Genomic DNA, 56,376 nt, shown 5'->3' with positions numbered 1-56,376 from the left:
AGCTCGGGTGGAAGAGTTCGGAGTATCGATGGACGCGTTGGATGTCTCGCGGTGGCAGTTCGGTATCACCACCGTTTATCACTTCATTCTCGTACCCCTCACCATCGGCCTCGCGCCGATGGTGGCGGCCATGCAGACCATGTGGGTGATCACCGGCAAGGATTCCTGGTATCGACTGACCAAGTTCTTCGGCAAGCTGTTCCTCATCAACTTCGCACTCGGCGTCGCAACGGGAATCGTGCAGGAGTTCCAGTTCGGAATGAACTGGAGCGAATACTCACGATTCGTCGGTGACGTGTTCGGTGCACCCCTCGCACTCGAAGGGCTGGTCGCGTTCTTCCTCGAGTCCACGTTCCTCGGTCTGTGGATCTTCGGATGGAGCAGACTACCCAAACTCGTTCACCTGGCTACCATTTGGCTCGTCGCCATCGGCGTCAACGCCTCGGCCTTCTTCATCATCGCAGCCAACTCCTGGATGCAGCATCCCGTCGGCGCGATCTACAACGAAGAAACCGGCCGCGCCGAGCTGACCGATATCTGGGCCCTGCTCACCAACAACACTGCGCTGGCGGCCTTCCCGCACGCGGTAGCAGGTGCATTCCTCACCGCCGCAACCTTCGTCGCTGGCATCTCCGGATGGTGGATGGTCCGCGAGGCGCGCAAGAAGAAGGCCGAGATCGAGATAGCTGCGGTCCCGGCCACCGACTCGCGCCAGATGTTCCGATCGGCAGCGCGCATGTCGTTCATCGTCATGATCGTTGCGGGTGGGGCGCTCGCCATCACCGGAGACATTCAGGGCAAGCTCATGTTCGAGCAGCAGCCGATGAAGATGGCCTCCGCAGAATCGTTGTGCGACACCGAAACCGGAGCCAGCTTCTCGCTCCTGACCGTGGGTACCCACAACAACTGCGAATCCGTGGTGCACCTCATCGCGATCCCCGGTCTCACGTCGTTCCTGGCGGAGAACGACTTCGGTGCCACCGTGCAGGGCGTCAACCAACTACAGGATCAGTACGAGCAGCAGTTCGGACCGGGCAACTACAAGCCCAACCTGTTCGTCACCTACTGGGCGTTCCGGATGATGATCGGTCTGGCCGCAGGCTCCGCCCTGCTCGCTGTCGCGGGACTGTGGGTCACCCGAGGTGGCCGGATTCCCGACCAGAAATGGTTCTCGTGGCTGTCGCTGCTGGCCATTCCGACGCCGTTCCTGGCCAACAGTGCCGGCTGGATCTTCACCGAAATGGGGCGTCAGCCATGGGTTGTCGCGCCCAACCTCTCGGGAGTCGATCAGATCCGGCTCACCGTCGACCAGGGCGTCTCCGACCATCCCGTCGGCCTCGTCGTCGCCTCGCTGGTGACGTTCACACTGCTGTACGCCGCTCTCGGAGGTGTCTGGTTCTACCTGCTTCGGCGCTACGTCATCGAAGGACCTCTCGACCACGACGCGCATCCGCACGTCGACCCACCGGAATCGGAAGACGATGAGCCCAAGCAGCTCTCGTTCGCGTACTAGGGGATAGCAATGTCACTGCCCGAATTCTGGTTCTTCATCATCGCTTTCTTCTTCGTCGGCTACTTCGTGCTCGAAGGCTTCGACTTCGGCGTCGGCATGCTCATGCCCATTCTGGGTAGGCACCCCGACCCCGTGACGGGGGAGAAGCGTCGTCGCGCAGTTCTCAACACCATCGGCCCGGTCTGGGACGGCAACGAAGTCTGGCTCATCACTGCAGGCGGTGCCCTGTTCGCGGCGTTTCCCGAGTGGTACGCCACGTTGTTCTCGGGCTTCTACCTGCCGTTGCTGTTGATCCTGGTGGCGCTCATCCTGCGCATCTGCGCCATCGAATGGCGCGGCAAGATCGACGACCCGGTGTGGCGTCGTCGCTGCGACATCGGCATCGGCATCGGCTCGTGGGTTCCGGCGGTGCTGTGGGGCGTCGCGTTCGCCAACATCGTCCGCGGAGTCGCGATCGACGAGAACAAGAAGGTCACCGCAGGGTTCTTCGACCTCCTCAACCCGTACGCACTACTCGGCGGAGTAACGATGGCCGTGGTGTTCGCACTGCACGGTGCCGTGTTCATCGCGCTCAAGACCTCCGGCGACGTCCACGAGAACTCGGTGAAAATGGCAGCGTGGCTGTCGGTTCCGGCAGTGCTCGTCGGTGGAGCCTTCGCGCTGTGGACCCAACTCGCGTACGGGAAAACCTGGACGTGGGTACTCGTCGCGGTGGCAGCAGTGGCCCTGCTGCTCGTCGTCGCGCTGACGGCGAAGGTACGTGAAGGCTGGGCCTTCGTCTTCACCTGCATTGCCATCGTCGCCGTCGTCGTGCTGCTGTTCGCGTCCCTGTTCCCCAACGTGATGCCGTCCAGCACCGACGCCGCCTTCGATCTCACCATCGCCAACGCGTCGTCCAGCCCGTACACGTTGACGGTGATGACGTGGGCTGCAGCCTTCGCGGCACCCGTCGTCCTCGGCTACCAGGCGTGGACGTACTGGGTTTTCCGGCAACGTATTTCGAGCGCCCAGATCCCCGACTCGATCGGGCTGTCGGTGAAGTCGTGACCGCACCCACCACTTCGCGGACACGGCCGAAGGGCCCGGTCGATCCGCGACTGTGGAAGTACTCGCGCTCCGCCCGCGGCTACGTGCTCGTCACGGTCGCGCTGTCGACCGTGGTCACCCTGTGCATCATCGTGAGTGCACTGGCAATCGGACGCGTGCTGGCCGGCGTCATCACCGACCCGTCGGCCAGATCGTTGTCCGCATGGACGACGGAACTGGTCGTCCTGGCCGGTGCAACAGTGGTTCGGGTGCTCGCGACCGGAGCCCAGTCTCGTTACGCACACCGGTCGGCGTCGCGGGTCGTCGCCGAGCTGGAGATCGAAGTACTCACGACGGCAACGCGTTTCGAGCCTCGCGAGCTCGACGCCGAGCGCGAGGAACTGGCCGTCGTCGTGACCCGCGCCATCGGCGGACTACGGGCGTACCTCACCGGCTATCTGCCGGCGCTGGTGCTGGCCGTCATCGTCACCCCGTTGGTCCTGATCGTCATCCTCACACAGGATCTGACGTCGGCCGCCATCATCGCCGTGACCCTGCCGCTCATCCCCGTCTTCATGATCTTGATCGGCTTGCTGACCAAGGGCCGGGCGGCCGCCACGCTCACCACGATGACCAGGTTGTCTGCGCAACTGCTCGATCTGTTGGCAGGCTTGCCGACTCTGCGCGCGCTCGGGCGCGAGCACGGACCGGCCGCTCGCGTTCGTGCACTGGGCGACGCCCACCGTCGAACGACCATGCGCGCACTGAAGATTGCGTTCCTGTCGTCGATGGTGCTCGAGTTGCTCGCGACGCTGTGTGTAGCGCTGGTTGCCGTCGGCATCGGGCTGCGTCTGGTGTTCGGCGAGATGACACTCGAAGCCGGCATCATCGCGCTCGTCCTCGCGCCCGAGGTGTACTTTCCACTGCGCGCGGTCGGCACCCAGTTTCATGCGGCCGAGGACGGCGTCGAGGCAGCCGATCGTGCATTCCGGGTGTTGGACCGGCGAACAGCGCGGCCGACCGGTGGCCGCACCGTCGACGCGACAGCGGTCGACATCGAGCTGGACGGGCTCGGCGTTGCGAGTCGGGACGGAGCGGCACCAGCGGAGCTGAGTGCGCTGTGCCGGGCAGGCACCGTCACGGTCCTGACCGGACCGAACGGCGCAGGTAAAACGACTGCGCTGCACGCGATCCTGGGCCTGACTCCGCCGTCGACCGGCGCGGTGAGCGTCGGGGGAGTGCCGATCGCCGAACTCGATCTCGAACAGTGGTGGGCGCAGGTGGCCTGGCTCCCGCAGCGGCCGGTGTTGGTGCCGGGCACGCTCTACGACAACGTGACCCTGCACGGAATCCCCGACTCGGCTGCACTGGAACTCGCCTGCCGCTCAGCCGGATTCGACGAGGTGCTTCGAGAACACCCCGAGGGCTGGGACACCCGCGTCGGGCAGGGTGGGGTGGGGCTTTCGCTCGGCGAGCTACAGCGTCTCGCACTGACACGTACCTTCGTGTCCGATGCTCCGGTGATGCTGTTGGACGAGCCGACGGCACACCTGGATCCGGTGAGTGAAGCGACTGTGCTGCAGGCGGTTCGAGATTCCGCCGACCGCGGCGTCACTGTGGTGATGGTCGGTCATCGGCGTTCGGTGCTGCATGCCGCCGACCGCATCGTCGAGGTGCGCAGCGACTCGACCACGAAGCGGGAGTTCGAGCATGTCTGATCTGCGACGAGCGCTGGCGCTGTTCGAGCTTTCTCCGCGCAGAGTCGTACTGGCCGTGTTGGCGGGAGTAGCGACGCTGGGCAGTGCACTCGCCCTGGCGGCGCTGTCGGCGTGGTTGATCACCCGGGCGTGGCAGATGCCACCGGTGCTGGACCTCTCGGTTGCCGTCGTAGCCGTTCGGGCACTGGGTATCTCGCGCGGGGTGTTTCGGTATCTCGAACGCTTGACCACCCATGATGTGGCGCTGCGCGGAACGACGGCGGCCCGCACGAGAATCTACGAGAGATTGGCGAACGGGAACGGCGCGGTCGCACTGCGACGGGGTGACGTTCTGGCGCGCACCGGTGCGGACGTGGACGTTCTCGGTGACGTCGTCATCCGGGCCGTCGTTCCCATCTGTGTGAGCGTGCTGATGATGCTCGCGGCCGTGGGCCTGCTCGCGGGAATCGCACCTGCCGCCGCATCGATTCTGGCGGTGGCATTGCTGATCGCCGGCGTGGGTGCACCGATACTCGCGGCCCGGTCGGCGAGGATCGCCGAGGAAGCCGGTGCCGAAGCCGACGTGCGCTTCGCCGAGACAGCGGTCCGTGCACTCGACCATGCAGCGGAACTGCGAGTCGCCCGTCGTCTGGACGCGACACTCGCCGAAGCCGAGGGCGCAGCACACGACTCGGTGGTTGCGCGAGATCGCGCGGCGCGTCCGTCGGCACTCGCCGATGCCGCACAGCCACTGGCGATCGGAGCGTCGGTGATCGGGTCGTCGCTGATCGGCATCGGGCTGTACGGCCCGGACGGAGGCACGGCGGGCGGCATGACGCCGATGGCGCTCGCGATCATCGTGTTGGTTCCACTAGCCGCGTTCGAGGCGACCGCAGCTCTGCCCGCAGCGGCAATCGCACTGATGCGCGGCCGAATCGCGGCCACCCGAATCATGACCATGCTCGATGCGGCGCCGCCCCATGTGAGTGGCAGCCTGAACGGGTCGTTCCGCGGGCTCCACTCCTGCCCGACCCCTGCTACGAACTTCCGCGCACATGCGCGGAGCGCAATCATCGGGCCCAGTGGATCGGGAAAGACGACGATGCTTCGGGCGCTCGCCGTCGAATTCGGCTCGGATGCAGCGCTGTTCGCCGAAGACGCGCACCTGTTCGATACCTCGATTCTGGAGAACCTGCGAGTGGTGCGGGGCGACGTGGACGAAGACCAGGCAACGCAGGCATTGCGACGAGTGGGTCTCGGACCGTGGCTCGACGCGTTGCCCCAGGGCGTTCACACGACACTGATCGGTGGGGCGCAGGCGGTCTCGGGTGGCGAGCGTCGTCGACTCCTTCTCGCACGCGCACTGCTGAGCACCGCGCCCGTCGTGCTGTTGGACGAGCCGACCGAACATCTCGACAGAATCTCCGGCGAACGGATTCTGCGCGAGCTGCTCACCACCGACGACGGGCTGTTCGGTGCCGAGCGAACGGTGGTCGTCGTCACTCACCAATTGCCCGAGAACACCGACGCCGACCAGGTGATCGACCTCGGAGACAGGACTGCGAAAAAACCCTTTGCCGACTCCCGATCGCGGGCGTACGTTGGGAGTACACGAGAGAGGAGGTGGTCTGAAGTTGATGAACTCTAGGACGCGTGAGGTGGCTGTCAGCTAGCCGCAATCGCTGACGGATTCACTGCGAAGACCGCGCGAGCGGCAGGCGAATCCCAGGCAGCTACCCGGCCCCCGAGCCCCCGACCTGTCCGGTCGGGACCTGACAACAGGTATGGCTCGGGGGCCGTTCGCATGCGAACGGCCCCCGAGATCCGAAAAAGATTCTGCGTCAGCCGATGTAGCGGGTGAGGCGGGCCGACAGACGCGGTGCGAGCGGGCCGTCGGCGACGACACGTTCCTCGACGTACGCCAGATCCCCGCCCTCGACGATTCCGTACAGGCGGCGAGCTCCGCCCACCAGTGCGCCCGAGGTGCTGCGGATGACGACGTCGGTGGCAAGTTCCCAGGACGACTGAGTCAGGGCGTGACCGTAATACAGTTCGACGACGCCGGTGCTGTGTGTCAGCAGCAGCTCGACGACTTCTTCGTCCTTGGACCCCTTGACTCCGTCGCCGCCGCTGATGCGCCAGAACCCGGTCTCCCGAAGGTCGGGGTGCGCGTAATTACCGTCGGAATCGAGTCTCCAGGAGCGCGATTCCCAGCTGAGGTAGCTGCCGCCGTCGTGGGAGACGACGATCTGCTGACCGAAGGGATAGTCGGTGTCCGTTTCGGGATCGTGCCCCTCGCCCTGACCGCGCCACACGCCGACGAGTGGCAGCAGCGCCAGCATCGACGGGTGCAGATCGGGGCCGAGCCGCAGGTTTGCGGTGTCGTCCGGGTGAGGGATGTCGGGCAGCACCGGGATGTTGCGCGCCGACGCCTCGGCGAACTTCTGCTCGGCAGCCGAAATGGCTTGGTCACCGCTGGTGATAGGGGTGCCCACTCCGTCGTCGATGCTGTCGGGGTTGCCCGCGCCCGGTTCCGTCACGACTCGTCGTTGACCAGTCGGTAGACGACATAGAGCGAGAACGCGATGATGGCTACTGCCGCAAGCGCCAGCAATACCTCGAAGAAGATGACCACGGAACCGAGTTTAACCCGCGGCGAGACCGGTCGATGACAACGGTCCGTTTCCGCGCTGTGGCATTGGTGACACACCACCATTTTTGCGGCCCACAGTGCCCTGGATCACTTGCAGTGATGGCGAAACCGACGCGAACAGGTACCTTCTTCCCGGGGGCGTCGGGCTCTCGACTTCGAGAGCGCCGACGAATTCACTATCTGTGTCGAAAAGGCTGTTGTCTTGTAAGGCTGGGGAGGTCTCTGCAGAAATGCTGCGTCGTAAGCGTGTTCTGACATCGTCGTTCGGTTCCGTATTGGTTCGGTCGGCGGTTGTCACCTTGGCGTTGGCCCTTGCAGCTCCCGCTGCTGCGCTGGCCGCGCCCGACTCGGGATCGTCCGATTCGGGTTCGGCAGATTCGGGTTCGGCCGACTTCGGTTCGTCTCGGGGCCCGAACATCGATCCGAACAACTACGCGCAGGACTGCCCGGATGTACTGCTGTTGGCGGTGTCCGGAGCCACCGACTCGGACTCCGATCGCAATCCGCTCAACGAAGAAGCGCAGACGATCGCGTCGAACTGGGTCGGCAACGTCACCGTTCCGGTCGGTGAGGCGAACGCGGACAGCCCCGGCACCGTCGGCTGGCTCTACGTCCCGTATTCCTCCACCTACGGTTTCGACGTACTCGACAACGTGCCGACCTACCAGCAGTCGATCGCCGACGGCATCGCGTCGACCAATCGGTTGATGGACGAGTACAAGACCAAGTGCGGTGAGAAGACCAAGTTCGCGCTGCTCGGGTACAGCGTCGGCGGCGAAATTCTCGATCGCGTGACGATGGAACTCGGCCACCGTGACCCCAACGCTCTCGTCACGTCCGACGACGTCGTCGGTGTCGTCATGGTGGGGTCGCCCTACCGCCCGGCCGGCGTGCCGAACTTCGGTGACGAGGTGGGCCAGTCGCTCGGCGGCTTCATGGACCAGGCGCCGCGGGACTACGGGTCGATGACGGACAAGGTCACCTGGTCGTGTCGTCCCTACGATCTCGCCTGCGACTCGCCGGACAAGATCGAACTGCTGCAGCTGGCGCTCGGTGTACTCGGTCAGATGCGGTTGACGCTGCTCAACCCGGTGCAGACCGTCTCCGACTTCGGTCGGACGGTCGCCTCCATTGCCACCCGCGCGATCATCGATATCGCCACGAACAAGTCGTGGCTCGAGTCGGACGAGACGCTCCTGCAGGTTCTCGTCAAAGTCTCCGACCGGCAGTATCAGGTGGACGATGCGAAGGCTGCAGCAGCGCTGTCGCCCGATCAACTACTTGCCGATCTCAACTGGGCTCTCGGTCCGGGTGCCGAGACGGTGAAGGCGAAGTTGCGCGCCGAGGGCGAGGGCCTGGTGGAGAACAACAAGGGCATCGTCGACGTCGTGCTCGGCCCCTACTTGGCGATCGGCTTTCTGCAGCACCTGTCCTACTGGTACAACGACCCCAACGACGGGGTCGAGTGGGAAAGCGAAAAGATGGTCGCGTGGGTGACCGATCTCGCCCGAACCGAACGCGAGAAGAAGAACGCGCCTCCCGCGGTCGACCCGGCCACCCCCGAGACCCAGGCACCCCAGACCCAGGCACCCCAGACCCAGGCACCCCAGACCCAGGCACCCGAGACGCCCGCGCCCGCCCAGGAATCCCGGGTGCTGCCGGAGCCGGGGACGCAGACTCGCGTCAGCGACCTCGGAGCCTTCCTCGAATCCCAGGGCATCCCGGTACCTCCCGGCATGTTCCCGCCGCAGTACTCCACGGTCCCCGAGCCGGCGCGAGCGGTCGGCTAGAGCAACGAAAAGAACCCCGCACCTGGTTGCCAGGTGCGGGGTTCTTCTATGTGATCGGTTCGGTGACTCAGACCCCGACGGTGACGTCGGCCGAGTGCACGCCCGCGCCCTCGGGCGTGATGACGGTGTCGCCGTTGCCCGATGCGGACAACGCCCGCAGCGTCCATTGTCCGGGGGCAGCAAAGAAGCGGAAATCGCCGGTTCCCGACGCGACGACCTCGGCGGTGAATTCGCCGGTGCCGTCGAGGAGACGGACGAATGCGCCCGCTACCGGCTCACCGTCGCCGGCGAGGACACGGCCGGTGATGACCGTTTCCTTCTCGACGTCGACGCCTGCGGGGATGGTCTGACCCTGCACGGGTGCTCCACACATATCAGTGAACCTCCAATTCGATGGGTGCTCCGACGAGGGAGCCGTATTCGACCCAGCTGCCGTCGTAGTTCTTGACGTCTTCCTTGCCGAGGAGCTCCTTGAGCACGAACCAGGTGTGGCTCGAGCGCTCACCGATGCGGCAGTAGGCGATGGTGGCCTTGCTGTCGTCGTAGCCCTTGGTCTTGTACAGCTCTTCGAGTGCCTCGTCGGACTTGAACGTGCCGTCCTCGTTGGCGGTGGTGCTCCACGGGATGTTGATCGCGGACGGGACGTGGCCACGCTGCTGAGCCTGCTCCTGCGGGAGGTGTGCCGGCGCGAGGATCTTGCCGGAGAACTCGTCGGGGGAGCGCACGTCGATCAGGTTCTTGTTGCCGATGGCGTCGATGACCTCGTCGCGGAACGCGCGGATCGACAGATCCGGTGCCTCGGCGCGGTACTGGGTGTTCTCCCGGCTGACGACGTCCTTCGACAGCGGGCGGCCGTCGAGCTCCCACTTCTTGCGGCCGCCGTCGATCAGCTTGACGTCCTTGTGGCCGTACAGCTTGAAGTACCAGTAGGCGTAGGCGGCGAACCAGTTGTTGTTTCCGCCGTAGAGCACGACGGTGTCGTCGTTGCTGATGCCCTTGGCCGAGAGCAAGCCGGAGAACTGCTCCTGATCGAGGAAGTCGCGGCGAACCGGGTCCTGCAGGTCCTTGCGCCAGTCGAGCTTGACCGCACCTTCGATATGTCCGCCGTCGTAGGCGCTGGCGTCTTCGTCGACCTCGACGAAGACGATCTTCGGTGCGTTCAGGTTCTGCTCGGCCCAGTCGGCAGAGACCAGGACGTCGGAGCGAGCCATGGTGTTCCTTTCGGTCTTTCTTGTCGGATCAGGGGTAGTTGTCACGCTGCGGTGCGCGAGTTGCCGCGCAATCGAGCTGCGAGGGGGTAGATCATGCAGCCCAGGCACACTGCGAACGCTGCGTTGAGAAACGCCGCGAAGAGCGCGAAGCCTGTCGCTACGGTGCCGACGACGGGAGCGCCGAGAGCGAATCCGAGGACTCCGACGGCGGCGAACACGAAGCCCACCAGTTGGGCGAACTTCAACGGGGCCACCGGCTCACGTTCTGTGGTCGGTGAGCGCCGCGGCGCGACGAATGTCGCGTAGATCGTGCCGTACGGACTGTGCTTGGGTCCGCGGACGGCTCCGATTCCGAACACGATCGCCTGGAGCCCCAGCAGGATTGCCGCTGCGGGAACCGAGACCGTGCTCGCGAGGAGGACGACGACCAGAACTGCGGTGGTGATCCACGCGGCGAAGCGCGGACCACGGACGTCGACCTGGTCGATCGTGGTGGTGTGGGTGTCGGATGTCGACATCGAGAGGTACTCCTGTGCGAGGCCGGGGCACGGCTTGTCGCCGGTGCTCGGATGTGGATTTCGATCATCGGGCCGACATCACGCATGGGCGTGGCGGCAGACGGAAATCAGCAGCAGCGACAGCAACAACCGCCCAGTCGGCACAGATCAACCGTGCGTCGACTGGTGAGCATGAGCTCGCGGCGGGAGAACACGAAGTGCATCCTACCCGTTACCAGGGGCGCGTCGTACCGCCCACCTGAGTAGCTCTTGCCCTACAGCGCGTCGAGAGCCTCGCGCAGGGCTGCGGCCGACGGCACGCCGGCAATTCTCGAACGCCGACGCAGTTCTCCGTCGAGGACGAAGGTCGTCGGCAGCGAGAGCACTCCGAGTTCACGGGCGAGAACAGGCTGAGCATCGATGTCGAGTTCGACTTCGCGTGCGTCGGTGCGGTCGGCGAGAACCTGATGCACCACACGACGCACGGCAGCGCACGGACCACACCAGTCCGCCGAGAAGTGCAGAATCGTCGGAGTTCCCGAGGTGACGCCCGCATCGACGAGCAGCGGGAGAAGGTCGTCGGAATCGGTGGACGCGATGGTGCGTACGGCACCGGAACGACGACGCAGAATCAGTCCGACAGCAACGGCAAGGACCGTCACGACAACCAGAACTGTGATCCCTGTCACGGCTTTTCGATCTCGTTGAGGTCGATGTTCACGTTCTCTCCCGACCCTTCGACGACGATCTGTGAACCCTCCGCGTAGACGTCCGTGGGCAGCAGTCCGAACGGCAGGCTCTGGCGTTCGATGGTCTTGGTGAACAGGCCGAGAACTGTGGGTTTGGCGAAATCGGGAATCGTGAAGTCGGCCTGCCCCTCCGGTCCGAAGTAGAAGTCCGATGCCACGATGGCGACACTGTCACCTTCGAGCAGAAGGTCGGCCTGCACGCTGACGGTGGTCTGCAGCGGTCCCACCGGAACCGTTCCCGTCAGTACGACGCCACCGGCGGTGGTCTTGCCCGACCCGCCGGAGCCGCCCGTGCCGTCGGACCTGTCGGCCGGAGGTGCGGAAACCTGCAGGTCGACGATGCCGAGGAACCGTCCGAGATCGGTTGCCTCGATGCGGACGCGGCCGTCGAGCTCGTCCACCGGGATGTCCCGGACGTTGTTGTCGATCAGGTCGGACAGGGCGATGTGGACGCCGCGCAGATTGGCTTCGATGGTCGTCGAGCCGACGTATTCGGTCGGGACGTCCTGGGCCCGGATCTCGATGTTCTGATAGCGGCCGTCGGCGGCCTGGGTGAGGAACGGAAAACCGTGCACGATCACCTGGGGGTCCGAGGTGAGTTCGCCGCCGTCGCGGATGGCGCGCGAGACGCGATATTCGGAGTAGGCCGCGGCCCCGAAATCGACGACGAGCGCGAGGGCCAACAGGCTGACGAGTCCGATGAGAAGTGTGCGCACCGGTCCATTGTGACCGAAGCATCGCGTACTGCCCGCTTCGACCGGTTGTACGGACAAGCTAGTCTGTGTCCTTGACGATCACTCGATTCCAGCGTCGGCTGGACCGGCCAGCGGTAAGAACGGAGACGCAGTGGAGCTCCTGTTACTGACCTCCGATCCCAATCCGGAGGGCGTACTCCCGTCTCTCGCGTTGCTGGCTCACCACATCCGGCCGGTACCGACCGAGGTGTCTTCTCTTCTCGAAGCCGGTTCCGCCGACATCGCGCTGGTGGATGCACGTACCGATCTGGCTGCTGCTCGCGGTCTGTGTCGGCTGCTCGGTAGTACCGGCTCGGCCATCCCCGTGGTCGCGGTCCTGACCGAAGGCGGCCTGGTCGCAGTCAATTCCGACTGGGGGCTCGACGACATCCTGCTGCCCGGCACAGGTCCCGCGGAACTGGACGCTCGGCTACGTCTGTTGGTCGGCCGGAGCGGCGGGGTTGCGAGTCCCGAGACGTCGGGCAAGATCACGCTCGGTGAGTTGGTCATCGACGAGGGCACGTACACCGCGCGGTTGCGCGGTCGCCCACTCGATCTGACCTACAAGGAATTCGAGTTGCTGAAGTACCTGGCTCAACATGCGGGCCGCGTCTTCACCCGCGCCCAGTTGCTGCAGGAAGTATGGGGCTACGACTTCTTCGGTGGCACTCGCACCGTCGACGTCCATGTTCGACGCCTCCGCGCCAAGCTCGGCACCGAGTACGAGTCGCTGATCGGAACGGTGCGGAACGTGGGCTACAAGGCCGTGCGTCCGTCGCGTAACTCCAAGGGCGGTACGGCTCCGGACGCCATGGCCGGCGATTCCGACGATGCGGATTTCGAGTTCGAGCAAGAGAGTACGCTCTCGTAGATGAATTCGGATACTGCGTTCGACGTCCACCCCCTCGACGGCGACGCACCGTCCTCGCGCGTCAGCGACGAGATTCACCGGATCCTTTCGCGTGCAACCGAAGTCGACGGTACTGCGCCGCTCTCGGAGCAGGCCGTCAAGGCCGTCGACGCGGGTGAGGGCGTCGTTCGATTCGTTGCCACCGACGGAGATCGCGTCGTCGGGTACGTCGGCGCCGCCGACGGTATGGCCGAGGCAGTGGTCGATCCGGAGTATCGCGGTCGCGGCATAGGTCGGCGATTGGTCAGCAGCGCACTCGATCTCGGCTCCGACACGCGGATCTGGGCGCACGGAAATCTGCCCGCAGCACAGTCGGTCGCGCGGGCGCTCGGGCTGACGGTGGCCCGGGAACTGCTGCAGATGCGACGGGCCGCGGCGGAGCCCGAACTGCCCGATGTGGTTGTACCACAAGGTATTTCGCTGCGAACCTATCGCGGGCACCAGGACGATGCCGAATTGTTGAGGGTGAACAACGCGGCGTTCTCCTGGCATCCCGAGCAGGGCGGCTGGACCGACCGCGACATCGCGTCGCGGCGAGACGAGCCGTGGTTCGATCCCGCGGGTCTTTTCCTGGCCTTCGAGGAAGGCAGCGACCACCTGCTCGGATTCCATTGGACGAAAGTTCACGCGGCCGAGGATCGGGTCGTTCCGCAGGCTCCACTCCCTGGGGGCAACGACCCGGCCATCGGTGAGGTGTACGTGGTCGGTATCGATCCGCAGTCGCAGGGTCGCGGTCTCGGACGGGTACTGACCTTGGCCGGGCTGCATTATCTGCGCGGTCGCGAACTGGACCAGATCATGCTGTACGTCGAGGCCGACAACACCGCGGCGGTGCACACGTACACCAAGCTCGGGTTCGCGAATTACCACGTCGACGCCGCGTACGCGCGGACCGCGTAATCGGACATTTCCAGCACGGTGTTCATCTTCCGTTCACCCACGCGGGGGTAAACGTCTACCACCTGCCTTTACCTTTCTCTCTGGGCGGCAACCTACGCTGCCTGGTGCGAGGGTTCTTCTGAGCCGGCACCTTCACAGTCGCAGCGCGAACCTCGAGTTCGCGCCGCGATCACGGCCCAAGATTCCTCGGAGGAAACAGGTGAACCTCAAGCGCAACGGTGCTCTCATGAGTGCAGTGGCAGTCAGTGCCATGTTGCTGGCCGCATGCGGTAGCGACGCGAACGTCGCCACCACGGACGGTGCATCGCAGTCCTCGGCTTCGTGCGAAGGCAAGTCCCCGTTGACCGGTGAAGGCTCGTCCGCACAGCAGAACGCCATGTCCAACTTCACCTCGATCTACTCCGGCGTCTGCGCAGGCAAGGCCGTCGAGTACACCACCAGTGGTTCGGGTAACGGCCGCACGCAGTTCGTCGCGGGCCTCGTCGACTTCGCCGGTTCCGACTCGTCCATCAAGGACGACCAGGCCGCACAGGCCGCCGTGCGCTGCGCCAACAACCCGGCGTGGAACCTGCCGTTGGTCTTCGGCCCGGTCGCAGTGGCCTACAACGTCGACGGTGTCGACAACCTGGTGCTGAACCCCGACGTCATCGCGCAGATCTTCACCGGCAAGATCACCACCTGGAACGACCCGGCCATCGCTGCACTCAACGAGGGCGCAACGCTCCCGTCGACCGCGATCACCCCGGTCTACCGCTCCGACTCGTCGGGCACCAGCGACAACTTCCAGCGCTTCCTCGCGGCATCCGCTCCCGAGGCATGGACGCTGAACCACAGCTCCGATTGGGCCGGCGGCGTCGGCGAAGGTGCCAACGGATCCTCGGGCGTCGCCCAGGCCGTCGCCGCCACCCCCGGTGCCATCACCTACGTCGAGAAGGGCTTCGCCGACCAGGAGTCGCTGGGCAAGGCCGCCGTCGACTTCGGTAACGGACCGGTCGAGCTGAGCAGCGAGACCGCAGGCAAGGCAATCGACGCCGCGAAGTTCAAGGGCGAGGGCAACGACCTCGTCATCGACATCGACGGCCTCTACGCCAGCGACGCAGCGGACACCTACCCGCTGGTCCTCGCGACCTACGAGATCGTCTGCTCGAAGGGCTACGACGCCGACACCACGGCAGCAGTCAAGTCCTTCCTGCTCAGTGCAGCCAACGAGGGCCAGCAGGGCCTCGAAGAGGCCGGTTACGTGCCGCTGCCCGACGCATTCAAGGAACGCCTGGTCACCGCCATCGAAGCGATCGCCTGATCCTCGATAAACCCGGTTTCGCCTTCGGCTCGCGGTGACGCGGGCCGAAGGCGGACCACCCTGCATCGACACGAGACAGTGAGCGGTATGAGCGACACCCACTCGATCACCGGCATCCCCTCAGCGGCTACCGTGCCTACCACAGGTGCCGCCCACGAACCGGAAGAACCACAATTGTCAGACTCGAAAACATCGGGGACGGTCACCCGTCCCGGTGACAGGATCTTCTCCGGCCTGGCCAAGGGCTCGGGCATCTTCATCATCGCCCTGATCGCTGCGGTCGGCATCTTCCTGCTCTGGCGAGCGATTCCCTCACTGTCCAACAACACGGTCAACTTCCTGACCTACAACGGCGCGTGGGACACCTCGAACACCTCGGCAATGGTGTTCGGTGTACTCGACCTGTTTCTGGTCACCGTCACCGTGTCGTTGTTCGCTCTGATCCTGGCGATGCCCGTCGCGCTCGGTATCGCGATCTACCTGACGAACTACGCACCCAAGCGTGTTGCCGGACCGCTCGGCTACGTCATCGACCTCCTCGCCGCCGTCCCGTCGATCGTCTTCGGCCTCTGGGGCCTGTACGTCCTGGCCCCGGCGATCAGCCCGTTCGCCGAATGGCTGAACTCGTCGCTGAGCTGGTTCCCGCTGTTCAGCACTGGCTCGGTATCGATCGCAGGCGGCGGCACCATCTTCACCGGCGGCATCGTGCTCGCCGTGATGATCCTGCCGATCATTGCCGCCGTGACCCGAGAGGTGTTCGTTCAGACGCCCAAGGGCCAGGTCGAGGCGGCCCTTGCGCTCGGAGCCACTCGCTGGGAAGTTGTTCGCACCACGGTCATTCCGTTCGGCAAGTCCGGCTTCGTCAGCGGTTCGATGCTCGGTCTCGGACGCGCACTCGGTGAGACCATCGCGCTCTACATCATCATTCGCAGCACCCAGGCGACCTTCGGCGGAACGTTGTTCGACGGCGGTTCCACATTCGCGACCAAGATCGCGCTGGCAGCAGGCGAGTTCAACAACCCGCTGCAGGCCGGTGCCTACATCGCCGCCGGTCTGGTGCTGTTCGTCCTGACCTTCGTCGTCAACGCCGGTGCCCGCGCCGCCATCGCCGGAAAGAAGGACTGACCCATGACCGCAACCATGGACAAGCCCGTCAAGGAGCCCACGTTCCAGGGCGTCAGCGCCCGGCGCAAGGCGTCGAACCTCGCGGCGACGATTCTCGTCAGCCTGTCGGTGCTCGTCGCCCTCGTACCACTGATCTGGGTGCTCTACACGGTGATCTCACGTGGACTGTCCGCTGTGGTCGCACCGGCCTGGTGGCAGAACTCGCAGGCCGGAATCACCCAGTTCATCGCCGGCGGTGGTGCGTACCACGCGATCGTGGGAACCCTCCTGCAAGGACTGTTCTGCGCCGTCATCTCCATCCCGATCGGCATCTTCGTCGCCATCTACCTCGTCGAGTACGGCGCAGGGACCAAACTGGCCAAGGTCACGACGTTCATGGTCGACATCCTCACCGGTGTTCCGTCGATCGTCGCGGCCCTGTTCATCTACGCGCTGTGGATCGCCACCTTCGGGTTCCAGCGCTCCGGTGTCGCCGTTGCCTTCGCCCTCGTGCTGCTGATGATTCCGGTCATCGTGCGGTCGGCCGAGGAGATGCTGCGCATCGTTCCGCAGGATCTGCGCGAGGCGTCCTACGCACTGGGCGTGCCGAAGTGGAAGACCATCGCCAAGATCGTCATCCCCACCGCGCTTTCCGGCATCGTCACCGGCATCATGCTGGCGCTGGCCCGAGTCATGGGTGAGACGGCTCCGGTGCTGATCCTGGTCGGCTCGGCCACCGCTATCAACTTCAATATTTTCGAGGGGCCGCAGACGTCACTGCCGCTCATGATGGTCGACCTGCAGAAAGCAGGAACCGGCGTGCTCACCGCGGAGCGCATGTGGGGAGCAGCCCTGACGCTGATCCTGATCGTCGCAATACTCAACATCGGCGCGAAGTTGGTCTCGAAGTTCTTCTCGCCCAAGAACTTCTGACCCACCCGACTCCAGAGAATCCTAAGGAATCAGAACATGGCAAAGCGTCTCGATCTCAAGGACGTCAACATCTACTACGGCAAGTTCCATGCCGTCTCCGACGTCACTCTGGCAGTCCCGCCGCGCAGCGTCACCGCGTTCATCGGACCGTCCGGCTGCGGTAAGTCGACCGTCCTGCGTTCGCTCAACCGTATGCACGAGGTCACGCCCGGCGCTCGCGTCGAAGGTTCGGTGCTGCTCGACGGCGAGGACATCTACGGCAGTGGCGTCGACCCCGTCGGTGTGCGACGCACCATCGGCATGGTCTTCCAGCGACCCAACCCGTTCCCGACCATGTCCATCAAGGACAACGTCGTCGCCGGGCTGAAGCTGCAGGGTGGCCGCGGCAAGAAGGAACTCGACGAGATCGCCGAGCGCTCGCTCAAGGGTGCCAACCTGTGGACCGAGGTCAAGGATCGCCTCGACAAGCCAGGCGGCGGACTCTCCGGTGGTCAGCAGCAGCGTCTGTGCATCGCCCGCGCCATCGCCGTCTCTCCCGACGTGTTGCTGATGGACGAGCCGTGCTCGGCCCTGGACCCCATCTCGACACTGGCGATCGAGGACCTGATTCAGGAACTCAAGCAGGACTTCACGATCGTCATCGTCACGCACAACATGCAGCAGGCCGCGCGCGTGAGCGATCAGACCGGCTTCTTCAACCTCGAGGCAACGGGCAAGCCCGGCAAGCTGATCGAGATCGACGACACCGAGAAGATCTTCTCCAATCCGACGCAGAAGGCCACCGAGGACTACATCTCCGGTCGCTTCGGATAACCGCACACCGCACAGAGAACCCCCGCCGAGCGAAAGCTCGACGGGGGTTCTTCTTTGTGCGCCTGCCCTGGGTTCGAGATCGAGTAGCGTTGTCGCGCAGCGCTACTCGACCTCGAGCGAAGTGGGTGCTACGAGCTGGGAATGTTCTGCTGGTGGAGGTCGGCGGGAAGCTGGCCGGTGACGAGGAAGATGACTCGGCGGCCGACCTCGACGGCGTGATCGGCGAAGCGTTCGTAGAAGCGGCCCAGCAGGGTCACGTCCACTGCGGCGGCGACGCCGTGGCTCCACTCACGGTCCATCAGCACCGTGAAGAGGTGACGGTGCAGGTCGTCCATCGCCTCGTCCTCTTCCTGCAGCTTCGCAGCACGCTCGGGATCGCGGGTCTCGAGCACCTCGCGGGCCGAGGCACCGATCTGCACGGCGAGGCGTCCCATCTCGGCGAAGTATCCGTTGACGACCTCGGGGAGGGCGTGGTTCGGGTGCCTGCGACGGGTGATCTTGGCGACGTGGAGTGCGAGTGCGCCCATCCGGTCGATATCGGCGACGATCTGGATGCCGGCCACCACCGAACGGAGATCGCCCGCGACCGGAGCCTGCAGCGCAAGAAGTGTGAATGCCTTCTCCTCGCAGATCGCGCTGAGCTCGGTGATCTTGTCGTGCTCGGAAATGACCTGCTCGGCGAGAACCAGGTCTGCTTGGAGGAGAGACTGCGTGGCCTTTTCCATGGCCGCACCAGCCAGGCTCGCCATTTCTCCGAGGAGATCGGCGAGCTCGTTCATCTGTTCGTTGTAGGCGACGCGCATGAGCGCAGTTTAGTAGGTCACACCGACCAGTTCTCTGTCCCGAGGGTTAACGGGGAATGAATGGAGTCAGGCGCACGTGTCGTCGGCCGCGTTGGTGAACGACAGATCCTCGGGCAACTGTGCACTTTCGGTCGTTCCCTCCACCTGGGTGGGGTCGATCTGCGCACCGACGTCGGCCGGGTACTGGGTGTAGCCCGGGTAGTTGGAACCGAGGACCACCTCCACGACGTTGTTCAGGCTCGGAGCCAGTTCGATCGCAGCGCCGGGTATCGCCGACGCCACCGTCGCCGCAGCGGCTTCCTGATCCTGGGAGTACCGAACGACGGTCTGAGCGGCGGAGCCGTAGAAGTTGCCGACCGTGAGGATCTGGAACCCGTACGTCGCCAGCTGATCGGATGCGGTCTGCGCCATTCCCGCGATGTCCGATGCGTTGGACACCTGTAGCGACACGGTGCCAGGATCGACGGCCAGCAGCGGGGCGTCGGGGGCGGCGGGCGGCGGGGTCGGCTCCGGTGTCACCGGTTCCGCCCGTTCTTCGCCGGGCAGGGGCAGGTCGTCGATGATCGCCTGGAAGATGGCACCGATCGCGTCCTCGTTGGGGATCTCGTTGCCGTAGTCGTTGGTTCCGGTGGTGGGAATGGTCAGGAAGGTGACCGCGCCGGCGTCGACGTTCTGCAACGAACGGCCGAGCGTCACCAGGTCCTGGGTCTTGACGTTCTCGACGAAGGTGTCGGAGGTGAACGCGTTGACGAATCCGTTCAGCTTGCCCGGGTCGAGAAGAACCTTGTTCGACAACGCCGATCGCAACAGTGACGACAGGAAGCGCTGCTGGCGCTTGATGCGGCCGTAGTCGCCGTTGCCCTCCGATTCGATGTTGCGTGCCCGGACGTAGTTCAGTGCGGTGCGGCCGTCGATGCGTTGGGTACCGGCGTTGGGGAGTACGTCTCCGAGTTCGTAGTCGACGAGAGGCTGCGCGGTACACACCTCGACACCGCCGACCTCGTCGACCATGGACTCGAACCCGGCGAAGTCCATGCCGACGAAGTGTCCGATCCGCAGTCCTGAGATCTTCTGAATGGTCTTGACCAGGCATTTCGGGCCGCCGAGGGCGTAGGTGGCGTTCAGCTTGTCGCCGTACGCCTCCGGAAACATTTCACCGGTGTAGGTATTGGTGACGTTGTCGAACTGCTCGCACTCGGGTCGGGTCACGTCCAGGTCGCGTGGGAACGACACGGCGACGACGCGGCTGCGGTCGGCCGGAATGTTGACGAGCATGACGGTGTCCGAGCGCGACCCCTCGGCATCGGCGACGGTTCCTGCGCCCACCTGCCCGCTGGCACCGGCGCGCGTATCGGTGCCGACGATCAGATAGGTCTCGTCTCCGTACTGGCCTGCGGCGTCGACGACGTCGGTCGAATCGGGGTCGAGCGCGGCGACTTGGAGGAATCCTTGATCGGTGTTGCGAAGGTAGCCCCACACCACTCCCGTGAGAGCCACGGCGAGGATCGCGACGATCGAGACCAGGCTTCGGCCGATGATGCGTATTCGTCGTCGTCGCCGTACCCGGCTCATCGCCAGACGCGTCAGCGCCGGCCGGTCGGTGGCGGGTGCTCCGACGGGTTCGGGTGCAGCGTGCGGTGGTGGGGTGGGCATCGGACGGTTCGCCCGAGCCGGCGGGGGAGTGGAGTCGGTGATCGGTGAGATGACCTCGGTGGGCTCTTCGACGTCCGGCCGTTCGGGGGGATCACGTCGGGTGGCTCCCGAACGAGACATCTTGTCGACCAGTTCGGCGACCGACACCGTGTCCGCGTTGCGGGGGGAGCGTTTGCCGAGTCGGCCGCTGTCACCCGGCTTCGGTGGAGAATCGGAGTCTGTCGAGTCGGGTTCCGAACCAGCGGGGTCGGGTGTGGCGGGGTCGTCGGACCGAGGGGGACGTTGTCCGGAACGTCCGCCTGCGCCGGTTCGTCCGATTGAGGACAGCGGGCGCTCCCATGGGGCGCGACCCTCGGGCACAGACGGGCCCGACTCTCGATCGTCTCCCACGAATTCGAACCTGGCCTTCCATCACACGCATGTGCCGTCTACTCGGCAATCCAAGCCATAGTACTGACTCGAGCGGCGCGGTCCACTTCGTGCGAGACGGGCCCTGGTGAGGGGGTCGATCAGCCGCCGGAATGCATCAGATCTGCACCGGTGGGGACACACAGGTCCTCCGGATCGTCGAGCCATCCGTCGGGCAGCGACACTGCACCGGGCGAGCCCTGCCGGCCGCGGGGACCCTCGGCGTCCTTGGGAAACGGAACGGTCGGATCCAGTTGCGCCAGAAGGTCGTCCAGTTCGGCGAGGGTCGACACCAATGCCATCGACACCCGAAGATCCGAGCCGGCGGGAAAGCCGCGCAGGTACCAGGACACGTGCTTACGCAACTCTCGCAGGCCTTTGCCCTCACCGTGGTGCTGCGCGAGCAACTCGGCATGGCGCGCGATGATCGTGGCCACCTCACCCAGGGTCGGCGGCGTCGGCTCTGGCCGCCCGTTCAGGCGGGCACTGAGCTCGGCGAACAGCCACGGACGACCGAGGCAGCCACGTCCGACGACGACGCCGTCGCATCCGGTTTCCGCCATCATGCGGACGGCGTCGGACGCCGAGAAAATATCGCCGTTACCCAGGACGGGAATCCCGGTGACGTGCTCCTTGAGTCGAGCGATCTCGTTCCAGTCGGCGGTGCCGGAGTAACGCTGGGAGGCGGTGCGGGCGTGCAACGCCACGGCCGCTGCACCCTCGTCGGCGGCGATCCGGCCGGCATCGAGATGGGTGTGATGGTTCTCGTCGATTCCGACACGGAACTTGACCGTGACGGGGATGTCGGTGCCCTCGGTGGCCTTGACCGCCGCAGCGACGATGCGGCCGAACAGGTTTCGCTTGTACGGCAATGCGGCTCCGCCGCCCTTGCGGGTGACTTTCGGGACCGGGCAGCCGAAGTTCATGTCGATGTGATCGGCCAAATTGTCGTCGACGATCATTTTCGCCGCGGCGTACGTGGTGTCGGGATCGACCGTGTAGAGCTGCAAGGACCGGGGAGTTTCGGTGGGCCCGAACGTCGTCATGTGCATCGTGGCGGGTTGCCGTTCGACGAGAGCACGTGCGGTGACCATCTCGCAGACGTACAGACCGGACGTGCTGCCCGCGCGCTCGAGTTCCTGTTCGCGGCACAACGTGCGGAACGCCACATTGGTGACGCCTGCCATCGGTGCGAGGACGACGGGGCTGCGCAACTCCAGGGAGCCGATCTGCAATGTCATGGAAAACAAGCCTTTGGAACGAAGGGAGAACTTTCGGGAGAAAAGGCGGTGCCCGGCACCGAAGTCGGTACCGGGCACACCAGTCGATCGAAACTCAGGACGCGCGTGCTTCGGCCTTGGCGCGTTCGCGGGCCAGCGAGCGATCTCGCATCTCCTCGAACTTGGTGGCCTGACGTTCGAGGTCTTCGAGGAACGCGGCGAGTTCCTCGCGCTTGTTCTCACCGCGGGCGGTGAAGTCGTTGCGCTCGAACACGCTCCACTTGCGCAGCACGGGCCAGACGACGTCTTCGAGGTGCTGACGCAGGTCGTAGATGCCGTGCTTGGCCATCAACACACCGTTGCGGCGGAAGTTCGGCATGCCGGCACCGGGCATAACGAAGTTCGTCACGATGTCGGAGACCGCGTCGAGGGTCTGGTCGGGTGCGATGTCCATCGCTGCGCCGGTGATGTTGCGGTAGAAGATCATGTGCAGGTTCTCGTCGGCGGCGATGCGCTGGAGCATGCGGTCGGCGATCGGGTCGTCACAGACCTTGCCGGTGTTGCGGTGCGAGACGCGGGTCGCGAGTTCCTGGAATGTCACGTACGCCACCGAGTGGAGCAATCCGGTCTGCGAACCTGCGGGCGAGGCGAAGCCGTTGGTCATGTGGATCATGCGGGCTTCTTCGAGGGCGACGGGATCGACGCCTCGGGTGACGACGAGGTAGTCGCGCATGACGATGCCGTGGCGGTTCTCTTCGGCGGTCCAGCGGCCGACCCAGGTTCCCCAGGCACCGTCCTGGGAGAAGTTCTCGGCGATCTCACGGTGGTAGGACGGCAGATTGTCCTCGGTGAGCAGGTTGGTGATCATCGCGGCCTGCGCGACGTCGGAGAGCTTGGACTGCTCCGGGTCGTAGTCCTTGCCGCCGAGCGCGGCGAAGTTGCGGCCTTCGTCCCACGGCACGTAGTCGTGGGGATGCCATTCGCGCGCCATCGAAATGTGACGGTTCACATTGTCCTCGGCAGTGGGCACCAGCTCTTGCAGAAGCTCGAGCTGTGTCAGATCCCTCGCCATTAGATCGCCTCCATAGATTGCGTACGACCGGTCCAGCTTACGGCACCGTAGGTTCGGTGTGAACCGTGTCGCGGCTGTTCACTTGCTGTTCGAGCAGTCGTGACGACCGACATCGGCCGATGTGGGGATCTTCGCGACTGCTGCAGTTCTCCCTGCACGTCGCTGCGGACGGGCCGATCGTTACCCCGAGTGTACGGACCGGGTGCCGCCGAATGCAGTTCGGCGGAAGGGTGTGTGGTGCCCCCAGTAGGACTCGAACCTACGACCTGCGGATTAAAAGTCCGTAGCTCTACCAACTGAGCTATAGGGGCGCGGATCGAAAGTGTAATGGGCAGTGCAGCCGTGTCGGTCATGCACCCCCGGCACCGCGTTTCGGGGGTCAGCGCCCGAAACTGCTGCAGCCTTGCGGCGCGGGGATACCGGCCAGGCGGTCGTCGATCCAGGAGTACGCACCGGGAATGCCACTGATCGCGACGACGAGGTGTTCACCGAAGTACTCCTCGAGGCGTACGTCGGCACCGTGTGCGCACCACTCGTCGTACAGCGTTTCCGCACCTTCCCGGGGAATCCAGAATTCCTGACGGCCCTGGTAGATCATCGTGGGCACGGTGGGGGCGAGATCACCGCCCATGCGGGTCGCGGCGATGATGCGTTCGGCGATCTCGGTTCGGTCGACGTTCGGCACGTCCGAGAGGGCCTGGGCCGGTATCGGTGCCACCAGTCCGCCGGGAGCGAGCAGTGTGATGCAGAGATCTTTGGCCACGGTCGCCAGACGCAGTCCGTTGGCGTTCATCAGGGAGAACATCTCGGGATACTCGCGGGCAACCCCGAGCGCTGCGGACAGGAACAGCGTCGACGCGACGTTGCCGTTCATCGACGTCAGCAGAATCCGGTAGTCGGTCGGCGGACCGCCGAAGGCCGCGCCCACCAGATTGACCTCCGGCGCGTACGACGGGGCGAGTTGAGCGGCCCATCCGGTGGCGATCGCGCCGCCCGAATAGCCTGTGACGGCAATCGGGGAGGACGCGGGCAACCCGAGTTCGGGGAGGCGCACCATCGCGCGCAACGCGTCGAGCACCGCATGGCCGGCCATGCGCCCGGCCGCGTACGCCTGCCGCGGACCCTCGTGATCGGTGACGACCACTGCATAGTTCTTGGCGAGGAACGCCTGCACCGCTGGAATCTCCCGGGCGATACCTCGGGGCAGGGTCCACGACGGTGCACAGGTGTTGCCCAGTGAGTTGATGGCCATGTTGTACGCGACGACGGGACGCGTGCCGGGACCGGCCCAGGGTGCGGCGGGCACGATGACGGTCGTCGCCGCTGCGACGGGTCGGTCTTTGGAATCGCTTGTGCGGTAGAGGATCTGGGTCGAGGTGACCGGGGTGAACAGCGGCCCGACGCTCACGCGTCGGGTGCCGAGAACCGATCCGGGCGGGAGCTCCTCGAATCCTGCCGGCGGGTCGAAGAACGGCTCGCCGAGTGGGGTCGGCAGGTAGAGGGCGGGATCGGCGACGGGATCGAGGAAGTTCGTCAGTGGGTCGGCGGCGACGGTGTGCGCGGTCGACAACGTCAAGGCCGACGACACGAGTAGTACTGTCATCGAACGACATACGCGGATCGATAGATTCATGGCGTGCACCCGTCCCCGATCGGCCGAAGCATCATGTGTGATGCGCATCACGCTATGCCCGAGGTGGTCTACGTCTTCGGCTATTCCGAGAATGTGTCGAAACCGTTACCGTTTCGCCGCTGATATCGATTATGAGACAGTGCTTTTGGTGACCTCACGGAGCGGGTTTGCCGTATTCGATTGATCAGCAACAGTTTTCATGCGCTAAGGAGCGGTGCAAACGAAGGTGCCTCGAGAGATGCTCGTGCAGAATGTAATTCGATATTCAACTGCTTTCCGGCTCTGGGAGACCGGCGGCCATTCGGCGGAATTCGTACGCATGCTCGGTATCGGCGTTGTGGCTCGAACGGCGGTGCCGACCTGGCCCGAGCGGACGTACGTGAGCGGCTCGAGTGCGCACCCCCTGCAGCGCACTCGAGCCGGGTGAACAATACCATTCGGCTTGTTTCAGTTACCCAACCGAATTTTCTGTCGGCTGCACGCGTCGTAGCGGACCGCAGGTGAGTCGAGTCGCGTGTCGTTCGGGTGAAGTACTCTCTACTTGTACTACCTGTGGATATGCAGGGCGCTTGGGCTCGGAGGCACGGAGTAAATGGCACAACAGGAGCGCGCACGGCGGACCCGGGCGGCAATCGTCGAGGCAGCGGCGGCGGAATTCGCCAAGCGCGGATATGCGGCTGCGTCCGTCAACACCATCTTGGAAGGATCGAACGCCACCAAGGGGGCGATGTACTTCCATTTCCAGTCCAAGGAAGACCTGGCCCGAGCGGTGCTCGCGGCCGGACTCGACCGTTATGTCGCAATCTCCGAGAAATGGGCGGATTCGACCGCGCATCCCTTTTACGTCATCAAGGGAATCGTCGACGACATCGCGCAGAACTTTCAGAACGATGTGATCGTGCGTGCAGAATTCCGGCTGATCGTCGAGCCCGAGTTCTACGCGGAGGTGCACTCCGGTGGTGGCCGGGTGTGGGGCGCTCAGGGGTACGCGCAGGCCGAGAGAGCGCTGGCGATGGGAGACCTCAAGCCGCAGTTCGACGCGGCCAAGTTCGTGCGGGTACTCGCCGCGTCGATGGCGGGTCAGCGTTACATGTCGGATCTGGTGGCCGACAACGCAGATCTACGCGAGCGGTTCGAGGAGTCCGTCGAGATCGTGCTCCTTGCCATGGCGTCGGATAGTTGGTTGGCCGAGTTCGAACTCCACGGGTGGGAGCAGTTCGGCGAAAACGAGGCAAAAACTGCCTCTGACCTGCCGGTTTGAGATTTACAGCGAAAGTGTCCTAAGCTATCCCAGCTCCCAACGGAACGCCGTTGAGGGTAGCGTCGAAGCAATTCGGCGGGCCCCCTTCGTCTAGCGGCCTAGGACGCCGCCCTTTCAAGGCGGTAGCGCGGGTTCGAATCCCGTAGGGGGTACGCAGGAAAGCATCGGATTGACAATCCGATGTGCAGTACAGCATTCTTCATCTCGCTCCGGCGAGAAGCAGATTTGCAGTTCGGAGAGTTGGTGCGCTAGAAATAGCGCGGCAACAACAGCAAGGCCCTGTGGCGCAGTTGGTTAGCGCGCCGCCCTGTCACGGCGGAGGTCGCGGGTTCGAGTCCCGTCAGGGTCGCAGAATCGGTGTGAAAGCACCGGCATTGCGATGGCATTGTTTCACCGGTGCCGCCCGGCCAGGTAGCTCAGTTGGTACGAGCGTCCGCCTGAAAAGCGGAAGGTCGCCGGTTCGATCCCGGCCCTGGCCACCACGGTTGTGATCGACAAGCACTGACAAAGCCCCTCTCGACTTCGGTCGAGAGGGGCTTAGTCGTCTGCGGAGTATTCACTGTCCCGTGACGGCGCTCGATTGCAACGTTAGGCTCGACAGGTGGATGTGATCGCTCGCGCGCAAGCCGATCTCGCACGTGGAGACACCAACGCCGCACGAAACGGGCTCCTCGACGCCTTGCCGCGCAACCCGTCGTCGCCGGCGGTTCTGGAACTGCTCGCGTACACGTATCTCCTTCTCGGTGATCGTGCGGCGGCCGGTGCCGTGTGGTTTCTGACCGACAAGGCCGACGACGATCCGACGGCGTCCGCTGCGTTCGCGGCACTGCAGAAGCAGTACCGGTCGCCGCTGATGCTCGCCCGATCGCTCCCCATCCACGCGCCCTCGGATTGGTATCCGGTGCGGGCTCAGATGCGCCTGGAGCGACTGGGAGCCGCAATCGCAGCCAATGGGCAGAGCTGGATCCCACCGCGCGATGTCGTGTATTTCGACGAGGACGGAGTCGACTCCGACGACTTTTATGCCGCGCGTACCGCCGACGAGGACGATGCCGACGACGGGTTGGAGACGTCTGGTTACCGCACCGTGAGGCAACGTGCGATCGCAGCGACCATCGTCCTTGCCATCGTTGCCACCTCTGCGTCGGTGGTGTTGGCACTCGTCTTCGGGTGATGGCGATTCTCGGAGGGGCGGTTCTCGAACGGGTCGCTCGAATCCGAGCGTAGAGTTCGTCGGAGGATATCGAGGCCGACGACCGAGGGCGACTTCATTTCATGGGCACAGCGAACGGCGCACCGTCACCGCGCGACGACAATTACGACGTCAATCTTGCCCAGGCGAGAGTGTTCGCGCGAGGACTGGCCGAACACATTCGGACGTGTTCGGCGGCCATCGAAATTGCGCAATCCAAAGCATTTCGGGCTCGCGCCGACCGTGCCGAATCTCGCGCGAGGCAATTCGAGTCCGAGGCATCCACTCTCCGCACCGAGCTCTACGAGATGTATCGGCACATCGACGCGATGACGGCTCGATTCCCGGAACTGCGGACCGACCCGGCAGTCCGCGGATAGCGACCGCCCGAATCAGACTGCGGCGGAACCGGTGACCAAGCCGAACGTGGTCACGGCTCCACGCCGGCCCAGCGCCGAACCCCACATCGAGTACACCGCGTCCGTTGTCGTGGACTGCTCCACGTCGCGCCCCTCGGCGACAGTGATCAGCGTGCGGGAGAGCTCGAACAGACTTACCCGGTGATTCTTCGCCGTAGTGAACAACTCGTCGATGGCGTCGGCCACCGAGCCGCCGTGGATACCGATGAGCACTCCGGTCGCGATGTCGACGTCGGTACGAGAGGCGGGTGAATCGGGCAGTCTGTCGGTCATCTTTTTCCTCGAGATGGTGTTGTCGGTGCGGATGACCGAGTGGATTCTGGGTCGAGCGGGCTTCACTGTCTCACACCGACATGACTTTTCATACAGTCGGTTTCGCGCGGACGTGCATGCGCTCGCCCTGAGGTCCGAACAAGCTCAGCAGCTCGACCGGTCGGTTGCCGACAGCGCCGAACCAGTGCGGTACCCGGGTGTCGAATTCGGCGGCCTCACCGGCCTTCATCGTCAGATCGTGTTCGCCGAGAATAAGTCTCAGGGTGCCGTCGAGAACGTAGAACCACTCGTACCCCTCGTGCACCCGCGGGCGTGGCTCCTTGTCGTCCGGACGAATCAGCAGTTTGAAGGCCTGCAGTCCGCCGGGGCGGAGCGTCAGCGGAAGGATGGTGACGTTCTCGCGCACCGTGGCTGTGGTGCGTACCCGGGGATCGGCGACGGGGGGAGCCGTCACCAGATCGTCGAGCGCCATCTGATGCGCGCGGGCGATCGGCCACAGCAGTTCGAGACTGGGTTTGCGGTCACCGGATTCGAGCCGTGAGAGCGTGCTGATCGAGATGCCGGTGGTGTCGGACAGCGCGGCGAGGGTGGTGTTCTTTTCCATCCGGATGCGCTTGAGGCGGGGGCCGAGGCCGGCGATGAGCTCGTCGAGGGTGGTTTCTGCGTCCGTCATCGATCCATTGCAGTTTCGGCAAACGAATTTGTCAAGTCGCCCCCATGCGGCGCGCGGGAATGCAGAGGCGAAAATAGCCCGGAGGCGACGGCGGGAAGCTCATACTCGGTTCATGATCGCTCGTCCGGGGCACCCGCAACGTACCGGCGTGGTCCGCGATGCCTACGGCAGTTCCGCGTCCGAGGCCTTCATGGTGGTGGCCATTGCCACGATTCTGGTCACCAGGGCGTATTTGGAGCTCACGCACTACCCGCAGGTCGGTGGCAAGTCGCTGCACATCGCGCACGCTCTGTACGGCGGGGCGGCGATGATGCTGGCTCTGCTGATCGGGTGGATGTTCATCGGGTTCGGCGTTCGGGTCTTCACCGTGGTGCTCGGCGGAATCGGGTTCGGGTTGTTTCTCGACGAGGTCGGCAAGTTCGTCACCAAGGACAACGATTACTTCTACGGCCCGTCGTCGGAGATCATGTACGTCCTGGTGGTGCTGCTGTTGGTGTTCAGCAGGATCGTGCGGGAGTTCCGCAGGCCGTCGCGGGACGAGTCGCTGGCGAATGCGGCCGCTATCGCCGCGGATGGCGTCGCGCACGGTCTTCCCGAGCATCGGCGCGACTGGGCGCTGCGGATGGTTGCGCGAGCGGAGTCGGACGGAGCCGACCCGGACACCGTAGCCGGAATCAGATTGTTGCTCGGCACCTGCCGCCGGTCGACATCGCGTACCCACTCGATGCGCCAGTTCGTTCCACGGCTGATTCCCGCGTTCTTCACCAGTCCCCGTTGGGTTCCCGTCGTCGGCTGGGGACTGGTCCTGATCTCCGGGGCGGGAGTCGTGTTCGGGATCGTCGAGCTCGTCCTGGGTGACCTGCTCATCGATCGCCGAGACCTGACGATCGACGTCGACAGGATGGGCATCGCCAGCGGCATCCTGTTCGTCAGTGCCTGCATCACTTTCGCCACGGCGCTGCCGGCGATGCTGCGGTTGCGAACGGACGGTCCCGTGTGGCCGTTGCGCACTCTCCGCGTGTCCGCACTGGTGTTCACGTTGCTCAACGCGCTCGTGGATTTCGCCCAGGAGGGGTTCGCTGCGCTGGGAAATGTAGCGGTCGGTCTGTTCGCGCTCGCGGTCATCTCGCACCGCATCACCGTCCGAGCCGACGAAATAGCCGGTACTACGGAATCGGTTGCGCTGCAGGAGGATCGAGACTCCGATTGCTCTCGAACCGTCGAACCACGCCGCTGAGCGGATCGACGAACTCGATGGAGCGAGCCAGTAGGCGGAGCGGATCGGAGTAGTCGTCGTCGGCGACCTCGCGGAACGACGGATAGAAGCTGTCGCCCATGATCGGGATTCCCAACGAGCACAGATGAACCCGAAGTTGATGCGTCTTCCCCGTGCGCGGGTGCAGCCGATATCGACCGTACGACCCGAGAGTGTCGACCAGTTCGATGCGTGTCTCGGCATTGGGCTCGCCCGGTACCTCCCGTGCCTGAAGAACGCCGCGTTCCTTGACGATTCGACTGTGCACTGTCAGTGGGAAGTCGACATTCTGGGACAGTGGGGCAATTGCCTCGTACTGCTTGGTGACCGTGCGCTGAGCGAACATCTCCTGATACGGCCGGCGCGCCTGCCGCTGCACGGTGAACACCAGGACACCCGCGGTGAGTCGATCCAGTCGGTGAGCAGGGCTCAACTCGGGGAGATCGAATTGTCGTCGCAGCAGAACCAACGCCGAGCGTGCGATGTACGCGCCTCGCGGCGTCGTGGCGAGGAAGTGCGGCTTGTCCACCACGAGCAGGTTCTCGTCGCGGTGCAGCACATCGAGGGAGAACGGCACGGCCGATTCCACCGGTGGGTCACGGTAGAGGTAGATGTCCGCACGCGGGCCGGCGATCGTCGACGGGTCGATCGGTACGCCCGCTGCATCGACGACCTCCCCGCCGGACACCTTCTCGGTCAGCCTGGCCGCATCCTGCGGGAAGCGGGCACACAGATATTCGAGCACCGTTGCGCCGGTCGCGACGTCGGGCATCCGCACCCTGGTGGGGTCGAGGCCGTCGCGCAACGGAAGTGGGGCGGCAGGCATGCAACGACTGTAATCGGTGCACGCATGGAAACACCCCGGTCGGAATTCCCGACCGGGGTGTGGACTGCGGTGACGCGCCGTGCCGGCCCGACCTAGATGGTGACGACCATCTTGCCGGTGTTCTCGCCCTTCATCAGTCCGATGAAGGCGGCCGGGGCATTGTCGAGGCCTTCGACGATCGTTTCGTCGAATTCGATTGCGCCGCTGGCGAGCCAATCCGTCATCTTCGCGCGGAATTCCTCGGTGAGGTGCGCGTACGAGCCGACGATGAATCCCTTCAACGTCAGCTCCTTGCCGATGGCGAGGGCGAGGTTGCGCGGGGCCGGGGTCGGTTCGGTCGAGTTGTACTGAGCGATGGCTCCGCACATGGCAATTCGGCCGTGCTTGTTCATCGACCCGATAGCAGCTTCGAGATGGTCACCGCCGACGTTGTCGAAGTACACGTCGATGCCGTCGGGAGCTGCCTGTCGGAGCTGTTCGGCGACAGGGCCGTCGTGGTAGTCGAATGCCGCGTCGAACCCGAGCTCGAGCAAGCGAGCAACCTTGGCGGGGGATCCGGCGCTACCGATGACGCGAGATGCGCCGAGCGCCTTGGCGATCTGTCCGACGAGCGAGCCGACGGCCCCGGCGGCACCGGAGACGAACACGACGTCGCCCTTCTGGAAGGACGCCACGGCCGTCAGGCCCGCATACGCTGTGGTGCCGGTCATTCCGAGTGCGCTCAGGTATGCCGATGCCTTGGCTGCGCCGAGGTCGACCTTGCTGGCTCCCTGTGCCGGGACGATGGCGAGATCGCGCCATCCCTTGCCGTGCACAACAGCGTCGCCGACTGCGAAACCGTCGGCCTTGGATTCGACGACCTCGCCGACGGCACCGCCGTCGAGCGGCGCATCGAGCTGGAACGGCGGGACGTACGACTTCACGTCGTTCATCCGACCACGCATGTACGGATCGACCGACATCACGATGTTGCGAACGAGGATCTGCCCGTCCTGCAGTTCGGGGAGGTCGACGACCTCCGCGCGAAAGTTGTCTTCGGTCGGCCAGCCTTCTGGGCGGGACGCGAGGTGAATTTCGTGTGCCTTCATGGTGTTTCCTCTTACTCGTCTTCGGTGACGGTGACGGTGACGTCGATGTTGCCGCGGGTGGCGTTGGAGTACGGGCAGACCTGATGTGCCTTGTCGGCCAGGGCCTGGGCGTTCTCGCGGCTCAGGTTCGGCAGAGTCACCTCGAGGGTGACTGCGAGCTGGAAGCCGCCTTGGTCGTTCGGGCCGATGTCGACACGAGCGCCGACGGCCGAATCGGTGACGTCGGCCTTGTCCTGACGCGCCACCATCTGCAGTGCGGAGTGGAAGCACGCGGCGTAGCCGGCTGCGAACAGCTGCTCGGGATTGGTGCCGTTTCCGCTGCCGCCCATAGCCTCCGGGATGGCGAGATCGAGGTCGAGACGTCCGTCGGAGGTGCGGGCGTGGCCGTTACGTCCTTCGCCGGTGGCGAGAGCTTCAGCGGTGTAGATGGTCTTCATGATTCTCCTTCTGTCGTGCGCGAATCGGTGTGATGCAGAGCGCTCGTCAATGCGTCGAGCGATTCCTTGAGCCTGACTAGATCGTCGACTCCCATGCCGGTCTTCTCGGCCAGCTTGCGGGGGAGGTCGAGTGCCTTCGCGCGCATGGCGCTACCGGTCTCGGTGAGGTGGATCTCGACGCGGCGTTCGTCGGTGCTCAGTCGTCGACGCTCGATGAAACCGAGACCTTCGAGTCGCTTGAGCATCGGCGAGAGCGTGCCGGTGTCGAGGTCGAGTTCAGCGCAGATTTCCTTGACGCCGCGCCCGTCCTTCTCCCACAGCACCAGCAGGACCAGGTACTGCGGATACGTGACGCCGAGCTCGTCGAGCATCGGGCGGTACACCGCGGTGGTAGCCCGCGAAGCGGAGTACAGCGCGAAGCACACCTGACGATCGAGTGCGAGTTCGTTGGTCACGAGAAGAACGGTAGCGCACGGTTAAGTTGTGCGCAACCTATCCGCCCGATGTGAGTGGAACTTCGTAGCCTGCTACGAGTCGGGAGTGGAGCCTGCGGAACGACCAATCAGGCTCCGTCACTCACATAGGGGTCAGCTCTGCAGAGCGTTTTTCAGGCCGTCGAGCACGATGGTCGCCGCCGTGGGGCCGGCGTTGAGGTACCACGGGTCGTCGTCGACGCGCACGATGTGGTTCTGCGTTGCCGCGCTCATCCCGGTCCACAGCGGATTGGTGGTGTACGACGCGGCACTCGAATCGGCTCTTGCATCCTGGCTGGAGACGAACACCCAATCGGCGTTCGCCAACTGGATCTCTTCCTCGCTGAAGTCCTGCGACGTCTTGTCGAACTGCTGGCTCTGCGGTCGCGCCAGCCCGGCGTCCCAGGCGATGAATCCCGCGAACGACGCGACGCCGAACACGCGAGCCCGGTCTGCGGTGAAGCGGACGAACGACACCGTCGGAGCGCCCTCGGATCCGCCGCCGTTGGAGACCGAATCGCCCAGTGCGCGAGCGTCGGACGCGAACGTGTCCAGGAAACCCTGCGCCTGCTCGGTGCGGCCCAGTGCGTCCGCGAGAAGAAGGAAGTCCTGCTTCCAGTTCACGCCGGTGCCCTCGGTCAGCACGGTCGGCGCGATGGCCGACAGGGTCGGGTAGATGTCTTCCGAGCCGGTCTTGTTGGCCAGGATGAGGTCGGGTTCGGCGGCGGCGATGGCCTCGATGTCGACGCTCTGGCGGTTGCCCAGATCTGCCATCTGCGTCAGTTGGTCCGCGTACTGGGGGAACGAGAAGCTGATGTAGTCGGGCACCAGATCGGCACCGTCGCCGTAGGCCGCACCGGTGGGGATCACGCCCAGCGTCAACGCCGCGTCGAGCTGGCCGGTGGCGATCACCACGACCTTCTTCGGCTCAGCGGGGATGTCGGTTGATCCGCCGAAATGCCCGACGGTGCGCGGGAACTCGCCGTCGGCGGCACCCGAACCCATCCCGTCGGGTATGCCGGTGGGGCCCGGCGTGTCCGATGCGGCGTCGGTACTGCTGGAGGTGGCAGGGGTTACGGTGCTCGGCGTCTGCTCGCCGCTGTCGCCGCACGCGACGGTGGTCAGGGCTGCGACTGCGACGAGGGCGGTGGCGACGAGCAGACGTTTCACTTCGATCTCTTTCACCGAGCGGGCATGGATAGGTAACCCTATCCTGGCGACCACGTGAACGGAACTTCGTAGCAGGGGTCGAAGTTCCGCTCACATGGGGTCAGCGCAGCGCTGCCGCGGCCAGCACCATGTTTCTCAACGACTGCTGGACCTCAGCCGGGCCTCGTGTCTTCAGTCCGCAGTCCGGATTGACCCAGAGCCGTTCGAGGGGAACTGCCTCGGCCGCCGCGCGGAGCGACTCGGTGATCTCGGCGACCGTCGGAACTCGCGGCGAATGGATGTCGTAGACACCGGGTCCCACGTCGAGTGCGAAGCCGACCGCAGTGAGGTCGTCGAGCACCTCCATGCGCGAGCGTGCGGCCTCGATGGACGTCACGTCGGCGTCGAGGGCGACGATGGCGTCGATGACCTCACCGAACTCGGAATAGCACAGGTGCGTGTGGATCTGTGTCGCGTCGTCGACGCCGGACGTCGCGATACGAAACGATCGGACGGCCCAATCCAGATACGCTGCAGTGTCTTTCGAGCGCAGCGGTAACAGTTCGCGAAGCGCGGGCTCGTCCACCTGGACGATGCGGATCCCCGCCGACTCCAGGTCGATCGTCTCGTCTCGAATCGCCGAGGCGATCTGAGCTGCCGACTCGGCGGCCGGGATGTCGTCTCGAACGAACGACCACGCGAGAATGGTCACCGGACCGGTCAGCATGCCCTTGACCGGTTTGTCGGTCAGTGACTGCGCGTACGTCGCCCACTCCACCGTCATCGGTGCCGGGCGCGAGACGTCGCCGTACAGGATCGGTGGTCGCACGCACCGTGACCCGTACGACTGCACCCAGCCGTTGGCGGTCACGACGAATCCGTCGAGTTGCTCGGCGAAGTACTGCACCATGTCGTTTCGTTCGGGCTCGCCGTGGACGAGCACGTCCAACCCCAGACGCTTCTGCAGTGCAACGACATCGGCGATCTCCGCGCGCATCTGCCGCACGTACTCCGCCTCGTCGACGATTCCGCTGCGCAGCGCCGCCCGCGCGCGGCGGATCGTGCTCGTCTGTGGGAAGGAGCCGATGGTCGTCGTCGGCAGAGCAGGGAGCGAGAGATGCTCGGCCTGCACGACGCGGCGGACGTCTCCCGGGCTGCGTTCACGGCCGACAGCGTTGGTCACGCGCGCACGGATTGTCGGATCGTGCAGCCGTGCATCGTGTCTCCGCGACTCCAGAGCCGCGCGGGCCGACTCGAATCGGTCCGACACGAAGCGATCGGTCTCCCCGGCTGTTCCGTCCTGGAGTGCGCGCGCGAGCACCGAGACCTCGGTGATCTTCTCGTTCCCGAACGCCAGCCACGACCGCAGTGTCGGCTCGAGCTGAGGTTCGGCGTCCAACGAATAGGGAACGTGGAGCAGTGAGCACGACGACGACACCGCCACTGCGCGTGCATGTCTGCCGACCTCGTGCAGTGTTTCGAGCGCGGCGTCGAGATCGGTGCGCCAGACATTGCGTCCGTCGACGACGCCGGCCACGACGAGCATCGTCGAGGTAGCGCGAGTAGCTGCAAGTTGCTCGGCCACAACAGGAACGGTCAGATCGACGGCCAGGCCATCGATCCCGGTGGACGCCACTGCGGGCAGTGCGTCGCCCAGGTCGCCGAAGTAGGACGCCAGCAGAATGGCCGGGCGGGTCTGCGAGGCTGCGAGTTGCTGGAAGCATCGGGTCGCCGCTGCGACGGTCTCGTCGTCGAGATCGCGCACCAGCGCCGGTTCGTCGATCTGGACCCACTCGGCTCCGGCTGCGGCGAGGAGTTCGAGCAGACGGGCGTAGAGCGGTATCAGTTCGTCCACTCGTCCCAGCAGCGAATCGGAGGAGCCGACGGACTTGGACAGCAGCAGGAAGGTGATCGGTCCGATGATCACCGGACGTGCCGGGATACCCAGTGCGCGAGCCTCGTTCACCTCGCCGAGCACCTTGTTCGGGTGCAGGGAGAACGTGGTCTCCGGCGAGATCTCGGGCACGAGGTAGTGGTAATTGGTGTCGAACCATTTGGTCATTTCGAGCGGGACGATGGTCTCGGTGCCGCGGGCCGCGGCGAAGTACCGATCGAGTTCGCCTTCGACCGCCTCGACTCGCGGTGGCAACGCTCCGAGGAGGGCCGCAGTGTCGAGCATCTGGTCGTAGTACGAAAAGGTGTTCACGGGAACGGAATCGAGCCCGGCTGCGAGTGTGCGCCAGTCGTTCTCGCGAAGATTCTTCGCGACCGATTCGAGGGCCTCGGCATCGAGCTTTCCGGCCCAATAGGATTCGACGGCTTTCTTCAGTTCTCGGTTGGGTCCGATGCGAGCCGAACCGAGCACGGTGGCGGTGAAATCGTTGTTCACAGTTGATCTCCAGGGTGACTACACGTGGGTGGTGCACCGTCTTCACGGGCGCGCAGATCCCGGTGAGCCCTGACCACAGCCGTACCAGGCTTACGCGCCCATTCCACGAGGCGGTGAACCGCTGCACACGGCGTGCACAGCACAGAGGGCAGGTATTCGGACTTGCAGGCGCGCGGACGAAGAGCCCACTCCTACTGGCCGTCGCTTCCCGAAGAGGCTTCTTCAGTGCGTGATGACGGCGGTCGTTCCTGCATACCGCTGCGGGACAGTCCCGGATTCTCACCGGGTTCCCTCTCGCGATGCGCCGTGACTGCACGCACCGCTCGACGCCGAGGTGAACTTCGGGGCTCCTCATGACCACCTGGCGAACCGACTGCAGGGACGAGCATAGATGCATCACGGGAGAGTCTGTTACGGTGCTCTTCATGCAGCGCACGTATTTCTGGTTTAGCAGGCCGGCCCCGGGTGGGTCAGCCAGCGACGCCATGCGCTGACCCTCCACCCCACGAGCCGGATACAGACCGGCTCGAAGTGCGCGTGGAGCATGCGGAGCCGGCCTGGGAACAGGAAACCCTCTCATGACGCTCTCCCTCGACACCCCGTCACTCGACGATCAGCGCACGATCAGCATCAGTCCGCTGGTCGCGCCGTCGGTGGTACGCCGCGAGCACGCGGTGGACGACGCGATCTCGGCGAGTGTTCGTACCGGACGCTCCGGTGTCGTCGACATTCTCGACGGCCGTGACGACCGTCTGATCGTCGTGGTCGGCCCGTGTTCGGTGCACGACACCGACGCTGCCCTCGACTACGCCCGACGCCTCGCCGCCACGGCAGCCGAGCTGGGCGATCGACTGCACATCGTCATGCGGGTCTACTTCGAGAAGCCGCGGACGACGCTCGGCTGGAAGGGTCTGATCAACGATCCGCACCTCGACGGCAGCTTCGACATCAACGAAGGTCTTCGAGTGGGACGCCAGCTGCTGCTGGACATCTCGGCGCTCGGCCTGCCCGTCGGCTGTGAATTCCTCGACCCGATCACCCCGCAGTACATTGCGGACCTGGTCAGCTACGGTGCCATCGGAGCACGGACCGCAGCCAGCCAGGTGCACCGGCAGCTGTGCAGCGCCTTGTCGATGCCGGTCGGCATCAAGAACTCGACCGAAGGTGACATCCAGGTCGCCGTGGACGGAACCCGCGCCGCCGCGGCGAGCCACGTCTTCCCCGGAACCGATCTCGACGGCAAGGCGGCCTTGATCAGGACCGTCGGAAACCCCGATTGCCACGTCATCCTGCGCGGCGGCGTCGACGGACCGAACTACGACGCCGCGTCCGTGGCCGATACCGTTGCCCGCCTGCGTAAGTCGGGTCTGCCGGAGCGAGTCGTCATCGATGCCAGCCACGGCAACAGCCGTAAGGATCACAACAAGCAGGTGGACGTCGTCACCGACGTGGCCGCCAGGGTAGCGGCCGGCGAGCACGGAATTGTGGGACTGATGCTCGAGAGCTTCCTCGTCGCAGGGCGTCAGGACCTCGAACTCGGCCACCGGGACGAGCTCGTGTACGGCCAATCCATCACCGATGCGTGCCTCGACTGGGACACGACGGCAACGCAATTGGCCACTCTCGCGGCGGCCGTCGAGACGCGTCGGGCCTCGAACGCCGCGCGCTGACGCGTCGTGCGCTAGCGAACCCCGCGCGGTCGAAATTGCACGCTGATGCGTGGGCCGACCGCGCGGGTCGATTTGGGAATTGCATGCTCCCAGGTCCGTTGACAGGACCCGCCCATCACCACCAGGTCGCCGTGACCGAGGGTGAATTTCAGAGAGGTCCCGCCGCCGCGGGGACGGAGCATGAGTTGTCTTGTCGCACCGAGCGATACGATCGCCACCATCGTGTCCTCGGTGGCGCTGCGGCCGATGTTGTCGCCGTGCCAGGCGACGCTGTCGGACCCGTCGCGGTAGTAACACAGTCCCGCGGTGGCGAACGACTCCCCGAGCTCGCTTCGGTAGTGGTCGTCCAGTGCATCGCGGGCCTCGTACAGTGCCGCATGCGGCCAGTGCTCCCGCTCGGCGTAGTACCGAACCAGGCGCGGCACATCGACCACGCGGTCGTACATCTGCCTGCGTTCGGCGCGCCAGTCGACGTCGGTGACCAGCGAATCGAAGAGGTCGCTGTCGGACAACCAGCCCGGCCGCACATCGACCCAGGCACCGAGCGTCAGCTCGCGGCGGGTGACGGACTGCAGCGACCCGACGCCACCGTCGTCGTCACCGAACAGCGAACCTTGCATCGCGAGCGACATGACTCGACTGTATCGAACAGGTGTTCCCATTGCCAGCTCCCGGCGGTATCGTTCTCGCATGGGTTACCGATTTCAGGTCGTCGTGGACAGTGTCGACCCGCATGCGCTCGCGGCATGGTGGGCACAGACTCTCGGCTGGCAGGTCGAACCCAGCAACGAGGAGTTCATTCGCGAGATGGTTGCGGCAGGCCACGCCCGAGAGGAGGACACGACCGTGTTCGACGGCGTTCTGGTGTGGCGAGCAGGCCAGGGCATCACCGATCCGGAATCTCCGGGCACCCCGCGGGTGCTGTTTCAGGCGGTACCCGAATCGAAGTCCGTGAAGAACCGACTCCATCTCGACGTTCGCGTCGGTGACGGACGCGAGGCGGTGGTGACCGCACTCGAAGGTCGAGGCGCGTCGGTACTGCATCGCGGGCAGCAAGGGCCCAGCACCTGGATCACCATGACCGATCCCGAGGGCAACGAGTTCTGCGTCAGCTGATCGCGCCGAGCTCTATCGATACGCGCCGGGAGTTTGCCCGGTCCAGCGCTTGAAGGCCCGGCGGAATGCGCTCGGTTCGGAGAAGCCCAGGCGGGCCGAGATGTCGTCCACGCTGTCGCCGCGGCTCAACCCCGAGATGGCCGCGTCGCGCAGAACCTCCTCGCGGAGCTGATTGATGGAGGTGCCTTCCTGGCGAAGGACGCGGCGCAGATGCGGCGGGCTGATGTTGAGCATGGCCGCAATCTCTTCGGTAGCCGGCGTACCGCCTCTGAATCCGGTCTCCAGGGCCCTTCGGACCTGACTCGACGCAGTGCTGTCGTAGTCCCTCGACGAGAACAGCAGGTTGGGTGACTCCGCGAGGTACTCGGCCAGTGTGGCCTCGGTCTGCACTATCGGGGCGCGCATGAGCGCGGTGTCGAATTCCAGTGCGGCGCGGTCGGATCCGAACTGCACATGAGTTCCGAATATGGTGTCGTACATCTTCCCGGCCTCGGGCCCGGGCAGTGCATAGGGCAACTGAACCGACAGGAGTTTGACCCGGTTACCGATCAGCCACGCCGCGAACCGATGCAGCAGAATCAACAGGAAGTCGGTCAGCAATCGCTCGGCGAGCTCGTTCGCTTCGGGGCTGAGGTCGGTCGTGGCTTCGACGTGCACCGTCAGAACCGTCGACTGCTCGGTTCGATCCAGCGTCATCGGTTTCACCGGAATGAGCACGCGCATGGTCTCGGACATTCGAATCAGCGCTGCCCACAGATTCTCCGTGTGTATCAACGTCTGACACACCACCCGAAAACTGCCGCGCCGCACGGGAACTGCGGCGAGTCCGAAGAGTTCGTCGCCGGTCATCGCCCAGACGGCCTGGGTGAACGCGGTGACCTGTCGGGTGGTGAGCCGCTCCGCCGGGTCGTCGAGAATGGTGGTTCCGATCCCGGCCATCGACAACGGGTACGTCAGGTCCACTCCGCCGTTGGCCGCGAGGTCGACGGCTTGCCTGACGAAGTACGCCGGAATCGTCGGTTGCGCATTCACAATCGCCGTAACCTCTCGGCGGCATCGGCGAGCACGTGGTCCTGCTTGCAGAAAGCGAAGCGCACCAACGACTTCCACGGCGCAGGCTCGTCGACGAAGGCAGTCACCGGTACCGCGGCGACGCCCACGAGATCGGGCAGGGTGCGACAGAACTCGTACGCATCACCGCGGCCGATCGGTGCGATATCGGCGCACACGAAATACGTTCCGGCACTGTGCTTGACGTCCGCACCCGCCTCGGTCAATGCCGCGGACAGCGTGTCTCGCTTGCGCTGCAGACCGTCGCGCATGGCGGCGATCCACGCCTGCTCGTGACCGAGTGCGTGCGCGACGGCGGGCTGGAACGGGGTGCCGCCGACGAAACTCATGAACTGCTTGGCGGCGCGCACCGCATCGATCAGCTCCTTCGGTCCGAGCGCCCACCCGGTTTTCCAGCCGGTGGCGTTGAACGTCTTCGCGGCACTGGACACGGTGACGGTTCGCTCGAACATGCCCGGCAGCGTCGCGATCGGGGTGTGCACACCGTCGTCGAAGATCAGATGCTCGTACACCTCGTCGGTGAGCACGAGCAAGTCGTGGGCGATCGCGATCTCGGAGATACGGATCATCGTCTCGCGATCGAACACGGTGCCGGTGGGATTGTGCGGCGAGTTGACGATCAGCATGCGCGTTCGTGGGCTCACGGCCCGTTCGAGCGCGTCGGTGTCGACGGTCCATCCGTTGCCGTCGGTGACCAGGGGAACGGCCGTGCGAGTGGCTCCGGCCAACGCCACAGCGGCTGCATAGGAGTCGTAGAACGGCTCGATCAACAGCACGTCGTCGCCCGCCTCGATCAAGCCGAGCAGCGTCGCCGAGATGGCCTCGGTGGCACCCACGGTCACGAGAACCTGCGAATCGGGGTCGTACCGAAGTCCGAACCGGGCGTGCCGGTCTTCGGAGATGGCTGCGCGCAGGACCGGCATTCCCGGGCCGGGGGAGTACTGGTTGAGGCCGTTCGCGATGGCGTCCCGCGCGGCCTCGAGCATGGCCGACGGTCCGTCCGTGTCCGGGAATCCCTGCCCCAGATTGACGGCGTTCTTCGCCACCGCGAGTGCGGTCATCTCGGCGAAAATGGTCGATGCGAACGGGCGCAACCGGGTCACTGTGCGCGACGGCAACATCTCGGACATTCCTGCAGCGTAGTTCACACAGCCGGCGCGAGCGTCGGGCCTGCGTCTGTACTGTGCCTGTCATGCGATTCGGAATGTTCGTGCCTCAGGGTTGGCGGCTGGATCTGGTCGGGATCGATCCGGCCCAGCAGTGGAGTGTGCTGCGCGAGCATGCCGTTGCCGCCGAAGCCGGACCGTGGGAATCACTGTGGGTCTACGACCACTTCCACACCGTTCCCGTCGCGACGGACGAGGCGACGCACGAGGCCTGGTCGCTGATGTCCGCACTCGCCGCGTCCACCTCGCGTATCCGACTGGGTCAGATGTGCACGGCGATGTCCTATCGCAACCCCGCCTATATGGCGAAAGTTGCTGCGACAGTGGACATCATCTCCGGCGGTCGGGTCGAGATGGGTATCGGCGGCGGTTGGCACGAGCACGAGTTCCGCGCCTACGGCTACGGATTTCCCTCTGCCGGTGAACGATTGGGCCGCCTCGACGAGGGCGTGCAGATCTTCAAACAGGCGTGGACCACCGGCGAGGTGTATCTCGACGGCAAGCACTACGAGATCGACGGTGCCGTGGTGCGCCCACTGCCCCTGCAGGAGGGCGGCATCCCACTGTGGATCGCCGGTGGCGGCGAAAAAGTGACACTGAAGATCGCAGCGAAATACGCGAACTACACCAACTTCGATGGAACCCCTACCGGATTCGCCGCCAAATCGGCTCTGCTGCGCGATCATTGCGCAACCGTCGGCACGGACTTCGACGCCATCGTCCGCTCGGCCAACTACAACGTGGCCATCGGCTCCACGGAGGCCGAGGTGCAGGAGCGGCTACGCGCTCTCGAAGCTCGACTAACCGAACACGTCGGAGCCGAGAAGGCACACGAGGCATTGGGCGCATACCGCGGAATGCCCGGCGTCGGAACACCCGAGCAGATCGTCGAGAACCTCACCGAACTGCAGCAGCAGGGCATGACGTACGGAATCTTCTACTTCCCGGAAGCCGCCTACGACCGCTCCGGCATCGAACTCTTCGAGCGCGAGGTCATCCCGGCTCTTCGGTAGGTCGTTCCGCAGGCTCCACTCCCGGCTCTTCGGTAGGCCGCGTCAGATCCTCGGGCAGATCGGCGGGGTCCACGAGCAGCTGCTGGTTCTTGGCCTTGCGTACCTTCTCCGACAGTCCGATGTTGGCGTGCAGCAGTGCCCATTCGCCTTCGGTGATCTCGGCGGCGGCGCGTGCCAGGACGGCCGCGTCGGTGGTGCCCCAGGCGATCGGCATCGCCGACACCAGCTGCCAGGTGCGTCCACCGGTGTTACGGCCGCGATCGGCGAGCACCGACACCGCAGGCACCTCGGCACCGCGTTCGACGGCGTGGCCGGGCAGCGCACGGACGACGCGCGTGATCAGGACGTAGTGCGGCTCGTCGACTCCTGGTTTCGCGACATCGACCAGCGACAGCAACGTCGCGCCGCTCGGCATCGTCTCGGCCACCACCGCCGGAACCAGATCGCCCCGGGTGTAGAGCGATTCGATGGACCCCATCTTCTTCGGTGCCCACACCATGACCCACAGGGACGTCGCCGCCCCGATGCAGAACACGCCGCCGAGGATGTACGACCACGGCGTCGCGATCCAGAAGAACCAGATCCCCAGTGCCAGCAGGACCGCTGCCGTGAGCGCCGCGGACATCCGCAGCCGGCGAAGTTCGGTGAACGTCTCGTTGACCGACTTCGCGTGGGCTACGTCTACAGGGAACTCGAATCGGCGCACACTGCTATTCCTAGCATGCCGCCGATCACGACACGAAGCGTCAGATTGCCGGGCCGAGCAGGTCGTCGGCGTCGGTGATGCGGTACGCGTATCCCTGTTCGGCGAGGAACCGCTGCCGATGCGCGGCGTATTCGGCGTCGAGGGTGTCGCGCGAGACCACCGAGTAGAAGTGCGCCTGACCACCGTCGTGTTTCGGCCGAAGCAATCGGCCCAGTCGCTGGGCTTCTTCCTGCCGGGAGCCGAACGTTCCCGAAACCTGGACTGCCACCGACGCTTCGGGAAGGTCGATCGAGAAGTTCGCCACCTTGCTCACCACCAGAGTCTGGATCTCACCCTTGCGGAAGGCGTCGAACAGCACCTCGCGTTCCTTGTTCTTGGTCGAGCCCTGGATCACCGGCGCGTTCAGGGCTTCACCGAGTTCGTTCAGCTGATCGAGGTACGCGCCGATCACCAACGTCGGAGCGTCTTGGTGTTTCGCCAGAATGGACTTCACGACGGCGATCTTGGTGTGCGCCGTCGAGCAGAGCTTGTAGCGCTCCTCGGGTTCGGCGACCGCGTACGACATGCGCTCGGCGTCGGTGAGGGTGACGCGCACCTCGATGCACTCGGCCGGTGCAATCCACCCCTGCGCCTCGATGTCCTTCCAGGGCGCGTCGTAGCGCTTCGGGCCGATCAGCGAGAACACGTCGCCCTCGCGTCCGTCCTCGCGGACGAGCGTGGCCGTCAAGCCGAGTCGACGCCGTGACTGCAGGTCGGCTGTCATGCGGAACACCGGTGCGGGGAGCAGGTGTACCTCGTCGTAGATCACCAATCCCCAGTCGCGGGAGTCGAACAGCTCCAGGTGCTTGTACTCACCCTTGGTTCGACGGGTGATGACCTGGTACGTGGCGATTGTCACAGGGCGGATCTCTTTGCGCTCGCCCGAATACTCGCCGATTTCTTCCTCGGTGAGCGACGTGCGAGCGATGAGCTCGCGCTTCCACTGCCTGCCGGCGACGGTGTTGGTGACCAGGATCAGCGTGGTGGCCTTGGCGCGGGCCATCGCCGCCGCACCGACCATGGTCTTACCCGCACCACACGGCAGCACGACGACGCCGGAGCCGCCGGCCCAGAACGAATCCGCGGCCATCTCCTGGTAGTCGCGCAGCGTCCACTTGCCACCCTCGGTATCGAGCTCGATCGGGTGCGCTTCGCCGTCGACGTAGCCGGCGAGGTCCTCGGCGGGCCAGCCGATCTTGAGCAACATCTGCTTCACGTGGCCGCGTTCGCTCGGATGCACGATGACCGTGTCCTCGTCCACCATCGCGCCGAGCATGGGCGCAATCTTCTTGTGCCGCATCACTTCGGTGAGCACGGCGCGGTCCAGGCTGATCAGCACCAGACCGTGGACCGGGCTCTTGACCAACTGCAACCGGCCGTACCGGGCCATCGTGTCGACGATGTCGACCAGCAACGGCTGCGGTACCGCGTAGCGCGAGAAGTTGACCAATGCGTCGACCACCTGCTCGGCATCGTGACCGGCAGCGCGCGCGTTCCACAGCGCCAGCGGGGTGATGCGGTAGGTGTGCACGTGCTCGGGCGCACGTTCGAGCTCGGCGAACGGTGCGATCGCCGCCCGCGCTGCGCCCGCGAGTTCGTGATCGACCTCGAGCAACAGCGTTTTGTCGGACTGGACGATCAGCGGGCCGTCGGTCACGGTTCCTCCTAGAGACTTCTGCTGCGCCCGAAAGAGCGCAACTTCTCCATTGTCCACAGGTAGGGGCCCGCGTGCACGTGAGCAGTGACTCAGTCCACCAAGGCGACGGAGGTGATGCGGTGCAGAGTGAACCGCCGCACGCCCCCGGTGGCGGGGTCGAATGCGTCGAGTTGACCGCCGCCGATGCTGATCGGATCGACGATGCGGTGGGTCGCGACGCCCTGTGCGTCGACGTACCCGATGCTGACGCTGCGCTTGACCTTCGCTGCTGTCTGCAGCAGCGTCATCGTCGCGGTGCTGCTCGCGCGAGATCCGTCGGCGCGCACCACCGCACCGCCGTTGCCCGCAGCGCGGTCGGCGGCTCGCATTCCGCGTACCAACGACCCGAGCTGCTCGTCGGTGGGAACGGCCGGGGTACGGAAGGTCTGGCGCGGCCGCCGCGCCGACACCCGGGAGCCGCGGGCTCGAAGATCGACGATGGTGCCGGACGAGTCTTCACCCGCGGGCGCGAATCCGGCCCCGGCGAGTACCGACAGCACCTCGGCCAGCGGTGCCTGGGAGATCGCGACGGTCGGGGCGAGGGCGCGCAGGGCCAGCGACTCGGCGGCCGGAGAGGCCATCACCTCGGCGAGCAACGCCGGATCCTCGCACCGGACGAACGACGCGGCCACGCCGGCGCGTAGCCGGCCGTGACGCCTGGCCACGTCGTCGATCAGATACGTCAGGGCCTGCGGAACCGGAGTGCGGGAATGGGTCGCGAACAACGAATGCAACTCCGAGGCCGTCAGGCCCACGTCGAGGGCCCGGCGCAGGCTCGTGTCGCTGATGCGATACATCGTCGCGGCACCCGCCGACTCGACGTCGGCGACGAGCGCGATCCGATCCTGCAGATCCGGTTCGAGCGGTCCCGGTGCCACCAGCGTCAGGTCGGCCTGCACCAACACGTAGTCGATCGGCTCGGGGAGTGCCGCGCGCATGTCGGCCTCGGCATTACCGTCGTGCAGCAGCGAGCGTCCCGGCGTCGACATCGCGCCGCGCGCGACCACTCCCAGCGCGGTCGCCTCGGCGATCACGTGCCCGACGGGTGTCACGCCGAACCGTCCGGACCACCGGGGTCGACGCCACGTCAGTGTGCGGGTGAGGTCGGTGGGCGTCGCGGCGTGTCCACTGCCGAGCTCGGCGAGCAGCTCCAGGATCATGCGACGGTCGCGGGGCGCGGCAGGCGAGCGGACTTCGTCGGACAACGCGGCGATGGGCTTGTCGTTGGGGTCGCGCATGCCGATCACCCACGGGGCTCGCGGCGTCTCGAGCCAGGCGGAGGCGAGGGTGTGCCAGCGGGCGGCCGGGGCCGCGGCGAGCCACGCGTCGACGGCGGGCGTCGGTGCCCAGTAGTCGTCGCCGGTGTCGGCGGAGGGGACAGGGTCCGGGGTTCCGCTGGAGATCAGATGGGCGGCGGCGAGCAGTTCGACGAGGATGCTCACGCGGTCGTCGTCGAGTCCGGTGGCCTTGGTGATCTTGCGCAGCTCGCGCACTCCGAGCCCGCCGGCCTTGAGGGCGGGAGCCGGTGACGCGGACAGCGCCTCGATGATGGCCACACAGTGCCGCCCGAGCTCCAGTGCCTCGCCCGCCGCGGCAGCGTCGACGTCGGCGAGCGCATGTGCAGTGGTCGTCAGCTTCGGTTCGGCGAGTGAGCGGGGATCCGTCATGGGCTCGCCGCGCAATATCTGACCGACCTGGACGGGGAGTTCGACGGTTTGCTCGTCCAACCAGATCAGCAGGCCTGCGGCGAGCAGTTTCTGCACGGGCCGATCGGGTGGGGTGCCCGGTGCGGCGTCTCGGGTACGGCCGGTGGGCGACGATCTGGCCAGGGTGTCGAGAAGATTGCGTTCGCCGTCTTCGAGTGCGGCCAGCGCTGTGGTGATGTGGATTTCGGTGAGGGTGTCCACCGGGTCGAGTGCGCGGCCGATGCGCCACGGCACGGCGTCCGCAGCGGTTGCGCTGATCCGGAACCCGGCGGCGTCGCCCCAGACGAGAAAGCGTTCGCGCAGTTGGGACAGCGCTTTGTCCACGGCTTTGGCCGGGGCGCGCTTGGCGATGACGGACAGCAGCGTGGCCCTGGTGACCGGACGCTCGTAGGCCTCTTCGATGGCCAGGATCTCGAGCACGGTCAGGGCCAGGGTGTCGAGGGTGTCCGCAGTGTGCAGGATCGACCGGCGTTGCTCTGCCCGGCCGGCCAGCACTGCCAGCGAGGCGGGCGGCGGCGCAGTCAGATCCGGACGCAACGACATGGCCTTGATCAGCTCCGCGTCGGTGCGAGCTGCGATCCACTGAGGCAGATCGGGAGGCATGTCGGTGTGTCGGGGCGCAGTCGTGTCGGTCATCGTCTATCAGATTAGAGACCTGGGCTGGTGCTCGCCGCAGGGCAGGTGTCAAAATGGGCCCATGGTGAACAAGTCGAAGAAGCCCTATGTCGATCCAGGCTGGCCGGAAACCGCTCGCGGTGACCACGCGGTGACCGAACTCTCGTCCGCTCGATCGGGTGGCTTGTCGCCCTTCGGTGAGGACACCGAGTTCCCGCTGCCCGTCGAAGACCTGCCCTACGCCCATCCGGTGACCGTCGTCAATCGCTGACAACGGCGCCCGAACGCGAGAAAGCCCCCGACATCTTCGAGATGTCGGGGGCTTTTCTCGTATAGCGGCGGTTCTTGCTACTGGGGCAGGAACGCCTTGTTCGCCTGGTAGAAGCTGACGACCTGCGGATCGAGCTGGATGCCCTGAGCGGCGTTCTGGACGAACGACGCGATCTGGGGATCGTTGGTGATGTTCTGGACGGCGGTGACGATGCCGTTGACGACCTCGGCCGACGCATCGATCGACGGGATCGACGTCAGGTCGGGGAGGGCGGGAACTTCCGGTGCCTTGGGGGTGGCCGGAACGCTGCGCTCGGTGGGTGCGCTGCTCAGGCCGAGGCTCGAGGAGCAGGAGGGCCATGCGCCCCAGCCCTGCGAGTCGAGGACCTTCTCGGCGACTGCGATCTGCTCTTCACGGCTGGCCTGGTTGGCCGTTGCCGCGTACTGCTGTCCACCGTGTGCGTTCCAGGTGCTGGGGGAGAACTGCAATCCGCCCTGGAAGCCGTTGCCGGTGTTGATGCCCCAGTTGCCGCCTGCTTCACACTGTGCAAGGCGATCCCAGTCGGAATCCGGTGCCGCGTTGGCGGTACCGGTGAAGGCGATGCCCGCGGTGCCCATGATGGCACCGGTGACGGCGACCTTTGCGACGGTCTTGCCAGTGGTGCTCGGCTTGCGATGACGTCCGCTCATACGAGTTGAAATCCTCTCCACACGCGCCTGCGAGGTCAGCTGTCGGGTTCGGGCTGAGAGGTAGCCCGGCCTTCTTGCTCTTCCATATCGGATGAGCAATTGGGCTTCACCCCAAGGGAACTCGGTGCGGCTTCGTGAGTCGCTACAAGTTCCCGGTTGTCCGTGGAGGACGTGGGTCCCCCGTCCTCGTCCCCTGGGTGATCGTCGAGGGTTGTTCCGGTTCCCGCGGGACGAGGTTTGGCGCTGCGGGCCGGAATTCGGCCGAACTTTCCGGCCGCTGCTGACCGTACTGAAATTCCCGGGTTACGTCACTATTTGGTAACTGTCGATTTTTTCGTGTGTCCGCGACCGTCCCGACGGTCTGATTCCGGTCGCTCGAATAGGCCCAGCTAGTGGCTGTTCTCGGTGATCGACCCCGTGCTGTTGCCGGTCTGTTACCGAAGCGTGATGTGATGGAAGTCACATCACGCGAGGGGGCCTCAAAAGGTCACCGAACCGCAACGATGTCTTTTCCCAGCGGCATCAGCGAGACCGGAATCAACTTGAGGTTCGCGATCGCGAGCGGAATACCGATGATCGTGATGGCCATCGCGATCGCCGTGACGACGTGTGTCAGCGCCAGCCACCACCCGGCGAGGACGAGCCACAGCACGTTGCCCACGAGGGCACCCGAACCCGCGCCGGGCTTGTCGACGATCGTCGATCCGAACGGCCACAGGGCGTAGACGCCGATGCGGAACGACGCGATCCCGAACGGAATGGTCACGATCAGGATGCACAGCAGGAGTCCCGCGAAGAAGTAGCCGAGTGCGAGCCACAGTCCACCGAACACGAGCCAGATGACGTTCAGGAGCAGTCGCATGATCTATCGCGCCCGTCGGCCGGAGAGCAGCGCGTACACCAGAGCGAGCACGAATCCGGCGGGTGCCGAGAACATCGCCGTCAGGTACAGGCCCAGTGGCGGCTTGGCGTCGGAGAAGACCGGGAAGAACAAGATCGCGACGATGGCAACGAGGCCGATCGCGAACAGCACCAGCGCGATGCGCAGCAGTGCAGTACTTCGCTTGCGAGTTGATGAGTCCACACCACCACGGTAGTGCGCGGCGTTGCGTCGTGCGAAAAACCGGAATGCCCGATTCGGGGCCTGCGCGCTAGACTGGCGTATTCGCGTCCTGCGTTTTCGTGGGGCGCGAAACTTGTGCACACCGCAGGGTCCCGACATCGGGCGTGCGGATACGAAACCAACGACAGCAACAGATGAACGGGTGAGCTCAGTGCCGACCGGCAAGGTGAAGTGGTACGACGTCGACAAGGGATTCGGATTCCTCTCGCAGGAGGAAGGCGAGGACGTGTATGTGCGTTCGTCAGCGCTGCCCGAAGGCGTCGACGGCCTCAAAGCCGGCCAGCGCGTCGAATTCGGCATGGCCGCGGGCCGTCGTGGCCCGCAGGCACTGAGCCTGAAGGTTCTCGAGCCTGCCCCGTCGATTCGCCAGAACAGCGGCAGCACCCGCCGCGAGCCCGTCGAGCGCAAGCACACACCCGACGAACTGCACGGCATGGTCGAGGACATGATCACGCTGCTCGAAGCGACGGTGCAGCCGGAACTCCGCAAGGGCAAGTACCCGGACCGCAAGATCGCTCAGCGCATCTCCGAGGTGGTCCGCGCCGTCGCTCGCGAGCTCGACAGCTGATCGTTACGGACGCGCGCCGATGGACCAGATCGCGTGGCTGACGAAGCTCTCGGTATTGGTGGCGGTGTCGATGATTCCCGTGGGTAGCCGAACCTCGATGCCGAGCAACGTTCGGCCGCCGTCGTCCGTCGTCGGGACGGTGACGCTCAGCCGGGTTCCGGGCTGGTTGAACTGGCTGCTCTCGACGACCGCCCCGCTGTCGTCGCCGTAGACCAGTGCCAGTTCCCACGGCGCGGAGTAGACGGCCTCGGGCATCGACAACTGCACCGTCGGGGCAGATCCCACCTGTATCTCGGCGGTCTCGCCGACGTTGGTGCACAGCGGGTCGCTCACGGCGCAGTACAGGTACGGCTCGACTTGTACGACTCGACCGTTGGAGTACGCCGTGACGACCGGTTCCTTGTCGGGAGCATTGCCGATCAGGACGGCGAGTACACCGACGAACGCGACGGCGATGACGAACAGGCCGGCGGCGATCAGCGACGCGATCTTCTTGGTGCGGGGAGCCAGGTTCACTTGGTCACGTTTTCGCCGTAGGAGCTGTCGGATACTTCTTGTTCGACATGGTCGGGCCGGTTGCCACCGAACCCGGGTAGCAATGATCGACCGCGGTACGTCAGGAAGGTCTGCACGAGGCCGATCGTAAGCAACACCGACACGACCGTGAAACCGAGCCAGTACTCGGTGGGAAGCAACACCCCGAGCGTTCCGCCGAGAACCCAGCACAGCTGCATGACGGTTTCCGAGCGGCCGAACCCGGATGCAATGGACTCCGGAGGCAGGTCGGACTGCAGAGACGCGTCGAGCGAGACCTTGGCCAGTGCGCTCGCGCTCGACGCGACCAGGGCGGCCACGGCGGCAGTGAGCAAACTGTCCGTGACGGCTGCGACGACGGCGACGACCGTCACCGCGACCGTGCACCGCAGGACGACCACCGATGGTCGGCCGAGCTTGATCCTGGCACCGAGTGCGTTGCCGGCGAAGTTGCCGAGACCGGCGGCGGCTCCGACCAGTCCGAGCATCGCGGCCTGCTGCAGCGGCTCGTGTTCGGTGCGGGATTTTGCGACGAACGCGATGTACAGCGTGAGGAAGCCGGTGAGAATTCTGATCGTGCCGTTGCCCCAGAGTCCGACGATCACCGCACGGCCCAGTGGCTGCCTGCGGTTCTTGGCGGCGGTGGCAGGCGGCGGGGTGCGCCTCAGATTCTCGGTCGGTGCACCGCTGCCGGGGTAATCGCTGCCGTGATGCTGGTCGGCGTGGTAGCCGAGGGTGGCCGGAACTTCGCCCTCGGTCACTTCCACCCAGGACGGGATGCGCATGCTCAGGTATGCGCCGAGCACGGTGATCGCGGCGACGAACCACAGTGCGCCGGGCGAATCGGCGACGAAGGCGATACCGCCGGCGACAGCGCCTGCGGCGATGGTGCCCCCGAGCAGTCCGAAGACGGTGAGCCTCGAGTTGACGCGGACGAGGTCGATCTCCGGTGGCAGTACCCGCGGCGTCACCGCACTCTTGAGTACCGCAAACGATTTGCTCAGGACGAGCATGCCCAGCGCCGCTGGATAGAGCACCCAACTGTCGAAGTTGAACACCAACACCACCGCCAGCACGGTACGCAGGCCGAACGAGGTGGCCAGCGCGATGCGTCGGCCGTGCTGCAACCGGTCGAGCAACGGGCCGATCAGCGGCGCGATCAGCGCGAACGGAGCGATGGTGATGACCAGGTACAGCGCAACCTTCGTCTTGTCCTCACCGGTCGCCGCGGAGAAGAACAGCGTGTTGGCCAGTGCAATCGCCAGGGCAGCGTCGGATGCGAAGTTCGCCATCGTCGCGTAGGTCAGCGCGGTCAGCCCGGACTTGTCGGCCCCATCGGCTTTCGCAGCCCGCTGGAACGACGCGATTCCTTTGCCGGTCAGCTCGCGCCCACGCATCGCCGCGACGCGGGTGACGGTGAGCTTCTTGGGCATCGGTGGTGGCTTACGCCCGCCGGTTCGGCCGCGCGCCGCAGTGATCTGCTGCGTGCGCGCCGGGTGCAGCGGCGGCAACGGTTGGCGGCGGCTCGGAACGTGGCCGCCGGCACCGGATTGGACAGCACGGGGGTCGGCCGGTGGATAGTTGACGAAACCGGGATGCTCCGAGCTCTGTTCGTCAGCAGTGGAGTGACCGGTTTCGTTGCCAGCGCCCGAGTTTTCCGCACCTGGCGTGGGGTGGGGGAGTCGCGGATCGGTCACGTGATCAATTCTGTCCTACGGCCGCGGGATCGGTGAATCGCACCTCGAAGATCTTTGGCCAGAATTTGCCGGTCACGAGGAATCTGTCGGTCCCGGGGATCTGGGCGATGCCGTTCAAGACGTCGGCTCCGTTTCGCTCGGTGGCCGACATCGAATCCCACATCGGCTTGCCGTCGACGACGGCGGTGACGCGGCCGGTGGTGGGGTCGATGCGCATGATGTCGAAGGTCTGCCAGACGTTGGCGTAGATCGAGCCGTCCTCGGCACATTCGAGTTCGTTGAGCCGTTCCACCGGATTGCCGTCGAGTGTGACGTCGACGGTGTTCACGGCGTCGAAGGATGTGGGGTCACGGAAGGTCAGGGTGGACGTGCCGTCGCTCATGACCAGTCGGTCGTCCGGGGATCCTTCACCCTGCGTGCACAGCCCCCATCCCTCGCCGTCGTAGTCCACTCGGCGCTGTTCGGCCAGGGTGTCTCGGTCGCGGGCGATGGCGACTCCGTCTTGCCAGGTGATCTGCCACAGGGTGTCGCCGTCGACGGTGATGCCCTCGCCGAACAGGTCGGACGGCAGATCGACCCGCCCCAGCTCGGTCATGTTCTCGAGCGACGTGCGGCGGACGAAGGAGGAGCCCTCCAGCCCGGTGCCCTCGTAGAGCACATCACCGTCGATCTCGAACCCCTGAGTGAAGGCGTCGTCGGCGCGATCGTAGGAACGCAGAACCTCGGCGCCCAGCGTGGGTACCGAGTCCGACGTGATGGGGGCCGAGTCGCCTGGACCCGACGTCGAAGAGCAGGCGGTGACGGTCAACAGGGACGTCACGAGTGCAGCGAAGGTGCGAGCGCGGACGGTCATTGCATCCATGATGGCAGCCCGAACTGGGCGTCACCGAGTTGATGCGGCAAACTGAATGTGTGAGTGTCGTATCTTCTCCAGAGCTCGGATCCATCCGCCCCGTCTTGGCCGATGCCGTGGATCTCGCGCGGAAGGCTCTGCTCGAGCTGGGAGAGGGCGGTGTCGGCGAGTACCTCGGCGTGACCGTGGAGGACGACAGTGCTGCCACCCACCGCTTCGCCAGCGATCTGGACGGCTATCGCGGATGGCAGTGGGCCGTTGTCGTCGCTGCTCCCGACGACGCCGATCACGCCACCGTCAGCGAACTCGTGCTGCTACCCGGTCCCGATGCTCTCGTGGCACCGTCCTGGGTGCCATGGGACGAGCGCATCCGACCCGGTGATCTCGGGCCGGGCGATCTGCTCTCTCCACGTCGAGACGACCCGCGACTGGTGCCGGGATACGTCGCGTCCGGTGACCCCGCCATCGACGAGGTGGCCGGCGAGATCGGGCTCGGCCGCACTCAGGTCACCAGCCTCGAAGGACGGCTCGATGCCGCCGAACGATGGCACGACGGCGACTTCGGCCCGGACAGCGAGATGGCCAAGGCCGCGCCGTCCACGTGCGGACTCTGCGGTTTCTACCTACCCCTCGCGGGATCGCTCTCCGCAGCGTTCGGAGTGTGCGGCAACGAGTTCGCCGCCGACGGTCATGTGGTGCACGTCGAATACGGTTGCGGCGCGCACTCCGATACCGAGCTGCCCACCGGAGCGGGCTCGCCGCAGTTCGAGCCGTACGACGACGCAGCACTCGACGTCACTCCGTCGCCGACCGGTGCCGCACAGTCGAACGTCACAACGACGAACGACGCTGTTGCAGAAGATGATTCGGAGGCGACCGTCTCGTCGGCCGAGACGGTAGCGGTGGCGGAGTCCGAGGAGCCCCAGCCCGACGCGGCAGCACCCGAGTCGGCAGACTCCGCACCGGCAGAGCCAGAGGTGGTCGAGACCGGGCACGATGCCGCTGACGCAGCGCCTTCCCCTGACGCAGTCCCTTCCCTTGATGCAGCCCCTTCCACTGGCGACGCCTCTTCGACTGATGACGCGTCTCCCGCAGTCGATGCCGATACGCCCCATGTCGGTTCCGATGTCGACCTCGTCGCCGATTCCAGTGTCGACGATGGTGTGCAGCACGAGGATTCGGCATCGCCGAGCTGATCGATCCTTTCGGTACCGGGTCGCTTCGCGAGTCCATTCTCGCGTCCTGGGGTTCCTCGCCCACGCGGCTGCGGGAAGATTCGGCATCCGAGGCCGATCTGGTGCGCGGGGGATACCGCGATCGTTTGTTGACCGAGTTGGCGCAGAACGCGGCTGATGCTGCGCAGCGAGCCGGCGTCCCGGGTCGGCTCTCGGTGTGGACCGACGAGGCGGGTGCACTGCATGTCGCCAACACCGGTGCCGCGCTGGATGTGTCGGGTGTGCATGCTCTCACCGCGCTGCGGGCGTCGGCGAAGGCTGCGGCCGATCCGGGTGTCGGGCAGTTCGGGGTCGGGTTCACCGCGGTGCGATCGGTGTCCGACGAGATCGAGGTCCGCTCGCACGGTGGCGGGGTGACGTTCAGCGCCGAGCGCACTCTGAGCGCGTTGCGCGAGCGGGACATGACAGTGCCGGAGTCGGGTGTGCCGGTGCTGCGGTTGGCGTGGCCTACTTCCACACCGCCCGCTGCCGGGTTCGATACCGAGATCGTGTTGACGCCGCGACCCGATGTGGAAGCGGAATCCTTTGCCGGGGGGTTCCTCGACGAGGCCGTCGACTTGTTGCTCGAGCTCGACGCGTTGGATTCCATCGAGATCGATGGCGTCGTCGTCGACTGTGTGAGAACGGAACTCGACGATGCACGCGTCGAGATCGCCATCGGTTCGCGAACGTGGCTGCAGTACACCACCTCGGCTGCGCGGTGGATCGTTCCGATGGTCGACGGTCTACCCGTTCCCGCAGCGCCGGATGTGTTGCGGGCCCCGACGCGGTCGGACGAGCTGTTGTCGTTGCCTGCGTTGGTCGTTGCCGATGTGCCCATGCAGCCGGATCGACGACGGGTGTTGCCCGGCGTCTCTGTCGCCGAGGTGGCCCACGGTTATCCCGATTTCGTGGCGTCGTTGCCTGCGTCCGCGCGAGTGTCGTTCGTACCCGAGGTCGGGTTCGCGCGCAGTGCGATCGACGGTGAGCTACGTGAGCTGATCTTTCGCCGATTGTCCACCGCACCATGGCTTCCCGCTGCCGACGGACCCGATCTCGTACCCGAACGTGCCCATGTTCTGGCCGATGCCACCGAGGAACTCGCCGCGGTGTTGCTCGATGTGGTCCCGAATCTGGTGGACGCCGCTCTGTCGGGCGCGCGGCACGCGTCGGCGTTGTCGGCGGTGGGAGTGCACCGCATCGGGTTGGCGCGGTTGGCCGAGATGCTCGGCGGGCAGGCCCGTGAGCCGGCCTGGTGGCGGCGACTCTACGACGCCTTGACACCGCTCGTCGTGGACGGGGTCGCAGCGGAAGAGCTTGCTGCGCTGCCGGTTCCTCTTGCCGACGGTCGTACGGTCACCGGTCCACGGACTACCGTCGTCGGGTCGGACGCGTCGGCCGAGGTCACGTGGGTACGCCTGGTGCATCCGGATGCGGTGAGTCCGTTGTTGATTCGGCTGGGTGCGCGGGAGGCCACTGCGGCCGAGCTGTTGTCGGATCCCGCCCTCGAAGCGGCCCTCGACGATCTCGATTGGGACGGCGACGAGGTGGATGGCCTGGTGTCGGCAGTGCTGGCGCTGGCGGGGGAGGCGGGAGAGCTTCCGGGGTGGCTCGGGAGTCTGCCACTCGAAGACGACGAGGGCGAATTGCGCAGTGCGGACGAACTGTTGCTGCCCGGTGCACCGTTGGCTAGGCTGTTGGTTCGGGATTCGCCGTTCGGTGTTCTGTCGGCGGCCTCGGTGGCCAGGTTCGGCGAGCGGGCCCTGCGCGCGGTGGGCGTCGGCTGGGGGTTCTCGGTGGTACGCGACGAGTGTCCGACGGGGCCGGATCACGACCTGGACGACGAGCCCGCCTGGTGGTCGAGTCTGGCCACGGAGCCGGAAACCCTTGTTGCGGTTCGTGATCTCGACCTGGTCCGGTCGGATGCCTGGGCCGAAGCTCTGACGATTCTGCTCGACGAACCGAGCACCCGTGCCGCCTTGACCGACCGGGACGGCTACACGGCATGGTGGCTGCGACGTCATGCGCTGCTCGACAACCGCTCGCCCATCACGTTCCGGGCGCCGTCGGACGAGACGTTCACCGGTCTGCTCGATCCGTTGGATCATCCGCGCGCCGACGAACTGCACGCGGTGCTCGCCGCGTCGACCTGTGAGAGCGTCGAGAGCGCGCGGGTGTTGTTGCGTGCACTCGAGGACCCGCAGCGACATCCGACGGCGGCGGTGATCGCGCGCACGCACACGCTGATTGCCAGTGCCGTCCTGGATCGACGCATCGACGTGGCGGATCTCGATCCACCGGATCGCGTGCGCACTCTCGGCGGCACCGTGGCCGACGCGTCGGACGGGTTGGTCGTCGATGCGCCATGGCTGGCACCGGTCGTGCCACCGGAGGTGGCGGTGCTCTCGGACATGACCACGGCAGCCGCGTTGGCCGATGTCCTCGACATCAGGCGGGCGTCGGAGGCCATCAGCGGCGAGGTTCGCGGAGTCGGACGCGTCAGCTCGTGGGATCGAGAGCCCGGGGCCGTGCTGGCCTGTGCGGTGCTGGGTCTACCGCTGCCGACAGGTTCGGT

General features: G+C 65.4%; 53 protein-coding genes, 4 tRNA genes and 2 riboswitches (1 of these 59 cut by a window edge). Of the genes, 25 read left to right on the top strand and 32 right to left on the bottom strand.

The window, feature by feature from the left end; translation table 11 throughout:
• The first annotated feature begins 28 nt into the window (after positions 1–28).
• Genes JLZ96_RS08155 through JLZ96_RS08140 form a run of 4 tightly spaced genes read left to right on the top strand, consistent with a single transcriptional unit; the run spans position 29 to position 5,884 of the window.
• Complete coding sequence (locus tag JLZ96_RS08155) at positions 29–1,513, top strand: cytochrome ubiquinol oxidase subunit I (RefSeq protein WP_032386729.1); 1,485 nt, start codon at positions 29–31, stop codon at positions 1,511–1,513.
• 9 nt (positions 1,514–1,522) lie between these two features.
• Positions 1,523–2,560 (top strand): cytochrome d ubiquinol oxidase subunit II, encoded by a 1,038-nt coding sequence (cydB, locus tag JLZ96_RS08150; protein ID WP_057473679.1) that lies wholly within the window; start codon positions 1,523–1,525, stop codon positions 2,558–2,560.
• Positions 2,557–4,257 carry a thiol reductant ABC exporter subunit CydD gene (cydD, locus tag JLZ96_RS08145; RefSeq protein WP_057473680.1) on the top strand — a complete coding sequence of 567 codons (1,701 nt, stop codon included), beginning with the start codon at positions 2,557–2,559 and terminating at the stop codon, positions 4,255–4,257. The genes cydB and cydD overlap by 4 nt, the downstream gene beginning before the upstream one ends.
• On the top strand, positions 4,250–5,884 hold the full coding sequence (locus JLZ96_RS08140) for an ATP-binding cassette domain-containing protein (RefSeq protein ID WP_201009822.1): 1,635 nt from the start codon (positions 4,250–4,252) through the stop codon (positions 5,882–5,884). Before cydD ends, JLZ96_RS08140 begins: the two co-directional genes overlap by 8 nt.
• A 193-nt stretch (positions 5,885–6,077) precedes the next feature.
• On the opposite strand, the gene JLZ96_RS08135 is transcribed toward JLZ96_RS08140, so the two are convergent.
• Positions 6,078–6,743, bottom strand: coding sequence for an FABP family protein (locus JLZ96_RS08135; RefSeq protein WP_236254077.1), 666 nt, complete (start codon positions 6,741–6,743; stop codon positions 6,078–6,080).
• Positions 6,744–7,119: 376 nt separating this feature from the next.
• Here JLZ96_RS08135 and JLZ96_RS08130 point away from each other — a divergent pair, with 376 nt between their 5' ends.
• On the top strand, positions 7,120–8,679 hold the full coding sequence (locus JLZ96_RS08130) for a cutinase family protein (protein ID WP_201009821.1): 1,560 nt from the start codon (positions 7,120–7,122) through the stop codon (positions 8,677–8,679).
• A gap of 67 nt (positions 8,680–8,746) precedes the next feature.
• Here the strand turns inward: JLZ96_RS08130 and JLZ96_RS08125 are convergent, their stop codons facing one another.
• From JLZ96_RS08125 to JLZ96_RS08105, 5 genes are all read right to left on the bottom strand, one after another.
• The gene (locus JLZ96_RS08125; RefSeq protein WP_008719402.1) at positions 8,747–9,052 is read right to left on the bottom strand and encodes a DUF1416 domain-containing protein; all 306 of its coding nucleotides are present in this window, start codon (positions 9,050–9,052) and stop codon (positions 8,747–8,749) included.
• Position 9,053: 1 nt separating this feature from the next.
• On the bottom strand, positions 9,054–9,890 hold the full coding sequence (locus tag JLZ96_RS08120; RefSeq protein ID WP_027495862.1) for a sulfurtransferase: 837 nt from the start codon (positions 9,888–9,890) through the stop codon (positions 9,054–9,056).
• Between the two features lie 41 nt (positions 9,891–9,931).
• The gene (locus tag JLZ96_RS08115; protein WP_027495863.1) at positions 9,932–10,408 is read right to left on the bottom strand and encodes a DUF4395 domain-containing protein; all 477 of its coding nucleotides are present in this window, start codon (positions 10,406–10,408) and stop codon (positions 9,932–9,934) included.
• 254 nt (positions 10,409–10,662) lie between these two features.
• The gene (locus tag JLZ96_RS08110) at positions 10,663–11,076 is read right to left on the bottom strand and encodes a thioredoxin family protein (RefSeq protein WP_201009820.1); all 414 of its coding nucleotides are present in this window, start codon (positions 11,074–11,076) and stop codon (positions 10,663–10,665) included.
• Positions 11,073–11,852, bottom strand: a complete 780-nt coding sequence (locus tag JLZ96_RS08105) for an LmeA family phospholipid-binding protein (protein ID WP_094621603.1) — start codon at positions 11,850–11,852, stop codon at positions 11,073–11,075. The genes JLZ96_RS08110 and JLZ96_RS08105 overlap by 4 nt, the downstream gene beginning before the upstream one ends.
• A 130-nt stretch (positions 11,853–11,982) precedes the next feature.
• Here JLZ96_RS08105 and JLZ96_RS08100 point away from each other — a divergent pair, with 130 nt between their 5' ends.
• The 6 genes from JLZ96_RS08100 to pstB all read left to right on the top strand — a co-directional run bounded on the left by JLZ96_RS08100 (position 11,983) and on the right by pstB (position 17,830).
• The gene (locus JLZ96_RS08100; RefSeq protein ID WP_027495866.1) at positions 11,983–12,741 is read left to right on the top strand and encodes a response regulator transcription factor; all 759 of its coding nucleotides are present in this window, start codon (positions 11,983–11,985) and stop codon (positions 12,739–12,741) included.
• Entirely contained in the window at positions 12,742–13,680 is a 939-nt protein-coding gene (mshD, locus tag JLZ96_RS08095) for a mycothiol synthase (RefSeq protein WP_201009819.1), read from the top strand.
• Positions 13,681–13,879: 199 nt separating this feature from the next.
• Complete coding sequence (gene pstS / locus JLZ96_RS08090) at positions 13,880–14,980, top strand: phosphate ABC transporter substrate-binding protein PstS (RefSeq protein WP_032367500.1); 1,101 nt, start codon at positions 13,880–13,882, stop codon at positions 14,978–14,980.
• A gap of 87 nt (positions 14,981–15,067) precedes the next feature.
• Entirely contained in the window at positions 15,068–16,105 is a 1,038-nt protein-coding gene (pstC, locus tag JLZ96_RS08085; protein ID WP_027495869.1) for a phosphate ABC transporter permease subunit PstC, read from the top strand.
• A gap of 3 nt (positions 16,106–16,108) precedes the next feature.
• On the top strand, positions 16,109–17,017 hold the full coding sequence (gene pstA / locus JLZ96_RS08080; protein ID WP_027495870.1) for a phosphate ABC transporter permease PstA: 909 nt from the start codon (positions 16,109–16,111) through the stop codon (positions 17,015–17,017).
• Positions 17,018–17,053: 36 nt separating this feature from the next.
• Positions 17,054–17,830, top strand: a complete 777-nt coding sequence (pstB, locus tag JLZ96_RS08075; RefSeq protein ID WP_027495871.1) for a phosphate ABC transporter ATP-binding protein PstB — start codon at positions 17,054–17,056, stop codon at positions 17,828–17,830.
• A 128-nt stretch (positions 17,831–17,958) separates the two neighbouring features.
• Here pstB and phoU read toward each other — a convergent pair whose 3' ends face one another.
• The 6 genes from phoU to JLZ96_RS08045 form a co-directional block, all read right to left on the bottom strand.
• Positions 17,959–18,633: a phosphate signaling complex protein PhoU gene (phoU, locus tag JLZ96_RS08070; protein ID WP_027495872.1), complete on the bottom strand. Its 675-nt coding sequence runs from the start codon at positions 18,631–18,633 to the stop codon at positions 17,959–17,961.
• Positions 18,634–18,699: 66 nt separating this feature from the next.
• Entirely contained in the window at positions 18,700–20,676 is a 1,977-nt protein-coding gene (locus tag JLZ96_RS08065; RefSeq protein WP_201009818.1) for an LCP family protein, read from the bottom strand.
• A gap of 119 nt (positions 20,677–20,795) precedes the next feature.
• Positions 20,796–21,935, bottom strand: a complete 1,140-nt coding sequence (gene dusB, locus JLZ96_RS08060) for a tRNA dihydrouridine synthase DusB (RefSeq protein WP_032367515.1) — start codon at positions 21,933–21,935, stop codon at positions 20,796–20,798.
• A 94-nt stretch (positions 21,936–22,029) separates the two neighbouring features.
• A complete protein-coding gene (locus JLZ96_RS08055) occupies positions 22,030–22,986 on the bottom strand; it encodes an acyl-ACP desaturase (RefSeq protein WP_032381649.1) in 957 nt (318 codons plus the stop codon).
• A gap of 235 nt (positions 22,987–23,221) precedes the next feature.
• A tRNA-Lys gene (locus JLZ96_RS08050) sits at positions 23,222–23,297 on the bottom strand.
• Between the two features lie 68 nt (positions 23,298–23,365).
• Positions 23,366–24,589, bottom strand: a complete 1,224-nt coding sequence (locus tag JLZ96_RS08045; RefSeq protein ID WP_032365863.1) for a lipase family protein — start codon at positions 24,587–24,589, stop codon at positions 23,366–23,368.
• A gap of 622 nt (positions 24,590–25,211) precedes the next feature.
• Here JLZ96_RS08045 and JLZ96_RS08040 point away from each other — a divergent pair.
• The 6 genes from JLZ96_RS08040 to JLZ96_RS08015 all read left to right on the top strand — a co-directional run bounded on the left by JLZ96_RS08040 (position 25,212) and on the right by JLZ96_RS08015 (position 27,452).
• On the top strand, positions 25,212–25,880 hold the full coding sequence (locus JLZ96_RS08040) for a TetR/AcrR family transcriptional regulator (RefSeq protein WP_027495877.1): 669 nt from the start codon (positions 25,212–25,214) through the stop codon (positions 25,878–25,880).
• Positions 25,881–25,959: 79 nt separating this feature from the next.
• Positions 25,960–26,032 (top strand) — tRNA-Glu (locus JLZ96_RS08035).
• Between the two features lie 123 nt (positions 26,033–26,155).
• Positions 26,156–26,229, top strand: a tRNA-Asp gene (locus JLZ96_RS08030).
• A gap of 56 nt (positions 26,230–26,285) precedes the next feature.
• Positions 26,286–26,362 (top strand) — tRNA-Phe (locus JLZ96_RS08025).
• A 119-nt stretch (positions 26,363–26,481) separates the two neighbouring features.
• Entirely contained in the window at positions 26,482–27,054 is a 573-nt protein-coding gene (locus JLZ96_RS08020; protein ID WP_032365866.1) for a DUF6584 family protein, read from the top strand.
• Positions 27,055–27,155: 101 nt separating this feature from the next.
• Positions 27,156–27,452, top strand: a complete 297-nt coding sequence (locus tag JLZ96_RS08015; protein ID WP_032365867.1) for a hypothetical protein — start codon at positions 27,156–27,158, stop codon at positions 27,450–27,452.
• Positions 27,453–27,464: 12 nt separating this feature from the next.
• Here JLZ96_RS08015 and JLZ96_RS08010 read toward each other — a convergent pair whose 3' ends face one another.
• Together JLZ96_RS08010 and JLZ96_RS08005 are read right to left on the bottom strand one after the other, a co-directional pair.
• Positions 27,465–27,764: an ANTAR domain-containing protein gene (locus JLZ96_RS08010; protein WP_143536230.1), complete on the bottom strand. Its 300-nt coding sequence runs from the start codon at positions 27,762–27,764 to the stop codon at positions 27,465–27,467.
• A gap of 88 nt (positions 27,765–27,852) precedes the next feature.
• The gene (locus tag JLZ96_RS08005; protein WP_032365869.1) at positions 27,853–28,437 is read right to left on the bottom strand and encodes a helix-turn-helix domain-containing protein; all 585 of its coding nucleotides are present in this window, start codon (positions 28,435–28,437) and stop codon (positions 27,853–27,855) included.
• 112 nt (positions 28,438–28,549) lie between these two features.
• Between JLZ96_RS08005 and JLZ96_RS08000 the strand changes: the two genes are divergently transcribed.
• Positions 28,550–29,674, top strand: a complete 1,125-nt coding sequence (locus tag JLZ96_RS08000) for a hypothetical protein (protein WP_230593516.1) — start codon at positions 28,550–28,552, stop codon at positions 29,672–29,674.
• On the opposite strand, the gene JLZ96_RS07995 is transcribed toward JLZ96_RS08000, so the two are convergent.
• From JLZ96_RS07995 to metE, 6 genes are all read right to left on the bottom strand, one after another.
• Positions 29,604–30,518, bottom strand: a complete 915-nt coding sequence (locus JLZ96_RS07995) for a pseudouridine synthase (RefSeq protein ID WP_032390751.1) — start codon at positions 30,516–30,518, stop codon at positions 29,604–29,606. The genes JLZ96_RS08000 and JLZ96_RS07995 overlap by 71 nt on opposite strands.
• Positions 30,519–30,610: 92 nt before the next feature.
• Complete coding sequence (locus tag JLZ96_RS07990) at positions 30,611–31,606, bottom strand: NADP-dependent oxidoreductase (protein ID WP_032371322.1); 996 nt, start codon at positions 31,604–31,606, stop codon at positions 30,611–30,613.
• An 11-nt stretch (positions 31,607–31,617) separates the two neighbouring features.
• Complete coding sequence (locus tag JLZ96_RS07985; RefSeq protein ID WP_032365872.1) at positions 31,618–32,043, bottom strand: organic hydroperoxide resistance protein; 426 nt, start codon at positions 32,041–32,043, stop codon at positions 31,618–31,620.
• On the bottom strand, positions 32,040–32,498 hold the full coding sequence (locus tag JLZ96_RS07980; protein ID WP_032371321.1) for a MarR family winged helix-turn-helix transcriptional regulator: 459 nt from the start codon (positions 32,496–32,498) through the stop codon (positions 32,040–32,042). Before JLZ96_RS07980 ends, JLZ96_RS07985 begins: the two co-directional genes overlap by 4 nt.
• A gap of 132 nt (positions 32,499–32,630) precedes the next feature.
• Positions 32,631–33,686: an iron-siderophore ABC transporter substrate-binding protein gene (locus JLZ96_RS07975; RefSeq protein WP_201009817.1), complete on the bottom strand. Its 1,056-nt coding sequence runs from the start codon at positions 33,684–33,686 to the stop codon at positions 32,631–32,633.
• Positions 33,687–33,786: 100 nt separating this feature from the next.
• Positions 33,787–36,054: a 5-methyltetrahydropteroyltriglutamate--homocysteine S-methyltransferase gene (gene metE, locus JLZ96_RS07970; RefSeq protein ID WP_201009816.1), complete on the bottom strand. Its 2,268-nt coding sequence runs from the start codon at positions 36,052–36,054 to the stop codon at positions 33,787–33,789.
• A 129-nt stretch (positions 36,055–36,183) separates the two neighbouring features.
• Positions 36,184–36,393, bottom strand: a riboswitch (cobalamin riboswitch).
• Positions 36,394–36,632: 239 nt separating this feature from the next.
• On the opposite strand from metE, the gene JLZ96_RS07965 reads away from it, so the two are divergent.
• Entirely contained in the window at positions 36,633–37,724 is a 1,092-nt protein-coding gene (locus JLZ96_RS07965; RefSeq protein ID WP_048319328.1) for a 3-deoxy-7-phosphoheptulonate synthase, read from the top strand.
• Positions 37,725–37,735: 11 nt separating this feature from the next.
• Here JLZ96_RS07965 and JLZ96_RS07960 read toward each other — a convergent pair whose 3' ends face one another.
• The gene (locus JLZ96_RS07960) at positions 37,736–38,356 is read right to left on the bottom strand and encodes an alpha-ketoglutarate-dependent dioxygenase AlkB (RefSeq protein WP_027495887.1); all 621 of its coding nucleotides are present in this window, start codon (positions 38,354–38,356) and stop codon (positions 37,736–37,738) included.
• A gap of 58 nt (positions 38,357–38,414) precedes the next feature.
• On the opposite strand from JLZ96_RS07960, the gene JLZ96_RS07955 reads away from it, so the two are divergent.
• Positions 38,415–38,840, top strand: coding sequence for a VOC family protein (locus JLZ96_RS07955; RefSeq protein ID WP_057473689.1), 426 nt, complete (start codon positions 38,415–38,417; stop codon positions 38,838–38,840).
• Positions 38,841–38,852: 12 nt separating this feature from the next.
• Here JLZ96_RS07955 and JLZ96_RS07950 read toward each other — a convergent pair whose 3' ends face one another.
• Positions 38,853–39,872 carry an AraC family transcriptional regulator gene (locus JLZ96_RS07950; RefSeq protein ID WP_201009815.1) on the bottom strand — a complete coding sequence of 340 codons (1,020 nt, stop codon included), beginning with the start codon at positions 39,870–39,872 and terminating at the stop codon, positions 38,853–38,855.
• Positions 39,869–41,041: a pyridoxal phosphate-dependent aminotransferase gene (locus JLZ96_RS07945; protein ID WP_201009814.1), complete on the bottom strand. Its 1,173-nt coding sequence runs from the start codon at positions 41,039–41,041 to the stop codon at positions 39,869–39,871. Before JLZ96_RS07945 ends, JLZ96_RS07950 begins: the two co-directional genes overlap by 4 nt.
• Positions 41,042–41,103: 62 nt before the next feature.
• Here JLZ96_RS07945 and JLZ96_RS07940 point away from each other — a divergent pair, with 62 nt between their 5' ends.
• Positions 41,104–42,090 carry an LLM class F420-dependent oxidoreductase gene (locus JLZ96_RS07940; protein ID WP_167327267.1) on the top strand — a complete coding sequence of 329 codons (987 nt, stop codon included), beginning with the start codon at positions 41,104–41,106 and terminating at the stop codon, positions 42,088–42,090.
• Here the strand turns inward: JLZ96_RS07940 and JLZ96_RS07935 are convergent.
• The 3 genes from JLZ96_RS07935 to JLZ96_RS07925 all read right to left on the bottom strand — a co-directional run bounded on the left by JLZ96_RS07935 (position 42,071) and on the right by JLZ96_RS07925 (position 46,873).
• Positions 42,071–42,796: a DUF3239 domain-containing protein gene (locus tag JLZ96_RS07935; protein WP_169879424.1), complete on the bottom strand. Its 726-nt coding sequence runs from the start codon at positions 42,794–42,796 to the stop codon at positions 42,071–42,073. The genes JLZ96_RS07940 and JLZ96_RS07935 overlap by 20 nt on opposite strands.
• A 40-nt stretch (positions 42,797–42,836) precedes the next feature.
• Positions 42,837–44,492 carry a DNA repair helicase XPB gene (locus JLZ96_RS07930; protein WP_027495892.1) on the bottom strand — a complete coding sequence of 552 codons (1,656 nt, stop codon included), beginning with the start codon at positions 44,490–44,492 and terminating at the stop codon, positions 42,837–42,839.
• Positions 44,493–44,581: 89 nt separating this feature from the next.
• Positions 44,582–46,873, bottom strand: a complete 2,292-nt coding sequence (locus tag JLZ96_RS07925) for a helicase-associated domain-containing protein (RefSeq protein WP_201009813.1) — start codon at positions 46,871–46,873, stop codon at positions 44,582–44,584.
• A gap of 61 nt (positions 46,874–46,934) precedes the next feature.
• On the opposite strand from JLZ96_RS07925, the gene JLZ96_RS07920 reads away from it, so the two are divergent.
• Positions 46,935–47,123: a hypothetical protein gene (locus JLZ96_RS07920; protein ID WP_008719333.1), complete on the top strand. Its 189-nt coding sequence runs from the start codon at positions 46,935–46,937 to the stop codon at positions 47,121–47,123.
• A gap of 77 nt (positions 47,124–47,200) precedes the next feature.
• On the opposite strand, the gene JLZ96_RS07915 is transcribed toward JLZ96_RS07920, so the two are convergent.
• The 3 genes from JLZ96_RS07915 to JLZ96_RS07905 form a co-directional block, all read right to left on the bottom strand.
• Positions 47,201–47,812: a transglycosylase family protein gene (locus tag JLZ96_RS07915; RefSeq protein ID WP_027495894.1), complete on the bottom strand. Its 612-nt coding sequence runs from the start codon at positions 47,810–47,812 to the stop codon at positions 47,201–47,203.
• An 8-nt stretch (positions 47,813–47,820) separates the two neighbouring features.
• Positions 47,821–48,029, bottom strand: a riboswitch (cyclic di-AMP (ydaO/yuaA leader).
• Positions 48,030–48,299: 270 nt separating this feature from the next.
• A complete protein-coding gene (locus tag JLZ96_RS07910) occupies positions 48,300–48,674 on the bottom strand; it encodes a YccF domain-containing protein (RefSeq protein WP_027495895.1) in 375 nt (124 codons plus the stop codon).
• A gap of 3 nt (positions 48,675–48,677) precedes the next feature.
• Complete coding sequence (locus JLZ96_RS07905) at positions 48,678–48,896, bottom strand: hypothetical protein (RefSeq protein WP_027495896.1); 219 nt, start codon at positions 48,894–48,896, stop codon at positions 48,678–48,680.
• Between the two features lie 190 nt (positions 48,897–49,086).
• On the opposite strand from JLZ96_RS07905, the gene JLZ96_RS07900 reads away from it, so the two are divergent.
• Positions 49,087–49,503 (top strand): cold-shock protein, encoded by a 417-nt coding sequence (locus JLZ96_RS07900; RefSeq protein ID WP_167327283.1) that lies wholly within the window; start codon positions 49,087–49,089, stop codon positions 49,501–49,503.
• 3 nt (positions 49,504–49,506) lie between these two features.
• On the opposite strand, the gene JLZ96_RS07895 is transcribed toward JLZ96_RS07900, so the two are convergent.
• Genes JLZ96_RS07895 through JLZ96_RS07885 form a run of 3 tightly spaced genes read right to left on the bottom strand, consistent with a single transcriptional unit; the run spans position 49,507 to position 52,587 of the window.
• On the bottom strand, positions 49,507–50,019 hold the full coding sequence (locus JLZ96_RS07895) for a DUF2771 family protein (RefSeq protein WP_201009812.1): 513 nt from the start codon (positions 50,017–50,019) through the stop codon (positions 49,507–49,509).
• Positions 50,016–51,734 (bottom strand): MFS transporter, encoded by a 1,719-nt coding sequence (locus JLZ96_RS07890; RefSeq protein ID WP_196304671.1) that lies wholly within the window; start codon positions 51,732–51,734, stop codon positions 50,016–50,018. Before JLZ96_RS07890 ends, JLZ96_RS07895 begins: the two co-directional genes overlap by 4 nt.
• Positions 51,735–51,738: 4 nt before the next feature.
• Positions 51,739–52,587 (bottom strand): glutaminyl-peptide cyclotransferase, encoded by an 849-nt coding sequence (locus tag JLZ96_RS07885; protein ID WP_374758027.1) that lies wholly within the window; start codon positions 52,585–52,587, stop codon positions 51,739–51,741.
• A gap of 41 nt (positions 52,588–52,628) precedes the next feature.
• Here JLZ96_RS07885 and JLZ96_RS07880 point away from each other — a divergent pair, with 41 nt between their 5' ends.
• Positions 52,629–53,783 (top strand): DUF3027 domain-containing protein, encoded by a 1,155-nt coding sequence (locus tag JLZ96_RS07880; protein WP_201009810.1) that lies wholly within the window; start codon positions 52,629–52,631, stop codon positions 53,781–53,783.
• Positions 53,780–56,376: the 5' portion of a sacsin N-terminal ATP-binding-like domain-containing protein gene (locus JLZ96_RS07875; RefSeq protein WP_201010683.1), read on the top strand. Its footprint extends 130 nt past the window's final position; the window shows 2,597 of its 2,727 coding nt (coding positions 1–2,597); its start codon is at positions 53,780–53,782; its stop codon lies off the right edge, out of view. The genes JLZ96_RS07880 and JLZ96_RS07875 overlap by 4 nt, the downstream gene beginning before the upstream one ends.

The organism is Rhodococcus sp. NKCM2511 (genome assembly GCF_014905595.1).
Classification (GTDB): domain Bacteria; phylum Actinomycetota; class Actinomycetes; order Mycobacteriales; family Mycobacteriaceae; genus Rhodococcoides; species Rhodococcoides fascians.
The sequence above is the reverse complement of the archived record's forward strand: the minus strand, read 5'-3'. Positions and strand labels throughout refer to the sequence as shown.

Bases quoted from the DNA above. Each gene is read 5' to 3' on its own strand.
- JLZ96_RS07995 (WP_032390751.1), bottom strand. From the start codon at position 30,518: ATGCCTGCCGCCCCACTTCCGTTGCGCGACGGCCTCGACCCCACCAGG.
- phoU (WP_027495872.1), bottom strand. From the start codon at position 18,633: ATGCGCGTCGCCTACAACGAACAGATGAACGAGCTCGCCGATCTCCTC.
- JLZ96_RS08040 (WP_027495877.1), top strand. From the start codon at position 25,212: ATGGCACAACAGGAGCGCGCACGGCGGACCCGGGCGGCAATCGTCGAG.
- JLZ96_RS08045 (WP_032365863.1), bottom strand. From the start codon at position 24,589: ATGACAGTACTACTCGTGTCGTCGGCCTTGACGTTGTCGACCGCGCAC.
- JLZ96_RS07920 (WP_008719333.1), top strand. From the start codon at position 46,935: ATGGTGAACAAGTCGAAGAAGCCCTATGTCGATCCAGGCTGGCCGGAA.
- pstA (WP_027495870.1), top strand. From the start codon at position 16,109: ATGACCGCAACCATGGACAAGCCCGTCAAGGAGCCCACGTTCCAGGGC.
- JLZ96_RS08005 (WP_032365869.1), bottom strand. From the start codon at position 28,437: ATGACGGACGCAGAAACCACCCTCGACGAGCTCATCGCCGGCCTCGGC.
- JLZ96_RS07910 (WP_027495895.1), bottom strand. From the start codon at position 48,674: ATGCGACTGCTCCTGAACGTCATCTGGCTCGTGTTCGGTGGACTGTGG.
- JLZ96_RS07945 (WP_201009814.1), bottom strand. From the start codon at position 41,041: ATGTCCGAGATGTTGCCGTCGCGCACAGTGACCCGGTTGCGCCCGTTC.
- JLZ96_RS07985 (WP_032365872.1), bottom strand. From the start codon at position 32,043: ATGAAGACCATCTACACCGCTGAAGCTCTCGCCACCGGCGAAGGACGT.
- JLZ96_RS07955 (WP_057473689.1), top strand. From the start codon at position 38,415: ATGGGTTACCGATTTCAGGTCGTCGTGGACAGTGTCGACCCGCATGCG.
- JLZ96_RS08115 (WP_027495863.1), bottom strand. From the start codon at position 10,408: ATGTCGACATCCGACACCCACACCACCACGATCGACCAGGTCGACGTC.
- JLZ96_RS07965 (WP_048319328.1), top strand. From the start codon at position 36,633: ATGACGCTCTCCCTCGACACCCCGTCACTCGACGATCAGCGCACGATC.
- JLZ96_RS07940 (WP_167327267.1), top strand. From the start codon at position 41,104: ATGCGATTCGGAATGTTCGTGCCTCAGGGTTGGCGGCTGGATCTGGTC.
- JLZ96_RS07990 (WP_032371322.1), bottom strand. From the start codon at position 31,606: ATGAAGGCACACGAAATTCACCTCGCGTCCCGCCCAGAAGGCTGGCCG.
- JLZ96_RS07960 (WP_027495887.1), bottom strand. From the start codon at position 38,356: ATGTCGCTCGCGATGCAAGGTTCGCTGTTCGGTGACGACGACGGTGGC.
- JLZ96_RS08130 (WP_201009821.1), top strand. From the start codon at position 7,120: ATGCTGCGTCGTAAGCGTGTTCTGACATCGTCGTTCGGTTCCGTATTG.
- JLZ96_RS08000 (WP_230593516.1), top strand. From the start codon at position 28,550: ATGATCGCTCGTCCGGGGCACCCGCAACGTACCGGCGTGGTCCGCGAT.
- JLZ96_RS08140 (WP_201009822.1), top strand. From the start codon at position 4,250: ATGTCTGATCTGCGACGAGCGCTGGCGCTGTTCGAGCTTTCTCCGCGC.
- dusB (WP_032367515.1), bottom strand. From the start codon at position 21,935: ATGACATTGCAGATCGGCTCCCTGGAGTTGCGCAGCCCCGTCGTCCTC.
- JLZ96_RS08055 (WP_032381649.1), bottom strand. From the start codon at position 22,986: ATGGCGAGGGATCTGACACAGCTCGAGCTTCTGCAAGAGCTGGTGCCC.
- cydB (WP_057473679.1), top strand. From the start codon at position 1,523: ATGTCACTGCCCGAATTCTGGTTCTTCATCATCGCTTTCTTCTTCGTC.
- mshD (WP_201009819.1), top strand. From the start codon at position 12,742: ATGAATTCGGATACTGCGTTCGACGTCCACCCCCTCGACGGCGACGCA.
- pstB (WP_027495871.1), top strand. From the start codon at position 17,054: ATGGCAAAGCGTCTCGATCTCAAGGACGTCAACATCTACTACGGCAAG.
- JLZ96_RS07885 (WP_374758027.1), bottom strand. From the start codon at position 52,587: ATGACCGTCCGCGCTCGCACCTTCGCTGCACTCGTGACGTCCCTGTTG.
- JLZ96_RS08010 (WP_143536230.1), bottom strand. From the start codon at position 27,764: ATGACCGACAGACTGCCCGATTCACCCGCCTCTCGTACCGACGTCGAC.
- JLZ96_RS08120 (WP_027495862.1), bottom strand. From the start codon at position 9,890: ATGGCTCGCTCCGACGTCCTGGTCTCTGCCGACTGGGCCGAGCAGAAC.
- JLZ96_RS08155 (WP_032386729.1), top strand. From the start codon at position 29: ATGGACGCGTTGGATGTCTCGCGGTGGCAGTTCGGTATCACCACCGTT.
- JLZ96_RS07880 (WP_201009810.1), top strand. From the start codon at position 52,629: ATGCGGCAAACTGAATGTGTGAGTGTCGTATCTTCTCCAGAGCTCGGA.
- JLZ96_RS07925 (WP_201009813.1), bottom strand. From the start codon at position 46,873: ATGACCGACACGACTGCGCCCCGACACACCGACATGCCTCCCGATCTG.
- JLZ96_RS08125 (WP_008719402.1), bottom strand. From the start codon at position 9,052: ATGTGTGGAGCACCCGTGCAGGGTCAGACCATCCCCGCAGGCGTCGAC.
- JLZ96_RS07915 (WP_027495894.1), bottom strand. From the start codon at position 47,812: ATGAGCGGACGTCATCGCAAGCCGAGCACCACTGGCAAGACCGTCGCA.
- pstC (WP_027495869.1), top strand. From the start codon at position 15,068: ATGAGCGACACCCACTCGATCACCGGCATCCCCTCAGCGGCTACCGTG.
- JLZ96_RS08015 (WP_032365867.1), top strand. From the start codon at position 27,156: ATGGGCACAGCGAACGGCGCACCGTCACCGCGCGACGACAATTACGAC.